The 40,888-nt window shown below is 66.8% G+C and carries 36 protein-coding genes, 1 pseudogene and 1 riboswitch; of the genes and pseudogenes, 21 read left to right on the top strand and 16 right to left on the bottom strand.

Translation table 11 applies throughout. From position 1 onward, the window contains the following. Positions 1–527, top strand: a 527-nt coding sequence (gene yaaA, locus ABIR74_RS12445; RefSeq protein WP_348178585.1) for a peroxide stress protein YaaA, incomplete at its 5' end; no start/stop codon positions are given. A 64-nt stretch (positions 528–591) separates the two neighbouring features. Here yaaA and ABIR74_RS12440 read toward each other — a convergent pair. Then, positions 592–2,085, bottom strand: coding sequence for a SulP family inorganic anion transporter (locus ABIR74_RS12440; protein WP_348178591.1), 1,494 nt, complete (start codon positions 2,083–2,085; stop codon positions 592–594). A 38-nt stretch (positions 2,086–2,123) separates the two neighbouring features. Then, positions 2,124–3,506: a sulfatase gene (locus ABIR74_RS12435; protein WP_348178583.1), complete on the bottom strand. Its 1,383-nt coding sequence runs from the start codon at positions 3,504–3,506 to the stop codon at positions 2,124–2,126. 239 nt (positions 3,507–3,745) lie between these two features. Here ABIR74_RS12435 and ABIR74_RS12430 point away from each other — a divergent pair, with 239 nt between their 5' ends. The 7 genes from ABIR74_RS12430 (at position 3,746) to ABIR74_RS12400 (ending at position 12,097) form a co-directional block, all read left to right on the top strand. After that, a complete protein-coding gene (locus ABIR74_RS12430; RefSeq protein WP_348178581.1) occupies positions 3,746–5,392 on the top strand; it encodes an ABC transporter substrate-binding protein in 1,647 nt (548 codons plus the stop codon). Between the two features lie 28 nt (positions 5,393–5,420). Then, positions 5,421–6,443: an ABC transporter permease gene (locus tag ABIR74_RS12425; RefSeq protein WP_348178579.1), complete on the top strand. Its 1,023-nt coding sequence runs from the start codon at positions 5,421–5,423 to the stop codon at positions 6,441–6,443. After that, positions 6,443–7,321 carry an ABC transporter permease gene (locus tag ABIR74_RS12420; RefSeq protein ID WP_348178577.1) on the top strand — a complete coding sequence of 293 codons (879 nt, stop codon included), beginning with the start codon at positions 6,443–6,445 and terminating at the stop codon, positions 7,319–7,321. Before ABIR74_RS12425 ends, ABIR74_RS12420 begins: the two co-directional genes overlap by 1 nt. Beyond that, complete coding sequence (locus ABIR74_RS12415) at positions 7,321–9,162, top strand: ABC transporter ATP-binding protein (protein WP_348178575.1); 1,842 nt, start codon at positions 7,321–7,323, stop codon at positions 9,160–9,162. Before ABIR74_RS12420 ends, ABIR74_RS12415 begins: the two co-directional genes overlap by 1 nt. Before the next feature lie 46 nt (positions 9,163–9,208). Further along, complete coding sequence (locus tag ABIR74_RS12410; protein ID WP_348178573.1) at positions 9,209–10,168, top strand: aldo/keto reductase; 960 nt, start codon at positions 9,209–9,211, stop codon at positions 10,166–10,168. A 142-nt stretch (positions 10,169–10,310) separates the two neighbouring features. Beyond that, positions 10,311–10,997, top strand: coding sequence for a GntR family transcriptional regulator (locus ABIR74_RS12405; RefSeq protein WP_348178571.1), 687 nt, complete (start codon positions 10,311–10,313; stop codon positions 10,995–10,997). Next, positions 10,994–12,097: a mandelate racemase/muconate lactonizing enzyme family protein gene (locus ABIR74_RS12400; protein WP_348178569.1), complete on the top strand. Its 1,104-nt coding sequence runs from the start codon at positions 10,994–10,996 to the stop codon at positions 12,095–12,097. The genes ABIR74_RS12405 and ABIR74_RS12400 overlap by 4 nt, the downstream gene beginning before the upstream one ends. Before the next feature lie 16 nt (positions 12,098–12,113). Here the strand turns inward: ABIR74_RS12400 and ABIR74_RS12395 are convergent, their stop codons facing one another. The 6 genes from ABIR74_RS12395 to ABIR74_RS12370 form a co-directional block, all read right to left on the bottom strand. Then, positions 12,114–13,337: an enolase C-terminal domain-like protein gene (locus ABIR74_RS12395; RefSeq protein WP_348178589.1), complete on the bottom strand. Its 1,224-nt coding sequence runs from the start codon at positions 13,335–13,337 to the stop codon at positions 12,114–12,116. Positions 13,338–13,429: 92 nt separating this feature from the next. After that, positions 13,430–14,245 (bottom strand): SDR family oxidoreductase, encoded by an 816-nt coding sequence (locus tag ABIR74_RS12390; protein WP_348178567.1) that lies wholly within the window; start codon positions 14,243–14,245, stop codon positions 13,430–13,432. A gap of 12 nt (positions 14,246–14,257) precedes the next feature. After that, complete coding sequence (locus ABIR74_RS12385; protein WP_348178565.1) at positions 14,258–14,989, bottom strand: cyclase family protein; 732 nt, start codon at positions 14,987–14,989, stop codon at positions 14,258–14,260. After that, entirely contained in the window at positions 14,986–16,017 is a 1,032-nt protein-coding gene (locus ABIR74_RS12380) for an alcohol dehydrogenase catalytic domain-containing protein (protein WP_348178563.1), read from the bottom strand. Before ABIR74_RS12380 ends, ABIR74_RS12385 begins: the two co-directional genes overlap by 4 nt. Positions 16,018–16,102: 85 nt before the next feature. After that, positions 16,103–17,407: a lactate racemase domain-containing protein gene (locus tag ABIR74_RS12375; protein WP_348178561.1), complete on the bottom strand. Its 1,305-nt coding sequence runs from the start codon at positions 17,405–17,407 to the stop codon at positions 16,103–16,105. Then, the gene (locus ABIR74_RS12370) at positions 17,404–18,363 is read right to left on the bottom strand and encodes a TIGR03560 family F420-dependent LLM class oxidoreductase (RefSeq protein ID WP_348178559.1); all 960 of its coding nucleotides are present in this window, start codon (positions 18,361–18,363) and stop codon (positions 17,404–17,406) included. Before ABIR74_RS12370 ends, ABIR74_RS12375 begins: the two co-directional genes overlap by 4 nt. 219 nt (positions 18,364–18,582) lie before the next feature. Here ABIR74_RS12370 and ABIR74_RS12365 point away from each other — a divergent pair, with 219 nt between their 5' ends. From ABIR74_RS12365 to ABIR74_RS12335, 7 genes are all read left to right on the top strand, one after another. Next, positions 18,583–20,004, top strand: coding sequence for an aminopeptidase P N-terminal domain-containing protein (locus ABIR74_RS12365; protein WP_348178557.1), 1,422 nt, complete (start codon positions 18,583–18,585; stop codon positions 20,002–20,004). Next, entirely contained in the window at positions 20,001–22,352 is a 2,352-nt protein-coding gene (locus tag ABIR74_RS12360) for a glycoside hydrolase family 95 protein (RefSeq protein WP_348178555.1), read from the top strand. The genes ABIR74_RS12365 and ABIR74_RS12360 overlap by 4 nt, the downstream gene beginning before the upstream one ends. Further along, on the top strand, positions 22,349–23,290 hold the full coding sequence (locus ABIR74_RS12355) for a dihydrodipicolinate synthase family protein (protein WP_348178554.1): 942 nt from the start codon (positions 22,349–22,351) through the stop codon (positions 23,288–23,290). Before ABIR74_RS12360 ends, ABIR74_RS12355 begins: the two co-directional genes overlap by 4 nt. A gap of 3 nt (positions 23,291–23,293) precedes the next feature. Then, the gene (locus tag ABIR74_RS12350; protein ID WP_348178552.1) at positions 23,294–24,700 is read left to right on the top strand and encodes a sulfatase-like hydrolase/transferase; all 1,407 of its coding nucleotides are present in this window, start codon (positions 23,294–23,296) and stop codon (positions 24,698–24,700) included. Then, positions 24,697–26,043 carry a sulfatase-like hydrolase/transferase gene (locus tag ABIR74_RS12345; RefSeq protein ID WP_348178550.1) on the top strand — a complete coding sequence of 449 codons (1,347 nt, stop codon included), beginning with the start codon at positions 24,697–24,699 and terminating at the stop codon, positions 26,041–26,043. Before ABIR74_RS12350 ends, ABIR74_RS12345 begins: the two co-directional genes overlap by 4 nt. Positions 26,044–26,121: 78 nt before the next feature. Next, positions 26,122–27,156 (top strand): L-threonine 3-dehydrogenase, encoded by a 1,035-nt coding sequence (gene tdh / locus ABIR74_RS12340; protein ID WP_348178548.1) that lies wholly within the window; start codon positions 26,122–26,124, stop codon positions 27,154–27,156. Between the two features lie 35 nt (positions 27,157–27,191). Next, the gene (locus ABIR74_RS12335) at positions 27,192–28,376 is read left to right on the top strand and encodes a glycine C-acetyltransferase (RefSeq protein ID WP_348178587.1); all 1,185 of its coding nucleotides are present in this window, start codon (positions 27,192–27,194) and stop codon (positions 28,374–28,376) included. Between the two features lie 21 nt (positions 28,377–28,397). On the opposite strand, the gene ABIR74_RS12330 is transcribed toward ABIR74_RS12335, so the two are convergent. The 5 genes from ABIR74_RS12330 to ABIR74_RS12310 form a co-directional block, all read right to left on the bottom strand. After that, entirely contained in the window at positions 28,398–28,817 is a 420-nt protein-coding gene (locus ABIR74_RS12330) for a PIN domain-containing protein (RefSeq protein WP_348178546.1), read from the bottom strand. Beyond that, positions 28,814–29,038 carry a CopG family transcriptional regulator gene (locus ABIR74_RS12325; RefSeq protein ID WP_348178544.1) on the bottom strand — a complete coding sequence of 75 codons (225 nt, stop codon included), beginning with the start codon at positions 29,036–29,038 and terminating at the stop codon, positions 28,814–28,816. The genes ABIR74_RS12330 and ABIR74_RS12325 overlap by 4 nt, the downstream gene beginning before the upstream one ends. A 106-nt stretch (positions 29,039–29,144) precedes the next feature. Beyond that, positions 29,145–30,605 (bottom strand): adenosylhomocysteinase, encoded by a 1,461-nt coding sequence (ahcY, locus tag ABIR74_RS12320; protein WP_348178542.1) that lies wholly within the window; start codon positions 30,603–30,605, stop codon positions 29,145–29,147. A 134-nt stretch (positions 30,606–30,739) separates the two neighbouring features. Next, positions 30,740–31,441, bottom strand: coding sequence for a hypothetical protein (locus tag ABIR74_RS12315; RefSeq protein ID WP_348178540.1), 702 nt, complete (start codon positions 31,439–31,441; stop codon positions 30,740–30,742). A 4-nt stretch (positions 31,442–31,445) separates the two neighbouring features. Then, positions 31,446–31,643 (bottom strand): hypothetical protein, encoded by a 198-nt coding sequence (locus ABIR74_RS12310; protein WP_348178538.1) that lies wholly within the window; start codon positions 31,641–31,643, stop codon positions 31,446–31,448. 138 nt (positions 31,644–31,781) lie between these two features. Between ABIR74_RS12310 and ABIR74_RS12305 the strand changes: the two are divergent. Together ABIR74_RS12305 and ABIR74_RS12300 are read left to right on the top strand one after the other, a co-directional pair. Beyond that, a pseudogene (locus ABIR74_RS12305) lies at positions 31,782–31,943 on the top strand (YegP family protein); the annotation flags it as partial. Positions 31,944–32,210: 267 nt separating this feature from the next. Further along, on the top strand, positions 32,211–32,567 hold the full coding sequence (locus tag ABIR74_RS12300) for a cupin domain-containing protein (RefSeq protein WP_348178536.1): 357 nt from the start codon (positions 32,211–32,213) through the stop codon (positions 32,565–32,567). A gap of 133 nt (positions 32,568–32,700) precedes the next feature. On the opposite strand, the gene ABIR74_RS12295 is transcribed toward ABIR74_RS12300, so the two are convergent. The 3 genes from ABIR74_RS12295 to ABIR74_RS12285 all read right to left on the bottom strand — a co-directional run bounded on the left by ABIR74_RS12295 (position 32,701) and on the right by ABIR74_RS12285 (position 36,433). Further along, the gene (locus tag ABIR74_RS12295) at positions 32,701–33,870 is read right to left on the bottom strand and encodes an aminotransferase class I/II-fold pyridoxal phosphate-dependent enzyme (RefSeq protein WP_348178534.1); all 1,170 of its coding nucleotides are present in this window, start codon (positions 33,868–33,870) and stop codon (positions 32,701–32,703) included. A gap of 128 nt (positions 33,871–33,998) precedes the next feature. Further along, the gene (locus tag ABIR74_RS12290; RefSeq protein ID WP_348178532.1) at positions 33,999–35,114 is read right to left on the bottom strand and encodes a homoserine O-acetyltransferase; all 1,116 of its coding nucleotides are present in this window, start codon (positions 35,112–35,114) and stop codon (positions 33,999–34,001) included. Positions 35,115–35,134: 20 nt separating this feature from the next. After that, positions 35,135–36,433, bottom strand: coding sequence for an O-acetylhomoserine aminocarboxypropyltransferase/cysteine synthase family protein (locus tag ABIR74_RS12285; protein ID WP_348178530.1), 1,299 nt, complete (start codon positions 36,431–36,433; stop codon positions 35,135–35,137). A gap of 94 nt (positions 36,434–36,527) precedes the next feature. Next, positions 36,528–36,650, bottom strand: a riboswitch (SAM riboswitch). Positions 36,651–36,825: 175 nt separating this feature from the next. On the opposite strand from ABIR74_RS12285, the gene ABIR74_RS12280 reads away from it, so the two are divergent. The 4 genes from ABIR74_RS12280 to ABIR74_RS12265 form a co-directional block, all read left to right on the top strand. Continuing rightward, positions 36,826–37,512 carry a zinc metallopeptidase gene (locus ABIR74_RS12280; protein WP_348178528.1) on the top strand — a complete coding sequence of 229 codons (687 nt, stop codon included), beginning with the start codon at positions 36,826–36,828 and terminating at the stop codon, positions 37,510–37,512. A gap of 9 nt (positions 37,513–37,521) precedes the next feature. After that, on the top strand, positions 37,522–38,655 hold the full coding sequence (locus ABIR74_RS12275) for a CapA family protein (RefSeq protein ID WP_348178526.1): 1,134 nt from the start codon (positions 37,522–37,524) through the stop codon (positions 38,653–38,655). Positions 38,656–38,723: 68 nt separating this feature from the next. After that, positions 38,724–40,073, top strand: coding sequence for an NAD(P)/FAD-dependent oxidoreductase (locus ABIR74_RS12270; RefSeq protein ID WP_348178524.1), 1,350 nt, complete (start codon positions 38,724–38,726; stop codon positions 40,071–40,073). A gap of 76 nt (positions 40,074–40,149) precedes the next feature. Continuing rightward, positions 40,150–40,888: NAD(P)-dependent oxidoreductase (locus ABIR74_RS12265; RefSeq protein ID WP_348178522.1), on the top strand; the 739-nt coding region annotated here is incomplete at its 3' end.

Here is a 40,888-nt window from a genome sequence, read left to right as displayed (position 1 = left end):
ATCTCCGTCAGGCACCGACAACCGCAGCCGGACGGCTCTACACGGGCGTGTTGTACGCGGCGCTCGACATCCCCACGCTTCCCGCACGGACGGCGAGCAACATCGTGATCATCTCGGCCCAGTTCGGCGCGCTCCGCCCCAGCGACCGTGTGCCCCCGTACAGGCGCGAGATGGATGCCGCCTACTGGCGGGACGGCCTTCGCGAGGTGCTCGACGAGGCTGCTGCCGGGCGAGTCATCGTCGACTGCCGCTCCGCCACGTACATCGCGGCATGGAGACCGTCATGCAACACGGCTGCCGTACGGGTGCAGGTATCCGTGGTCGAGGAGCGCGACGGCGTCAGGCGCGTCGTCTCGCACATGGCGAAGAAGACGCGCGGCGAGGTCGCGAGGCATCTTCTCGTCTCCGGCGCGCGGCCGCGCACGCCCGCCGAGCTTGCGGCTGCCGTCGCCGAGTCTTTCACCTGCGAGCTCGAGCCGCCTGAACGCGTCGGCGGGCCCTTCACGCTTACCGTTGTCGAGCGCTAACCCGCAGTGTCGCGATCCGTGAAACGCACGGCTCCGTCCGGCGGCAGTCGGATCGCAACCGATCCTAGAGCGGCTCGTCCTCGGACTCGACGACCGCAAGGAGAAATCGACGTGCGCGCGGCGGGATATCGATTAGACGCGCCTCGAGCTTCGCTGCCCGAGCGTCGGCGAGCATTCTGCGTAGGACGAGCGCACTCGTGACATCGAGGCGGCCGACGCCCGCGAGGTCGATATCGACCCTGGTCGCCCCGGGGTGGTCGGCGATCGCGACGGCGAACGCGTCCTCGATCACCTTGCTCGAGGCGAACCATAGCACTCCCCGCGGGCGGAAGGTCAGGGTGTCGCGGTCGAGGCAGACCTCGATGTCGACGACCATTTCCCGCAGCAGGTGGACGAGGATCGCCATCCCGACACCGATCAGGACGGCGTACTCGACGTGTGGGGAGAGCGCCAGAGTGGCGACGAACGTCGTCCAGGCGACCGCAGCTTGCCAGCGCGAGAGCCGGATCAACCGCCCGAGCGGACGTAGCCGTGCGAGTCCGAGCGCCGCGACGATCACAATCGCTGCCAACACCGGGAGGGGAAGCGGAGCGAGGACGGTCGCGAACGGGAGGAAGCAGAGGACGGCGATACCCGTGACAGCCCCGGCCCAGCGCGTGCGGGCGCCTGCCTGACGGTTCAGGGAGCTGCGGGAGAACGAGCCACCGACCGGGAAGCCCCCCGATGCAGCAGAGGCAAGGTTGGCGGCACCCTGGCTGACGAGCTCCTGGTTGGCATCCCAGCGTTGCCGTTCGATTGCAGCGAACGTCCGTGCAATCGCGGAGGGCTCGCTGAATCCGACGAGCGCGATGATCGAGGCCGAGACGAGCAGCAAGGGCACCGCTGCCAGGTTGATGCTGTTCGGCAGCTCCGGGAACCCAAGCTCGATCGAACCGACGGTCGCCCCTGCGTAGTCCGTCGACCTCGACCAGGCAATCGACGCGATCACGCCAATCAGGACGCCGGGAACGAGCCGGTGCAGTTGCGCGGCGCCCTTCATCAGGGCGACCGTGATCGCCGCGAGGAGGATCGCCGTCCAGTTCCAGAGCGAAGGGTGAGAGAGTGCGTCGAGGGCGCTTGCCACGATGCCTTGCCCTGTCGGGGGAACACCCAACGCGGTAGGAAGTTGCGAGAGGCAGATCAGGATCGCCGCGCCGGGGACGAACCCGAGCAGAACCGGCTCGGAGAGGAGATAGGCGATCACGCCGCCGTGAAAGAAACCGAGGAGCACACGGATGGCGCCGACGGCGAGCGCGAGCACGATCCCCAGCTCGATGTACTCGTCCGACCCCGGGGTCGCGTGTACCGATAGTGCCCCGAACGTGAGCAGCGACGTCAGGGCGACAGGGCCTGTCTGAAGGTAGGGCGAGCAGGCGAACAGCGACGCCGCGATCGGCGGCAAAGCCGCTGCGTACAGTCCCCTCTCGGGCGGCATGCCCGCGAGCCCGGCATACGCGAGCGACTGGGGGATCAGCACGGCCGCGACGCTGAGTCCGGCGGCGACGTCGCCAGGTGTCAGCCTCAGGCCCCGCAGAGGCCAGGCGCGCGGGCCGTTGATCAGGGGAGGCTCGCCGCTTTTCGAAACCGTTCGAGGGCAGCCCTTCTGGGTGCGAGTAGATCCTCCGCCGTTCCGCAGGCGAGTAGCTCCGCAAGCGCATCCGTCAGCAACGCCTCAGCGTCTGCGGGTCGCTCGAGCGCGATGTTGGTGAGCTCTCCCGGATCGGCGACCAGGTCATAGAGCTCGACGTCGTCCTCGGCGCCCCCGACGACGAGGGAAAGCCCACGCCCGGTCACGGTGAGCGGCTGGTCACGCGCGATGCGGCGCGGCCATGAATCCACGGCGATCGTGATCCGTCCCTTCTGGTACTCGAGCGGCCAGCTGCTGACAACGAGTTCGCGGTGGTGGTTCGTCTCACCACGAAGCAACGGCGCTAGCGATCGCCCTGCAGTCTTCTCTGGAGCCGCGACGCCGGCGAGATCGAGGACGGTCGCAGGGATATCGACGAGGGTCGTCAGCGCGGGCGTGCGACGGGGTGTGGCGCCGGGCATTTGGATCAGCAACGGCACCTCGACGATCTGCCGGTAAAGCGGCGACCAGCTCTGCGTGCCCAGGCCCGGATCCCACACGGACTTGCCGAGATAGTCGTGCTCACCGAAGTAATAGCCGTGGTCGGAGAGGAAGATGAGGACGGTGTTGTCGGCGATGCCGAGAACATCGAGCTTCTCGGCGAGACTTCCAACCCAGCGATCGACCATCGACACCTCCCCGGAGTACGTCGCGTGGCTGAGTCGCACGTCGTCCTCGGTCAGACCTGCCTCGCGCCAGTTGTCGTAACACGTCTGGGTCTCGCGGCCGTCGTAGTCCGGTGCATAGAGCCGCGTGTAGTACTCCGGTGGGTTCCATGGCTCGTGCGGATCCCAGACGTCGACGAGGAGGAAGAAGCGCTCCTGATAGTGCCGTTCGAGCCACTCCTCGGCTGCCGTCGTCGTGCGAGCGACCCAACGGTCGGATTCGTGACGCCACGTCGAACGCGCGTCGACTCGCTCCTCCATCCGTTTGGCATCGCCCTGGCCGCGGAGCCAGAGGAAGTCCTGGAAGCCCCGGTCGTACCCGAAGCCGTTGCGGACGTAGAACGGCGTGTCGACGATGCCCATTGTCAGGTACCCCGACTCCGCGAGGAGCTGCGGCAACGTCGGGAGGTCGGCAGGGAGCGGGGCCCAGGACATGAACGTCAGCGAGAGCCGTCCCGTCAGCAGGTCGGCCCGAGCGGGCATCGTCGGGAAGGAGCCGATCAGATGGTTCTCGAACACGACCGACCGTTCGGCCAGGCGATCGAGCCTGGGCGTGTGGATCCACTCGTTCCCGTAGGCCCCGAGATGATCCCGCCTCAAAGTGTCGGAGACGATGACGAGGAAGTTCGGTTGCGAGCTGGCGTTCATCTGGCACCTCTCTGCGACACGTCGAAAAATCGCGCTTGCCGGATCTGCTTGACGAGGAGGCCCGGCACCATTACCATCGCTCAAAAGTATACTGGAGTCCGGGAAAAATATTTCTCGAGAGGGAAACACTCTTCCTCTCTGTCCAGGGCAAAGCCCACACCCAGGCTGTCGCCGATCCAACAACCGTTGTCACCATACGTCTCCAACGGAGAAACGACCTCCTACGAAAGGAACGGACGATGATCACGAACGACGGGGGATCCCGCATGGGCCCCTCTCGCGGGAGCTCTGTGAAAGCGCTCCTGATAGCCGCCGTGGCGATTCTCACGCTGCTCGTGGGCGCCAGCATCTCGGGTGCTGCGACAGGCAAGAAGAGCGCTGTCGACCCGACGTTGGATTGGGCGATCGCGACGAATCCGCCAAGCCTGTTCAGCGCGTTCTACTTCGGTACCGAGGGCTCGATGATGTTCTCCCTCACGACGCACCACATCCTCCAGCCGGGTGTCTTCGGTCAGCCGACCACCGGCCCCGAAGCCGCTGTCTCCTCGTGGAAGGCAGTCACACCGACGAAGTACGTGTACAGGGTCAAGCCTGGGATCAGGTTCTCCGACGGCACGACGTTGACCGCGGCGGACGTTGCGTTCTCGCTCAACGTCCACCGCAACAAGAAGACCGGCTCGAAGATGTTCTCGTTCTTCAGCAACGTCCGGTCGGTCGGAGCGAAGGGCAACACCGTAACGGTGCTGCTGTTTAAGCCTGACTCGAAGTGGCAGTTCACTCCCGCCGCCAGCCCGGCCCTCGTCTACTCGAAGGCCGACTACGCGAAGAAGGGTGCCGCGTTCGGCACGCCGAGTGGTCTTCCGGTTGGTACGGGCCCGTACAAGTGGGTCGAGTACGCCCCGAACTCGCGGGTTGTGCTGGAGCGGAACACCTTCTGGAAGGGCGTCAAGTACCCCTGGGACAGGATCGTCTTTTCGCTGATCCCCGACGCCAACGCGCGTTTGCTCGCAGTGCAGAGCGGTCAGATCGACGGCACGTTCGCGATTCCGGGTAACGACATCCCTCTGTGGGTGAAGGCGCCGAACATGAAGTTCGGTTCGTTCAACTCGGGTGGGTGGCGCGGCTTCTCGATCGACGTCGAGGATGGCCCGTTCAAGGACGTCAACGTGCGTCGCGCGATTGCGTACTCGCTCGACAAGGCGTCGATCACCGAGGGTCTGACGTCGAGCCGTGGCCAGGTTCTCGAAGGCCTACCGCCACTCCTCTTCATCCGAGGGCTGCTTCCGAAGGCGGAGGTCGACGCGGCGCTGAAGAAGGTGCCGACGTATCCTTACAGCGTCGACAAGGCCAAGGCCGAGCTCGCGAAGTCCGCGTATCCGAAGGGCTTCTCGACGACGTTAAACGTGCCAAACGGCTGTGTTCCTTGCCTGCTGCTCGCCCAGGTGCTGCAGCAGGGGACGAGCAAGATCGGGATCAACGTCAAGCTCAACATGATGCCCGGGCCCCAGCGGTTCCAGGTCATCCTCGATCACAAGCCGAACCTCGGCCTCCAGGTGCTCGGTCAAGGTCCTGACTCGCCGCACCCGATGGACAAGCCCGACCTGCTCTACCGGAGCGAGAGGGCTGCACCCGGGTTCGAGAACTCGGCGAACTACAAGAACGCACAGGTCGACAAGTGGATCGACGAGAGCCTCGCGTCATCCGATCTGAAGGTCGCCGCGCGCAACGCGCTCAAGATCATGACCGTTGTCAATCGGGACGTTCCTTACATCCCGATCTTCTCGATCCCGGGTGCGTTTGCCGTCAAGCCCGGCTGGGGCTTCAAGTCCTCGCTCGGGCCGTTCTACTACAACCAGATGTGGCTGTCCCACCTCGTAGCCAAGTAGTCATCTGAGCACGCCCGAAACCGAACTGGTGCTGCCGGAGTCGCCTCCTCAGGAGGCGACTCCGGCGGAGGGCGCCGCCGAGCGGAAGCGCCGGCGCTGGCTGGCGCGATACGTCGCTCGGCGTCTGCTGATCCTCATCCCCCTGGTGTTCCTCGTCAGCGTTGCTGCGTTCACGTTGACGCACGCGGCACCCGGTGGACCGATCGCCACGCTCCTCGAGAACGCACCCACCTCACCAGAGCAGATCGAGGCGATCAAGGAGAAGTACAAGCTCGGCGATCCGTTGCCAGTGCAGTACTGGGACTGGATCTCTGGTGTGGCCCAGGGTGACTTCGGACGCTCGATCCTCACGAACGAGACCGTGCTCAACGAGATCACATCCAGGCTCTGGGTGACCCTGAGCTTGAACATCGCCGGCATCGCACTTGCGATCCTCGTCGGCGTCCCACTCGGTGTGCTTGCAGCGCTCCGGCGTGGACGGTTCCTGGATCGGGCGCTCGTCACGATCAGCGTCTTCTTCATGAGTACGCCGGTCTTTGCGCTCGGCCTGTTCGCGCTCTACCTCTTCGGTTTCCGGGCCGGCCTGTTTCCCCTCTTCGGGCCGGGCGAGGGCCTCGTCGACCGGATCCACCATCTCGCGCTCCCCGCCATCGTCCTCGGCCTCGCCGGGATGGGCTTCACGATGCGGCTGACCCGCGCTGCGATGCTCGAGCAGTTCGACATGGACTACGTCGCGTTCGCGCGGGCGCGTGGACTCGGCAGCTTCCACGTTACCTCGCGGTACGCATTCCGGAACGCGCTGATCCCTGTCACGACCGCCGCCGGCCTGTTGTTCACCGGCCTGCTCACGGGCTCCGTACTCGTCGAGACGGTCTTCGGGCTCCCGGGCCTCGGGACGTTGCTCGTTTCCGCCGTGACCGGCGGAGACTTCACCATGGTGCAAGGTCTGCTCCTCTTCATCGCGGCCTGGATCATCCTCGTCAACATCGCCGTCGACGTCCTCTACGTCTTCATCGACCCGCGCGTAGAGTTCGACAAGGCCAGGGGCTGATGGTCGCCCCCGCCTCCGACGCGACCACCACGAAGTGGTTCGTTCGCAGGATCAGCCTGCGCCGGGTTCCCCCGATCTTCATGACGATGTCCGTCATCGTCGTCGGCCTCATCGTGTTTCTCGCGATCTTCGGTTCGTTGATCGAGCCGAACGATCCGTTCCAGCAAGACCTGCTCGACACGAGCGCGCCTCCCTCGCCGGAGCACTGGCTCGGAACCGACCCGCTCGGCCGCGACATCCTCTCCCGGATCATCGCCGGCGCCGACTCCGCCATCATCGGCCCATTCATCGTCGCCTTCACCGGTCTTCTCGCGGGCAGCGGATTCGGGATCCTCTCCGGATACATGGGCGGCACGGCCGACATGGTCATTCAGCGTCTCGTCGACTTCATGTTCGCACTACCAGGCCTGCTGATCGCGATCGTGATCGTGGGAGTCGTCGGTGGGGGCTACTGGCTGGCGGTGCTCGTGCTCAGCATTCTCAACGTCGCAGGCGGGGTACGACTCATCAGGGGCGCTGCCCTGGAGCAGCGTGCTCTGCCATACGTGGAGGCCGCGCGCACGCTCGGCGTGCCGCGCTGGCGCATCATGTACCTCCATATTTGGCGCAACATCTCGCCGATCGTGTTCGCCAACGCGGCGCTCGACTTTGCGCTCGCCCTTGTTGCGCTCTCGAGCCTCTCCTACCTCGGCCTCGGCAGCCAGCCCGGCGAAGCGGAGTGGGGCCGCATGCTCTCCGAGAACCAGTCGCTCCTGTTCTCGAATCCAGCAGGAGTGCTCGCGCCTGCACTCGCGATCGTCTTCTTCGCGACGTCGGTGACGATCATCGGAGACTGGATCTACGACCGGTTCTCCTACGGCGGACGGACCGGGCGCTAGTGGCCACACGCGACTCATCGCTCCTCGACGTCCGGGGCCTCGAGCTCGAGGTCGTCGCCGGCGCCATGCGGAAGACTCTGGTCGCCGGCGTCGACCTGCGACTCGAGCGAGGCGAGACGATCGCCATTGTCGGGGAGTCCGGCAGCGGCAAGTCCCTCAGCGCCCGTGCGATCGTCGGGCTGCTCCCGACGGGCGTCGTCGCCCGCGCGGGCCAGGTCATCTTCGACGGGCGCGACATGCTTCAGGAGAGCCCCCGCGAGGTTGCGCGGGTGCGCGGGAGCAGCATCTCCATGATCTTCCAGGACCCGTTCACCATGCTCAACCCGCTTCTGCGCTGCTCGAAGCACATCGAGGAAGTGCTGAAGATCCGCGTGGACAATCCGATCACCAACCGGGCCGAGGCGAGGCGCGAAGCGCTCGCCCGCCTCGTCGAGGTCGGCATCACCGACCCGACGGCAGCGGATCGGTACCCGTTCCAGCTCTCGGGCGGGATGAGGCAACGCGTCGGCCTTGCCGCCGCGCTCGCTGGTGACCCGGCTGTCCTGATCGCGGACGAGCCGTCGACCGCACTCGACGTGACGACCCAGGCAGAGATCCTCGACCTGCTCAAGGACGTCCAGCAGAAGCGCGGGATGGGCCTCATTCTCATCACCCATGACCTTCGGGTCGCGTTCTCGGTCGCGCACCGCGTGTACGTTCTCTACGCCGGGTCGCTCGTCGAGGTCAGCACCTCGGCCGCGCTCGAGCATGAGCCGCTCCATCCCTACACGCTCGGGCTGCTGCTCTCGGAGCCCGCTGCCGATCGGCGCCTCGACCGCCTCGTCGCGATCGATGGCTCGGTGCCGGGGCCGGACGAGGTCGCCGAGAGGTGCAGCTTCGCCTCCCGGTGCGAGTGGGTCACCGATGCGTGCCTCGCCGGTAAGCCGACCCTGAGCACGCTCGAGGGCGAGCGCGAGACCGCTTGTGTTCGGATCGGCGAGATCCGGAGCGAGATGAGTGCCGCACATCTCGGCGCCAAGCGCCTGGTGGTCGTGACGCCGCTCGAGCACCGAACGCGCGACGAGAACGCGATTCTCCGCGCGACGGGTGTGAGCAAGGTTTTCGTCGGGCGGGCGGGGAACGAAGTGCATGCGCTGAGAAATGTCTCCATCGAGGTCGGCCTGAACGAGAGCGTCGGCCTCGTCGGCGAATCGGGCTCCGGGAAGACGACGTTCGGCCGTTGTGTGGTTGGCCTCGAAACGGCGACGTCGGGCATGATCGACGTCGGCGGCATTCGCTCCGAGGACTACAGCACGCTCACCCGTGAGCAGCGAACTGCGATCCGGAAAACGGTGCAGATCGTCTTTCAGGATCCGTATTCGTCGCTCGATCGCACCGAGACGGTTGGAGCGGCCCTTCGCGAGGCACTCGTTGTGAACGGCTTTCCCCGCGACGGTGTGAAGCGGCGCATCGCAGAGTTGCTCGAGCTCGTGGGTCTTCCGGCCGGGTACGCGAGGCGACGCCCGGCCGCGCTTTCGGGTGGCGAACGCCAGCGGGTGTCGATCGCGAGAACGCTCGTCGTCGAGCCGAAGCTGATTGTGTGTGACGAGCCGGTCTCGGCGCTCGACGTCTCCGTGCAGGCACAGATCCTGAACCTGTTCCGCGATCTCAAGGACGAGTTCGGGCTCAGCTACCTCTTCGTCACGCATGACCTTGCCGTCGTTCGTCAGGTCGCGGATCGCGTCTACGTCCTCTACCAGGGAGCGGTCGTCGAGGAAGGTCCGACGGAACAGGTTCTCGATCGGCCGCAGCACGATTACACGCGACGCCTGATCGCCTCGATCCCACGATCCGCGGTCTGACGTGCGACACGCGGAGACAGGGAATGTCGGCCTCGACGGTCCGATCGTGACCCGGCTTGGGCTCGGTGCATCTGCGATCGGAGGCCTCTTCGAGCCGGTCAGCGACGCGGACGGCGAAGCTGTAGTTCGATCCGCGCTCGGCTTCGGGATGCGCTATGCCGACACGGCGCCGCTCTACGGCCTCGGAGCCTCGGAGCGCCGGATCGGTACCGCGCTTGCCGGGAGGCCGCGCGACTCGTTCACCATCTCGACCAAGGTGGGCCGACTCGTGCGCCACGAGCCGTCGACCTACGAGTCCCTACCCGAGGGCATGTGGCATGTTCCGGACGCGCTGAAGCCGGTTTTGGACTACAGCCGCGACGGCATCAGGCGCTCGCTCTCGGAGAGCCTCGAGCGACTTGGGCTCGATCGCGTCGACATCGCGTTCGTCCACGACCCGGACGAGGTCGTCGACCAAGCGATTGGCGAGGCGTTACCGGCGCTCGCGGAGTTACGCGACGAGGGTGCTGTCAGGGCGATCGGTGTGGGGATGTCGGACACTGTTGCGCTGGCGCGAATCGTCCGGTCGTATCCGATCGACTGCGTGCTCGTCGCCGGTCGATTCACGCTCCTCGATCAGTCCGCGCTCACTGACCTTCTCCCGTTGTGCGTCGATGCGAACGTGAGCGTGATCGTGGGAGGGGCTTTCAACAGCGGCATTCTTGCGGACCCCTCACCGGGCGCACGCTTCGACTACGCGCCCGCCGAGCCTGCGTTGGTCGACCGAGCCCGCCGGATCGCCGCCGTGTGCACCGAGCACGGTGTCCCCCTTCCTGCCGCCGCGCTGCAGTTCGGGCTCAGGCACCCGGCTGTGCAGACCGTGCTCACAGGAGTCCGGTCCGTCGCCGAGCTGGCGACGAATGTCGAGTACTTCGACCTGGAGATCCACGAGGATCTCTGGTCCGAGCTTTCGTCGCTGGCCTTGATCCCGCTGACGACGCCGCTTCGCGAGGAGGCGCGCGCATGAGAGGGATCCGCGTCAGGACGGGGCTCGCGCGCCGGAGCCTGCCCTATATTCCCGGGCAGCCTGCGATGCACGACATCTCGACCACGCTCGTCGAACACGTACCAGGGACTCGAAGTCCGGAAACCGGAGAGAGAAGATGAAGGTGTCAACAGCCATTACCGGCAAAGATTCAGGTGGTCGCGGAAATCTGACCGATCAGGCCTACGAGCACGTCCGTGGCGCCATCCTGCAGGGCGATCTCCCGGTCGGGACGATTCTCGCCGAGTCGAGCATCGCCGACCAGCTGGGTATCTCGAAGACGCCGGTGCGCCAGGCCCTGCAGCTGCTGCGCACCGAGGGCCTGCTCGAGGTCGGCCCGCGCCGGCAGCTCGTCGTGAGGGAGTTCTCTGTCGACCATCGCAACGAGATTCTCAGGATCCGCGAGGCGCTCGAGGAGATTGCAGTCGAGACCGCCTGTCGCGTCATGTCGCTCGAGGAGATCGACGTTCTCCGCCTCACGATCATGCGCCAGCGACGAGCGGCCGACGCCCATGCCGAGGGGGCGTTTCTCGTGCTCGATGAGGAGTTCCACATCCTTATCGCGGCCGGAGCGAAGCTCCCCATGGTCGCCCGGCTACTCGATCAGATGCGTGGATTCGCACGGTTGATGCGGCTCGGTCGGTCCCAGCCGCCGGAGCATCTCCAGGACATCGTGGTCGAGCACACGCGGATCGTCGACGCGCTCGAGAGCCGCGACGTCGACTCGGCGCTCGCGGCCCTCCATGCTCACCTTCATCACTGGGACTATCTCCTCGCGCCGACCGAGGCCGCTGGAGCCGACGCCGGATGAAGATCGCCCGGATCGATGTCTATGGGTATGACCTGAGCTACATTCACGGCCGGTACGTGATGTCGGGCGGTCGCGTGATCGAGACGCTGCCGAGCACGGTTGTTCGTATCACCACCGACGATGGAATCGAGGGGTTCGGCGAAGTGTGCCCGCTCGGCCCGGCGTATCTCCCGTCCCACGGCGCAGGCGCCCGTGCCGCACTCGGCGAGTTGGCTCCAGCGGTCGTCGGGCTGTCGGTGGGCAGCATCGGCGCGATCAACGCCGCAATGGATCGGGCCCTGATGGGCCACGGCTACGCGAAGAGCGCCATCGATACGGCGTGCTGGGATGCGCTCGGGCGCTCGGTCGGCCTTCCCGTCTGCGACCTGCTCGGTGGCAGGGTGTCAGACACCTTCCCGCTCTACTTCGCAGTACCGCTCGGCTCGGCCGAGGAGATGACCGCGTACGTGCAGGCTCGGCGCGAGGAGGGAATTCATCGGTTCCAGCTCAAGATCGGAGCCGATCCCTACGAGGACGCCGCGCGGACGCGGAGCGTCGTCGAAGCGACCGGGCCTGAGGACATCATTGTCGCCGACGCGAACGGCGGTTGGCGCCTACAGGACGCGGTCGTCGTGGCCCGCGCGATCGACGGCCTCGAGCGCGTGTTCTTCGAGCAGCCGTGCCCGACGCTCGAGGAGTGTCTCATCGTGCGGCAGCGGACGACTCTGCCGATGGTGCTCGACGAGTGCATCCGCGACGTCCAGTCGCTCCTGCGCGCCTACGAGGCGAAGGCGATGGAGGCATTCAACCTGAAGATCTCCAAGGTCGGCGGCCTCACCCAGGCGAAGCTGATGCGTGATCTCGCGGTTGCGCTCGGCCTGCGCGTGACGATCGAGGACGCTTGGGGTGGCGACATCGTCACCGCGGCCGTTTCGCATCTCGCGGCAAGCACACCACCCGAGACGCTCTTCACGGTCTCGTTCATGAACGACTGGACCAACGAGCATGTTGCGGGCTACGAGCCCAGGTCGCAGGCGGGCTTCGGCTCGGCGCCAACGCGCCCTGGCCTCGGGATCGACGTTGACGTCGCGGCACTCGGCGCGCCGCTCTTCTCGGTCTGACCGACCCGATCGACCGTTAGCGACGCCAGGCTGCGCCGTTCGGGAATCGGTACTGCTCGAGCGACTCCGGGAGGATGTCCGCGCTGTAGCCCGGGGCCTCGGGCACCACGTACGCGGCGTTGTGGATCCGGACGGGCTCGATGAAGTGCTCGTGGAGGAGGTCAACGTATTCTACGACGCGATCAGTGACGTCGGGCGCCACCGCCACCGCGTCGAACAGCGCGAGATGCTGGACGTACTCGCAAAGGCCGACGCCGCCGGCGTGGGGGCAGACCGTGACGCCGCGCTTGGCCGCCATGAACAGGACCGAGAGCACCTCGTTGACGCCGCCGAGCCGCGCCGCGTCGACCTGGCAATAGCGAATCGCGTCGGCCTGGAGCAACTGCTTGAACATGATGCGGTTGTGGACGTGCTCCCCCGTTGCAACGCCGATCGGATCGATCGCACGCGCGATCCGCGCATGCCCGAGGATGTCGTCGGGACTCGTCGGCTCCTCCATCCAGAGCGGGTTGAACGAGGCCAGTTCGAGCGTGCGCTCGATCGCGTCGTCGACGTTCCACACCTGGTTCGCGTCCATCATCAGGAATCGCTCATCACCGATCTCGCCACGGAGGATCGCCGCGCGCCTCACGTCATCGCCGCGATCGGCGCCGACCTTCATCTTCAGGTGCGTCCACCCGTCGGCCACCGCCTCACGGCAGAGCGCGCGCAGCTTGTCGTCGTCGTAGCCCAACCAGCCAGCTGACGTCGTGTAAGCGGGCAGGCCACGCTTGATGAGCTCCTGCTCGCGCTCGGGCCGACGAGCCCGTGTCGCCTGCAGACGGTCGACCACCCAGGCGGAGGTAATCTCGTCACTTATGTAGCGGTAGTCGATGCACGACGCGAGCTCCTCGGGGCTCATGTCGCAGAGCACGCGCCAGAGCGGCTTGGCCTCGCGCTTCGCGCGGAGATCCCAAACCGCGTTGACGACCGCGGCCGTCGCGAGGTGGATCACGCCCTTTTCGGGACCAATCCAGCGGAGCTGGCTATCGCCGGTGATCTTCCTCCAGAAGCCTCCGAGATCGTCGAGGACGCAGCTGACGGAGCTGCCGACCAGAAGCGGCGCGAGCGCATGCACAGCAGCGACGCAGATCTCGTTACCGCGACCGATCGTGAACGTGAAGCCGTGACCCTCGAGTCCGTCGTCCGCATCGGTTCGGAGCACGACATAGGTCGCCGAATAGTCGGGCTCCGGGTTCATGGCGTCCGAGCCGTCCAGGTGAAGCGACGTGGGGAAGCGAAGATCGGTGACGTCCACTGCGACGAATCTCGCGTTGTCGATCGCGGTCACCGTCACACTCCCGCGAAGGCGCTGAAGCCGCCGTCGACAGGGACGACCACGCCGGTGACGAAGCGGGCGCCGTCCGAGGCGAGCCAGACCACGGTCGAGACGAGCTCTTCGGGCTCGCCGAACCGCGCGAGCGGCGTTCGCTCGATGATTGTCCTACCTCGAGGAGTGAGGTCGCCGTCATCGCCGATAAGGAGCATGCGATTCTGGTCGCCGACCACGAAGCCGGGCGCAATCGCGTTCACGCGGATATCCGCCCCTCGCCGGGCCAGCTCGACGGCGAACCAACGCGTGATGCTCTCAACGGCGGCTTTGGCCGCCCCGTAGCCGCCGACTCTCGTGATCGCGCTGGTCGCCGCCATCGAGGAGACGTTGACGATGGAGCAGCCGGCGGCCGGTCGCATTGCCGCACCGAAGACGCGAATCGGGAGTAGCGTCCCCAGGAGGTTGAGATCGACGACGTCGCGGTACGCCTCGATTGGCACGTCGAATGCCGAGGCACCGTCAGGCACCGTCGCCGCAGCGATGTTCCCTCCGGCGCAGTTGACGAGGATGTCGATCGAGCCGAATCGCGACACGATCGCATCACGTGCTGCTTCGAGCGCGGCCTCGTCGAGCACGTCAGCGCCGATGCCAATCGCGTCGTGGCCGCTCTCACCCAGGCGACGGACCGTGTCGTCGACACGTTCAACCGTGCGCGCGAGCACGCCGACTCGCGCGCCTGCCTGCGCGAGGCCTTCGGCAAGCGCGGATCCGATCGCCCCGCTCCCGCCGGTGACGAGAGCGACTCGCCCTTCGAGAGAGAAGAGGTCGGTTGCCATTCTCGTTCGCACCTAGCCGATCAGGACAGCGCGGATCGGAGAGCCGGAGCCGCCACGAATGCGCAGGGGCAGACCGAGGAAGACACCACGCGTCGGGGCCGCACCCAGCCCGACCAGGCCTTCGAAGAGGAGGATCTCGTTCGGCAAGAAGGCCCGATTGTGCCCGACGGCCGAGGTGATCGTTCCGTCCACGACCGCGGCGTCGCACGTGGCGGTGTCGGACCCGACCCCGATCACGCCGCGATCCGCAAGATAATCGCAGGCATCCGCGGCGAGGCCGGGTGCATTCCTGATCCACCACAGCCGCTCGTCGACATCATCGCTCTCGGGGTGAAAGTGGCGATCCCAGCCGAACTGGATGAGCGCTATATCGCCGGCAGCAGGCTCGAAACCGTCGCGCGCCTCGACCTCCTCGAGCGTCGCTCGCGACACGAGGTCGCCAGGCCCTGGAGCATGTCGGCCAAGGTCGTATTTCACGTACGGCGCAATGAACCGGTCGACGGGGTAAAGGTCGATCGTGCGGCCGCCGAGGGTCGCGACGGCGTGAGCGGGCGCGTCGACGTGTGAGCCGATGTGCTCGCCGAGCGAGAGCCGCTGGAGGAAGTACCCGTCACGCTCGTGAGTTCGTGCTTCGGCGTCGATTTCGAGCGAGGGGTGACCAGGGAAGAGGGGCAGCCGTTCGTCGATCACCGGTGAGACGTCGTAGAACGTTGCGGTGCTGAGCGCGTCTGTCAGCGAGGTCACGGCCGAACGACCGCACGCACGGCACCGAGGGTGCCGTCCTTCGCTGCAGCGAACGCCGCCCCGACGTCGTCGAGGGAGAAGGCCTCGACGAGCGCGTCTTCGGGGAGTGCGCCGAGGAGACCGTCTGCGAGCATGTTCATGCCCTCGACGAGATCACCCTTGTCGTACATGAGAACGCCGACGAGCGATCGGTCGCCGCGCTGTAACGTCAGCCCGTCGATCTGGACGGTTGCCGGTGCGTTGCCGACGACGACGGCGCGGCCGCCCTTGCGTGTCGCAGCAAGCGAGGCATTGATCGTCGCCTCGGAGCCCACGCACTCGAATACGATGTCTGCGCCCTCGGGGCGGATCCTGTCGGACACGGCATCCGCAATGGACGTGATGCTGGTATCAAACGTCTCCAGGCCAAGCGCCTCGGCCCGGCTCCTGCGGGCCGCGGAAGGCTCGCCGAGAATGATCCCTTCGAGCCCACGCGCGCGGGCGACGAGTGCCGTGAACAGGCCGATGGCTCCGCCTCCGAGCACGACGGCACGCTCGCCAGGCTCGACCTGGGCGCGCCCGACCGCGTGAACGCCCACACCGAGCGGCTCGATCAGGACGCGTTGATGCTCGGGGACCGCGTCGGGGACGACGATCAGGTTCTCCTCTGGGATCAGGACGTGCTCGGCAAGTCCGCCGGGAAGTTGGCCACCGAAGAAACGCATGTCGGCGCAGAGCTGTGGCTGCAGGCGAAGACAGTGGAAGCACGCGCCGCACCCGACCGCCGGGAAGACGACAACGGGCGTGTCGATGCCGATCCCGTTCGTGCCGGCTCCGAGCTCGTCGACGGTTCCGTAGATCTCGTGGCCGATGAGGAGCGGTGGGCGGAGGAACGCGTGGGTGCCGGCCCACATCTTCAGATCCGACCCGCAAACCCCGCAATCGTGGACGCGCACGCGCACCTCACCCGTGCCGGGCACGGGGATCGAGCCAGAGCCGACCGCGAAATGCCTCGGCGCCTCGAGCATCGCATACCGACCGTCGGCCATCAATCCTCCAGAACTGAACGCTCGCTAGGGCAAGGAAGTGAGTAATTCTTCATGGCAAAGAGTATTTTTCTGCTTCAAAAGAGTACTATACCGTCGGATCCGCTATTTGGGGACGGTCTGCGAGGCGGTGGAGGATCTCGCCGGCCCGCGGAACAACGAAAACGCCCTCACGATCGGCCCAGGCGGCGAGGTCGATCGACCGGTGATCGCGCCACGCGAGGCCGACGCTCTCGCACTCCGCGCGGGGGATTCCGGTGGCGAGCGTGACGGTGATCCGGCAGTTCTCGACGTCGCGTGCTGCGTCGTAGGTTCCGAGCCCCCGAACGTGTGCACCATGTGCAAGCACGCCGAGGGGTACGTCGGCCAGATCGGCAGCGTGGGTGAGGAAAAAGTCGCGACAGTGGTAGCCGGCGCGGGCAATCGCCTTGCCGTGCGTCTCCGAGAACGATCTGACATGCGGTGCGAACAGGATCAACTCACCGCCGTCGCGGACGACCGGCTCGAGCTTGTAGACCCCCTTGCCGGCTGTCCACAGGTCGGCGTACATCGATGGCACAACCGAGACCACCGTGTCGTAGGGGTGGGGCACGGTCGTGATGTGTACCGCGGCCGAGAGGTGAGCGGCCGCGGCCCACGCCTCCTCGCAGCTCCCGAGGTACAGCCCGTGGAGGCCGGCATCACGCGTGCGAACGACCATGGCCGCGCAGCGGCGCTCGGCGGGAACGAGGGCTGCCGCGCGGTCGATCAGCTTGCGTACAGGGGTGACGCCCCTGGCGCCGATCATCTCGGACGCGGTGATCAGCGCGCCGAGCCAGTGCGAGGCGTCGATCAGCTCCGGCGCGGAGACGCCCGGGAAGAAGTACTTGTTCCCACCCGAGAAGCCCACGACTTCGTGGGGAAAGACGGGGCCGACGACGATCGCGACATCGCACTCGAGGAGGAGGCGATTGACGCGCACAGGCACTGCGGTCGACATCTGCCCATCGCTCAGGTCCCGCATCTCCTCCGCCGAGATCTCCCCGAGCGAGATGAACGTCGACGGGTCGGCCCACGCGTGGTTGTGAACACGGTGGGCGGCCAGCGTCTGCGGATCTGCCGAGGGAAGACCGAGATGGCGGGCGATCGCGTCCGGTGTCATCGGCTGATGGGTACCGAGCGCGATCAACCAGTCGAGGGAGGCGACCACGCCGGTAAGTCGCTCGCGGAGTGCTGCATAGAGGAGAGCCATCGGGGCGGTGCGGGTTCCGTCCGGCACGAGGCAGACGACGCGCTTGCCGTCCAGCTCCCAGCGGGCGAGGCCGTCGTCGAGCAGTCGTTCGATCTCCCAGGGCGTGAGGACGCCGTCTGCCCGACCGGCGCCGACGACGGCGGGGTCGACCGCCGTGCTCACGCTGTTCGTCCGCCGCCGACGAGCGGCAGGAGCCGGTCTCCGATCAGCGCGATCGCATCGAGGTCGCGGTGATCGAGGTGCTGCAGAAAGACGCGTTGAACGCCGGCCTCGCGGTATGCCTCGATCTGCTCTGCCACCTCGGCGGTCGTGCCGACGAGCCATTGCGGCTTGGACGCGATTACTGCGTCCGCGTCGCGGGTCTCGCCGAGGATGCGCAGGAGCGCCTCGAGGCGGCGGTCGACCTCGGCTCGATCATCTCCGATCACGCAGGCGGTCATCACCGAGAGCGGCAACGAGTCAGGATCGCGGCCGGCGTCGGTACACGCACGATCGAGGCCGGCGCGGCGCTCCGCGCACTGGGCCGGCGTCGCACCCGGGGTGTTGTATTCCTGTGCGAACCGTGCTGCGAGCGCCGCCGAGCGTGGCCGTGCGCTGCCCCCGAGGACGAGGGGTGGGTGGGGGAGCTGCACCGGCCGGGGCAGCGCTGTTTGGTCGGTAAGAGTGTAGTGCTCGCCGGCAAAGCCGAACCCCGTTTCAGTCCAGGATCGCACCACGATCGCGACCTGCTCGGCGAAGAGATCGAACCGGTGCTGCACGCTCGGGAAAGGGAACCCCTGGCGCCGGTGCTCGAGCTCGTACCAGCCGGCGCCCATCCCGAGTTCGGCCCTGCCGCCGGAGATATGGTCGACCGTGGTCGCCATGCGGGCAAGCACGCTCGGGTGGCGGAACGTCGCGGGCGAGACCATGGTCCCGAGCCGGATTCGAGCTGTCGTCGCGGCGAGCCCGGCGAGCGTCGCCCAGGCGTCGAGCGATCCCCTGCCCTCGCCGAGAATCGCCGCGTAGTGGTCGGAGCGGAACAGGCTCTCGATCCCGTGGGCCTCGGCCGTGTGCGCGATCGCGAGCCACTCGTCCCACGTCACCCCTTCCTGGCCTTCGATCATGAGTGCGATGCGCATGCCGTTTCCCTGTCAGTTGTCGTGCCAGCCGGCCCGCTTGGCCCCGGCTCGTGGCGATTCTCGGGTGCCCGTCCGCTCGCGAGGGCAACTCTCGGTGATCATGCCGATCGGGATCGGCGGTCGGTGCGGGTCGGGTTCTGTGGTTTGCACGAACAGTGGTGCCGAGAGAAGTATACTCTGGCTCGTGAAAGATTTTATTCAAAGCTCCGTATTCCCGAGATGACGACACCAGCACCTGTTCCCTCGGCCGACGAACTCGTCGGGCGCCGCCGCCGGCTCGCCGATCTCGTCCGCGCTGCGGTGCCGGACGCGTATGGGCCGTCACTGACGGCAGGCTGGGCGCCGGATGACACCGATCCGTTCGGGCCTGTTCTCATGCTCGTGCGCGGGGCGCCTCCTTCGACCTCCACCTTCCGTCAGAGCAACGACTTCTACTACCTCACCGGGCTCGAGGTGCCGAACGCGTACGTCGAGATCGACACGCGCGACGGGCGCTCGACGGTGTATCTCCCGCATCGCAACCTCGCCGGCGAGCGGAGTGGCGGCACGCGGCTCTGCGCCGAGGATGTCGAAGGGGTGCGTGCGTTGACGGGGGCCGACGACGTGCGGCCACTCGAGGATCTTCCGACCACGTTCGGTCGTCGGATCAAGCGGCGCGTGAGCCCGGTCGTGTTCACACCTCTCGCGCCGGCCGAGGGTCGGCGCGGCACGCGGGACGGTGATCTCGACGCTGCAGCGGAGGAGCTTGTAGACCCCTTTGCAACGTCCGCGTCGCGCGAGGCGGCCTTCGCCGATGCTCTACGGGCGCGGTTCCCGACCCTCGAGATTCGCGACGCAAGCCCGTTCCTCGATGAGCTCCGGACGATCAAGAGCGCGTCCGAGCTTGCGCTGATGCGCGAGGCGGGACGGCTCTCGGGCCTCGGTGTCCTGGAAGCGATGCGCTCGACAGCCCCGGGCGTGATGGAATACGAGCTGGGTGCCCTGGCGGAGTTCGTCTTCCTGCGCGGCGGCGCCTTCGGCAGCGCCTACGAGCAGATCGTCGCTGCCGGCGAGAACATCTGGTACGGCCATTACGGTGCGAAGTCAGCGAAGCTCGAGGCCAGCCAGCTCGTGCTCATGGATGCCGCACCTGACTACCGCTACTACGCGAGCGACATCGGGCGCATGTGGCCGGTCACCGGTGCGTGGGATCCGTGGCAGCTCGAGCTCTATGGTTTCATCGTGCGCTACCACGTCGAGCTGCTCGAGCGAATCCGTCCGGGAGTGACCAACGTCGACGTGCTCGATGGGGCGGCAGACGCGATGCGCGGAGTCATCGACAGGACGGCGTTTTCGAAGCCGATCTACGAGGAGGCAGCGCGGAAGAGCCTGGACTTTCCCTATCACCTCTCACACCCGGTCGGGATGTCGGTACATGACGTCGGGGAGTATCGCGGCGCACCGTTCGTCCCGGGGCAGGTGCTGACGGTCGATCCGATGCTCTGGGTTCCGGAAGAGCGCCTTTACATCCGCGTCGAGGACACCGTCGCCGTCACCGACGATGGGATCGAGAACTTCACCGGCGCCGTTCCTTTCCTCCCGGACCAGATCACAGCCGTCATGAGCGAGCCCGGACTACTCCAGACGTTCGCGCCGCGGTGACGGACAGAAACCGTCACCGGCTCTGGTTCGAGACGCCCGCCCCGCGTTGGCTCGCGTCGCTCCCTGTCGGGAACGGGCGCCTCGGCGCGACGGTGTTCGGCCGGGTTTACAAGGAGACGATGATCTTCAACGAGGACAGCGTCTGGACGCGTTGGCCCGACGATCGGCACAACCCTGACGCGTTGAAGGCTCTGCCGGAGGTACGCCGGCTCCTGATGAGCGGCAGGATCGAGGAGGCTCACACGTTGGCCGAGCTTTCGATGTTCGGGACGCCGCATCGCCAGGCGAGCTACCAGGTGCTCGGAGACATGACGCTCCTCTTCGGGGGCCATCATGAGGAGCTCGTGACCGGCTACCGCCGCGCACTCGACCTCGACGACGGCATTGCCTCGGTCGAGTACGAGCTCGACGGAGTCCACTTCAAGCGCGAGGTTTTCGCGAGCGTGCCGGACGACGTCGTCGTACTGCGCTTCGAGGCGTCGGCGCAGGGGATGATCGAGCTTGGCTCGCACTACTACCGCCGCTACGACGCCTTCGAGCGGATCGAGGGTAACGATCACGTTGCGGGAGGAGCAATCGGTGCGCGGGGGACGCGGTTTCACACCCGCGCGAGAGTACTCGCCGACGGCGGAGCGGTGGAGGTGCTCGGCGATCACATCTCGGTGCGCGAGGCAGACGCGGTTACGATCATCGTCGGCGCCGCGACCGACTTCGCGAGCGACGATCCGGAAGCGGCCTGCGTGGAGGCGCTTTCGTCGGCGGCCGCGCGCTCGTACGAGGAGCTGCGCGCGCGGCACGTCGCGGATCACCGGCCGCCTATGCGGCGCGTTCGCCTCGAGCTGCGAGGCCCCGCTGATGCCGAGCTGGAGGTACTACCCACCGACGAGCGGCTCCATCGCGTCGTCGCCGGAGGGCTCGATCCTGGCCTCGTGTCGCTCCACTTCCAGTTCGGGCGCTACCTTCTCCTCGGCTCGAGTCGCCCCGGAACGCAGCCCGCGAACCTCCAGGGGATCTGGAACGACAGCTACCAGCCGGCCTGGGACAGCAAGTTCACGATCAACATCAATACCCAGATGAATTACTGGCCGGCCGAGGTTGCAAACCTGCCAGAGTGCCACCTGCCGCTCTTCGACCTGATCGACCGACTGCGGGTCACCGGGGCTCGCACCGCCGAGGTGCACTACGGCTGCGGCGGATACGTCGCCCACCACAACACTGACCTCTGGGCCGACACTGCCACGCTTGACAACGTCTTCTGCGGCCTCTGGCCCGCCGGGGCTGCCTGGCTCGCCCACCACCTCTGGGAGCGCTACGCGTTCGACCTCGATGAGGCCTTCCTCCGGGAGCGGGCCTATCCGGGCATGAAGGAAGCGGCGCGCTTCGTGCTCGACTTCATGGTTGAGGATCCGGAGACCGGGGAGCTGCTGTTCGGGCCGTCGTTGTCGCCGGAGGCGCAGTACAGGGACTCGAACGGGCTCCGCTCTGGACTCTGCATGAGCCCGGCCGGCGATACGCAGATCATCAGGGGCCTCTTCGAGCGCTGCCTCGAGGCAGCCACAATTCTCGGCATCGACGATGAGTTCGCCGCCGAGGTCGCCGCCACGCTGCCGCACCTCCCCGCGATGCGCATCGGAAGCCGTGGGGAGCTGCAAGAGTGGCGGGAGGACTACGCCGAATGGGAACCGGGACACCGCCACGTCTCCCACCTTTTTGCGGTCTACCCGGATGCGCAGATCACGCTGCGCTCGACTCCCGAACTTGCCGCGGCGGCGCGACGGGCGCTCGAGCTCCGCATCGATGCCGTCTCGGATCGTCCGCACGGCGGCTGGAGCGTCGCCTGGCTGTCGCTTCTCTGGGCTCGCCTCCATGAGGGCGCCGAGGCGCACGAGCAGCTGATCCGGGTACTCCGCAAGAGCACGGATCTCAGCCTGCTCGACCTCTCGCCGCCCGGCGGCACGAACCCGCTCACCGTCTTCCAGATCGACGGCAACCTCGGGGCCGTCGCGGCGGTGTGCGAGATGCTCGTACAGTCGCACGATGGAATCGAGCTGCTCCCAGCGTTGCCGCCCGAGTGGCCCTCCGGGAGCGTTTCCGGCTTGCGACTTCGCGGCGCCTTCGAGGTCGATATCGCATGGCACGACGGCCGGCTGCAACACGCTCGTGTCCGATCGACCGCAGGCGCTCCCTGCGTACTTCGGAGCTCTGAACCTCTTGTGATCTCGCGGGTCGGTGCGGGCGTCGCCGTCGTCGAGGAGGACGGGCTGATCCGATTCGACACCGAGCCCGGCGCGGTATTCGAGATCTCCCCTCACCAACATCCACCCCGAACGGAGGCTGAACCGGAATGAAGCCGTACTGGCAAGGCGTCTTCCCCGCCGTGACCACCCAGATGCACCGCGACGGGTCGATCGACCTCGAGTCGACCGCCCGTCATCTCGAGGTTTTGATCGACTCCGGTGTAGGGGGACTCGTGATGTGCGGCTCTCTCGGTGAGAACCAGTCGCTCGGCGGTGACGAGAAGCGGGCTGTCGTCGAGGCAGCGGTGAGCGTCGTCGCCGGGCGCATTCCGGTGCTCGGTGGTGTGGCCGAGACAAGCTCGCGCGCGGCCTGTCGCTACGTCAAAGACTGTCGCGCCGTGGGGGCGGACGGCTTCATGGTCATGCCCGCGATGGCCTACCGTGGAGACGAGCGAGAGGTGCTTGGCCATCTTCGCGCGGTCGCGAAGGCGACAGACGCGCCGCTGATGATCTACAACAATCCGATCGCCTACGCGAACGACGTCACTCCGCGGATGTTCGCGAAGCTGGCCGAGATCGACACGATCGTCGCCCTGAAGGAGAGCTCGGACAACACCCGTCGGATCACTGATCTGCGGAACGAGGTGGGCGACCGCTTCGCCCTGTTCACGGGTGTCGACGACCTTGCACTCGAGAGTGCGGTGCTCGGGATCGACGGTTGGGTGGCGGGAATCGGTCTCGCGTTCCCCTACGAGAACCAGCTCCTCTGGGACCTGACCCGGGAGGGCAAGTGGGACGAGGCTCGTGCGCTCTATCGCTGGTACACGCCGCTCCTCCACCTGGACGTCAGCACGAAGCTGGTACAGAACATCAAGCTTGCGATGCAGGAGGAAGGACTCGGCAACGAGTGGGTCCGCGCTCCCCGGCTTCAGCTCGTGGGAGCTGAGCGGACTCGGGTCATCGGGATCATCCGCGAGGGAATCGCCACACGGCCGAAGCTCCTGGGGAGAAAGCGTGCGGCGAAGTCTCCCGGCACGCGTCGGAGCTAGACAATGACCGTGGTAGAGGCGCACCGACCAAATGTCGTCATCGTCGTGGCGGACGACATGGGCTACGGCGACCTCGGCCTCTTCAACGACGGTCGCAGCTCGACGCCCCACCTCAACGCGATCGCCGCGGAGGGAGTCTGTCTGGCGCAGCACTACTCGGGCTCGCCCGTGTGCGCGCCCTCACGCGCCGCGCTCCTCACCGGACGCTACCCCCACCGCACCGGTGCGATCGACACGCTGCAGGGTCGGGGGCTCGACCGGATTGCTCTGTCCGAGACCACGATCGCCGACCTCTTCCGATCGGCGGGATATCGAACAGGGCTCGTCGGGAAGTGGCACAACGGCGCGCTCGATCCACGCTTCCACCCGAACGCCCGCGGCTTCGAGGAGTTTGTGGGCTTCTGCGGCGGGGGCTCCGACTACTACGATTACGCCCTCGATATCGACGGAGTCGAGGTCGAGGGCGACCGCCGCTACCTGACCGATGTGTTCACCGAGCACGCAGACGCGTTCGTCCGGCGGCATGCGGACGAGCCGTTCTTCCTCGTAGTCGCCTACAACGCCCCACACTTCCCGATGCAGGCGCCGGAGGAGATCGTCCAGCGATATACCGACGCGGGGGAGACGCTCGGCGCCGCGCTGACTTACGCGATGGTCGAGGTAATGGACGCGGGAATCGGCAGGATCGACGCGACGTTGCACGAGCTCGGCCTCGCCGACGACACGATCGTCCTATTCACGAGCGATAACGGCCCCTACCTCGGCGAGGTTCTCGGCGTCAGCCTCGACCGTTTCAACTACGGCTGGCGCGGGGCGAAGCACTACGTCTTCGAGGGCGGGATCCGTGTGCCGGCGATCGTCCGCTGGCCGGGCCGGGTCGAGCCCGGGCGAATCGAGGAGTCGATGGTGCACTTCACCGACTGGCTGCCGACCCTCGCGGCGGCCGCCGGCATCGACGTACCCAAAGCCCTGGACTTGGACGGGAGCGATGTGGGCGGGGTGCTCGCGGGCGAGGAGAGCGATGTAGTGGAGCAGCGGTTCTGGCAGTGCAACCGGTACGCGCCTCGGATCGAGGGCAATGCGGCGATGCGGGACGGCGACTGGAAGCTCGTGCGGCCCTCGATCGACTCGCTGATGAAGGTCACCGACGGGGATCGGCTGGTCGACAAGGCCCTCAACTTCCGCGGGCAGGACGCGATCAAGGAGGTCGACCGCTCGCCGCTCCCTGAGTTCGATCCGGGCGACCCGCCCGCGCCCCTGCTCTTCGATCTCGAGACCGACCCGTTCGAGCAGAACGATCTCGCCGCGAGCGAGCCCGACCGTGTTCTGGCCATGAGCGCGGCACTCGAGGAGTGGTTCGCCTCGGTCGAGGCAGACAGGGCGGGTAACGTCGACGATCGGCTGTTGTGACGCCACCGAACGTGATCCTCATCCAGGCCGACGACCATGGCACCCTCGACGCGGGGTGCTACGGCTCTGCCGACCTGCTTACGCCGGCGCTCGACGCGCTCGCGGCTCGCGGGACACGGTTTACGCAGGCCTACGGGCACACGGTGTGCTGCCCCTCACGCGCGGCACTCCTGACGGGTCGCTACCCACAACGATGTGGGATCAACGACTGGTGCTCGAACCATCCGTCGGACGAAAGGGGCGTGGGTGTAGCCTCGAACGCCGTCACGCTCGCCTCGATGCTGCGATCTCGTGGCTACCGGACAGGTCTCTTTGGCAAGTGGCACCTGGGATCCCGGCCAGGGAGTCGACCGCGCGACTGCGGCTTCGACGAATTCTTCGGGCACTTGGGAGGCTTTATCGACAACTACTCGCACCAGTTTCTCCACGCGAAGCCGGAACAACCACCATTCCACGACCTCTGGGAGAACGAGGCGGAGGTCTTCTCGGACGGCCGCTACTTCCCTGACCTGGTGACGGAGCGAGCCCTGAGGTTTCTCGAGCAGGAATACCGCCGCCCCTTCTACCTGCACGTGGCCCCCAACCTTCCCCACTACCCGTACCAGCCGGACGTCGATCTCGCGGAAGCGTGCGCGCACCTGCCCGAGCCCCGAGCATCGTATGCCGCAATGGTCGCAACACTCGACCGGCGCGTCGGGCAGATACTCGAGGCGGTCGATCGACTAGGACTTCGCGAGCGCACGCTCGTCTGTTACACGAGCGACCACGGCCACTCGACCGAAGACTTCGCCAACTGGGGCGAGAGCTATGGCGCACGAGGTGGCGGGGGAGACACAGGACCGTGGCGCGGGGCGAAGGGAAGCTTCCTCGAAGGCGGCATTCGCGTTCCGACAATCCTCAGCCTCCCGGGAACGATCCCCGCCGGCGAGGTTCGAAACCAGCTCGTGACGAACATGGACGTGATGCCCACGATTCTGGCGGCATGTGGCGTCCCGGAACCCGGTGCCGATGGCGTACTGGACGGCCGGAGCCTATGGCCCATCCTCAACGACTCGACGGCTCGCACACCGTACGAGACACTCTGTCTCCAGTGGCAGGATCGTTGGATGGTGCGAGAGGGCGACTGGAAGCTCCTGTTCAACGGGGTCGATACGACAGGGCAGCACTCGCGTCACCCCGAAGGAAACCGCGAACTCGGGCGATGGCACCTCGCATCGCTCGTCGCCGACCCGCCCGAGGTGACGAACTTCACCGCAGCGAAGCCGGAGATCACCGCGCGACTTCGCGAGGCGTACGAGCACTGGGCGGTAGACGTGCTCGAAGAACGATGTCCGGTCGCCTGAAGTGAACGGGGTTGCGATACTCCGCCTCGAGCGCGGGCGCCGGTCCGTGCCGACCGAACGACGATCGGAGCCCGAACGGTGAGAGCGCTCGTCAAAGCGAGAGCAGAGCCAGGCCTCTGGCTCGAGGATGTTCCGGCGCCGGAGATCGGAATCAACGACGTCCTGATCCGGGTTCGCAAGACCGGGATCTGTGGCACTGACCTTCACATTCATTCCTGGGACGCGTGGGCGCAGAAGACCATCCCGGTGCCGCTCGTGATCGGTCACGAGTTCGTCGGTGAGATCGTCGAGGTCGGTTCGAACGTGAACGACTTCACGACCGGTGACATTGTCAGTGGCGAAGGGCACGTCGTCTGCGGCCGCTGTCGCAACTGCATGGCCGGTCGGCGGCACCTCTGCGCGCACTCGATCGGGCTCGGAGTGCAGCGGCCCGGAGCGTTCGCGGAGCTCGTGGCGCTCCCGATGACGAACATCTGGCACCACTGGGACGGCGTCGACGAGGATGTCGCCTCGATCTTCGACCCCTTCGGCAACGCCGTGCACACTGCGCTCGCGTTCCCCGTGCTCGGTGAGGACGTGCTCGTCACCGGGGCCGGCCCGATCGGCTGCATGGCCGTGGCCGTCGCCCGACATGCCGGTGCCCGACACATTGTCATCTCCGACCCGAACGCCTACCGCTGCGGGCTCGCGCTGCAGATGGGTGCGACTGCAGCGATCGACCCGACGAAGGATGGTTTCGAGGAGATCCAGCGCGATCTCGGTATGACCGAGGGCTTCGACGTCGCGCTCGAGATGTCCGGCCAGGCGGCGGCGCTGCGTGGCCTCCTGCCCGCAATGGCGCACGGTGGGCGCGTCGCGCTACTCGGGATCCAGACAGGCGAGGTGCCGATCGACTTCACTCCGATCGTCTTCAACATGCTCACCCTGAAGGGCATCTACGGCCGGGAGATGTATGAAACCTGGTACCAGATGGCCGTAATGGTGCAGGCGGGTCTCGACATCAGCCCTGTGATCACGCACCGGTTTTCCCACCTCGACTTCGAGGAGGCGTTCTCGATCGCCGCCTCGGGAGGCTCCGGGAAGGTGATACTCGACTGGACCGATATCCCGTAGGGGATGGGCGCATGCCCATCCCGAAAGGAGGCGCCGTGTACGGATCACTCCAGCAGGAGCTCGTCGGGCAGCTCGACGATCTCAGAGAGGCGCGTCTGTACAAGGGCGAGCTCGTGCTCTCCTCGCCGCAGTCGGCGCACGTCGAGGTCGAGGGCTTAGGGGCCCTCCTCAACTTCTGTGCGAACAACTACCTCGGGCTCGCTGATCATCCGGCCGTGATCGAAGCGGCGCGTGATGCGCTCGAGCGCTTCGGATTCGGGATGGCGTCGGTGCGCTTCATCTGCGGCACCCAGACGCTGCACAAGCAGCTCGAGGAGCGGCTCTCCGCCTTCCTCGGCACCGAGGACACGATTCTCTTTGGCTCCTGCTTCGATGCCAACGGGGGCCTGTTCGAGGCACTACTCGGCCCCGACGATGCAGTGATCTCGGATGCGCTCAACCACGCCTCGATCATCGACGGGATCCGGCTCTGCAAGGCCGCGCGATTCCGCTACGCGAACGGCGATCTCGGCGAGCTCGAGGCGCGGCTCACCGAGGCGGCGGGCGCTCATACTCGGATGATCGCGACCGACGGCGTCTTCTCGATGGACGGCCACATCGCCGACCTCGAGGGCATCTGCGAGCTCGCCGACCGTCACAACGCGCTCGTCATGGTCGACGACTCGCATGCCGTCGGGTTCGTCGGCCCGAACGGGCGTGGCACCCCCGAGCTGCACGGCGTCACCGAGCGCGTCGACATCATCACGGGAACGCTCGGCAAGGCGATGGGCGGCGCCTCGGGCGGCTACGTCTCGGGCCGCCGTGAGATCGTCGAGCTGCTGCGTCAGCGCGCGCGACCGTATCTCTTCTCGAACAGCGTGGCGCCGCCGATCGCGGCTGCCGGGCTGAAGGCGATCGAGCTCGTCGAGGGCTCGCCCGAGTTGCGTGACCGCCTCTGGGCGAACACTGCCCGCTTCCGCTCTGCGATGAGCGAGGCGGGATTCGACATCGTCGAGGGAACGCACCCGATCGTTCCGGTCATGCTCGGCGACGCTGCTGTGTCGGCGCGCTTCGCGGAGCTCCTCTGGGCGCGTGGCGTCTACGCGATCAGCTTCTCGTTCCCGGTCGTCCCACGCGACACGGCCCGCATCCGTACACAGCTTTCTGCGGCCCACAGCGTCGAAGACGTCGATTTCGCGGTGGCGCAGTTCGTTGCGGTTCGAGACGAGCTCGGGATCTGATTCGAGTATGGACGCTACGACTCAGCCGTCGACCGGCAGGAGCGTGAACGCGGGCTCGCCGGTGAGTGGCTGGACTGCGCGGAAGTGTCGCTCGTCGAACGTTGCGATTGATGTCGTCTCGAGTCGTGCCGCCAGCGCGACAAGTGAGGCATCGGTGAGGCTCACCCCGAGATCCCCGTACCTCTGCGCGATCCGCACTGACTCGGCAACAGCCGAGCTCCACCAGGCGATCGTGTAGCCGCCGCGGTCGATGTCTTCGAGGAACGCCGAGCGCGCCGCGGCACCCAGCCGTGCCGCAGCGAGGTGATCGACCTCCGCCAGCACGAGTGGTGTGGTCAGGAGGTCGCGGTGGGGCCGGTCGTACCACGATCGCGCTGCCTCGTGCCCGGCGTCGCGCGCGTCGATGAGGGCATAGGCGACTGAGGTGTCAACGACGATCACTCGCCGAACCCTGACTCCGCGAGAGCCCGATCGGTGTCGCTCGAAACCCATCCGGGGCCTGATCCGACCCCGATCGCCGTGAGTCTCGGCTGGGCGGAGTCGCCGACGGCGTTCCTGAGCGCCTGGCGGATCAGCTCTGCCTTCGTGACGCCGACGACGGCTGCCCGGCGCGCGAGCGCGAGGTCGAGTTCGGGCTCGAGGTAGAGGCTGGTCTTTTTCACCCTACGTAGGGTGCCATTCGCGATCGACGCTGTCAACCGTGGTTAAGCGCGTGGAATCGCCCGGTCGGGTCACGCCCGCGCCTCGCGGGCGCGACCCGACCGGCTTCTAGTAGCGGTACTGGTCGGGCTTGTACGGCCCGTCGACCGGGATGCCGATGTAGGCGGCCTGGTCGGGACGCAGCTTCGTGAGCCTTGCGCCGAGTGCCTCGACGTGGAGGCGTGCGACCTTCTCGTCAAGGTGCTTCGGCAGTACATGGACGCCGAGCGGGTACTCGTCCGCCCGGGTGAACAGCTCGATCTGCGCGATCGTCTGGTTCGTGAACGAGTTGCTCATTACGAAGCTCGGATGCCCGGTCGCGTTGCCGAGGTTGAGCAGCCGCCCCTCCGAGAGGATGATGATGGCGTGCCCGTCGGGGAAGACCCACTGGTCGACCTGCGGCTTGATCTGGATCCGCTCGATGCCCGGTAGTGCGGCGAGCCCGGCCATGTCGATCTCGTTGTCGAAGTGGCCGATGTTGCCGACGACCGACAGGTGCTTCATCCGCTGCATTTGCTCGACCGTGACGATGTCCTTGTTGCCGGTCGCCGTGATCACGACGTCCGCCGTGTCGATCACGTCGTCGAGCGTCCGCACCTCGAAGCCCTCCATCAGTGCCTGCAGTGCGCAGATCGGGTCGATCTCGGTCACGACGACGCGCGCCCCCTGAGCTCGCAGCGATTCGGCCGAGCCCTTACCGACGTCGCCGTAGCCGCAGACGACGCAGAGCTTGCCCGCGAGCATCAGGTCGACTGCACGGTTGATCCCGTCGACGAGTGAGTGGCGGCAGCCGTAGAGGTTGTCGAACTTGCTCTTCGTGACGGAGTCGTTGACGTTGATCGCGGGGAAGAGCAGGGTTCCGGCCTCCGCCATCTGGTAGAGCCGGTGCACGCCGGTCGTCGTCTCCTCGGTGACGCCCTTGATGTCGGCGGCGATTCCCGTCCACTTCCCGGCGTCCTCGGCGATCGATGCCTGGAGCAGCGTGAGGAAGACCACGAACTCCTCCGACTCGGCCGAGGCCGGATCGGGCACGGCGCCCGCCCTCTCGAACTCGAGGCCCCTGTGCACGAGCATCGTGGCGTCGCCGCCGTCGTCGAGCAGCATGTTCGGGCCACCGTCCGGCCACGTCAGCGCCTGCTCGGTGCACCACCAGTACTCCGTCAGAGTTTCGCCCTTCCACGCGAACACCGGCACGCCGCTCGGCTGCTCGGGTGTCCCGTTCGGACCGACCGCCACGGCGGCAGCGGCATGATCCTGGGTCGAGAAGATGTTGCACGACGCCCAGCGCACCTCGGCGCCGAGCGCGACGAGCGTCTCGATCAGCACCGCCGTCTGGATCGTCATGTGGAGCGAGCCGGTGATGCGAGCCCCGCGGAGGGGTTGCTCGTCGCCGAATTCGCGGCGCATCGCCATGAGCCCGGGCATCTCGTGCTCGGCGATCGTTATCTCTCTACGGCCGTACTCGGCGAGCGAGAGATCCGCAACGCGGAAGTCCGTAGCCGACAGTTCACGAACAGCGATCTGGGTCATCAGTGTCTCCTTGGACGCGCGGCGCACAGCCGCGGCAGGTTCATGTTGGTGCGTTGAAAGCTCGGTCGTCGCGGGTTGGGCGACACCATGGAGAGTACCCGAGCGTGCCCATCCCGAGGAGCCGGCGCCGGTCGTCAGCTCGCCGTCGCCTGCCGCTTCCACTGTGCGCTGCTGTTCCCGCTCGTCAATGCCGAGACGACGGCACGGCGGACGATGCGGCCGTCGCGCGCAAGACCGTAGAGCTGGATCCGCCGGGGGAGCTCGTCGAGCGCGACCTCGAACCGAGCCGCTGCCAACGGCAGCGTGAGGAGCTCGCCCTCGACGTAGTCCTGCCGCGGATCGGGGCGGACGCTGACCCGGATCGTCCACTCCGTCACCCCTGGAGCGACGTCCCACGCCAGCTCGATCCCGTCACCCGTGGACTTCTTGCGGACTGCCATGTTTCCGACGATCGTCGCGGACGGCTGAAGCGTCAGGCGCCTGATCGGTCGAGGTGTCGATCCCGCTGCGGGCCGTGCTGCCGGTCGTGAGGCGTCGACGATTGCCTCGAGTGCCGCGAGCGTTGCGCGCTCGACCGCAGCCACCGCGGACGCGAGTACCGAGTGCGCGAGCCACGGTTCCGCGGTCAGATAGCGGCGGGTCTCCTCGTGGACACCGGCCGTCAGCCCGGTCATGTCGGGAACGAATCCGTCGAGAGCGAGACGTTGTGCCTCGCGGAGATACAGCGCATGGCGAAGGCGCAGCGCGTAGGCGATCTGCTCGGGCGCGTAGGAGTCGACCGTGAGGTCGATCGGGAGCAGCCACTCGGGCTCGCCGTTGCCGCTCAGCGCAGACATGTCGCTAGGCCGTCGGTCGCCGCTTGCGCAGCCAGTACCTGAGGAAGTAGACCGGCAAGACGACGCCCGCTGCGAGGAACGCCCCGATCCCCCAGGCCGTTGCGTGCGTGCTGCCGTGCTTGTCTGCGTGTCTGAATGTCAGCATCGAGATGCCTGCGGCGATCGCGACGGCGATCAGGAATTCGGCGGGTGTCATGTCCATCGCCTGCCCAGTGTAGGAGGACACGAGATCTCGCCGGCGAGTCTCGTTCGGCGGGCGCCCTCCTGCCCGCCTGTAACGATGAACGCAGAAGCTCCACATCAACCTTCGGAACGGGAGGCACTCGTGCCCGGAAAGTTCATGATCAAGAAGGGGCCGACCGGGAAGTTCCGCTTCTCGCTCGTCTCGACCAACGGCCAGATCGTCGCATCGAGCCAGGCGTACGAGAACAAGGCGGCAGCGATGAGAGGCGTCGCCTCGGTGCAGAAGCTCGCTGCGGGCGCCAGGATCGTCGACTTGACCGTTGCCGCCGCGGCATCGGCCGCGAAGCCCGCGGCAAAGCCGGCCGCGAAGAAGGTCGCAGCCAAGCCTGCTGCCAAGAAGCCTGCTGCCAAGAAGCCGGCTGCCAAGCGGCCCGCAGCCAAGAAGAAGTAGTCCGAGCGGCGGTGAGGGGGTGGGGATTCAGGCCCCACCCCGGCCGCAGCTCCTGGGAACTACTCCTAGAAGATCTGCTCGAGCGTTCGCGGATACGGGTCGACGATGATCACCCCGCGTGCATAGACTCGCCGCATGCCGATCCAGCGTTGGGCCGACGAGCCGGTCGAGGAGCTGACCCCGTTGATCGGACGGCAGGTCGTCAACACCGAGATGATGACGATCGCTCGCATCCATCTGAGCGCTGGCGCGATCGTGCCGAGCCACTCTCATCCTCACGAGCAGGTCGCAACTGTGCTCGAGGGCCGATTGCGATTCGTCGTCGGCGACGAGGTGCACCTGGTCGCGAGAGGCGACAGCATGTTCGTCCCGAGTGGCGTGTCTCACGACGTCGAGGCCCTGGAGGACTCGCTCGTCCTCGACGTCTTCGCCCCGGTGCGCGACGACTGGGTTCGCGGCGATGACGCCTACCTGAGGCGAGGGAGCGATTGAGGCCCGTGTCACCCCCTCGCATCAGATGATGTTTGCTGTCACGCTTCGCGTCGAACCTGAAGCTAGCCGACAGTTCCTCTGCCCGCACGTCACGAGAAGGCGGCCTCACGCCAGTGCGCCGGCTTGGAAGAGGCTAGCCCGCGAGGAAGCTTCGGATGCTGCGCACGGCCTGGCCGATGCGCTGCTCGTTCTCGACGAGTGCGAAGCGCACGAACCCGTCGCCGTCTGCACCGAAGCCGACCCCGGGTGACACGGCGACGCTCGCCTCGCGAGCGAGCCGCTCCGCGAACGCGAGCGACCCGAGCGAGCGGAACCGCTCCGGGATCGGCGCCCAGACGAACATCGAGCCCTTCGGCTTCGGGAAGGACCAGCCAGCACGATCGAGACCGTCGCAGAGAGAGTCCCGGCGGGATTCATAGACTGCGGACGCCTCCCGTGGGTAGTCGGGGAGTTCGTTCATCGTCACCGTCGCGGCGATCTGGATCGGCTGGAAGGTGCCGTAGTCGAGCCACGACTTGAGTCGCGCGAGCGCGGCAACGACGGCAGCGTTCCCGACGACGAACCCGACCCGCCACCCCGCCATCGAGAACGACTTCGTCAACGTATAGAGCTCGACCGCGACCTCGTCGGCGCCGGGGACCTGCAGGATCGAGGGCGCCTTGTAGCCGTCGAACACGAGGTCGGCATAGGCGAAGTCGTGGACGACGAGCAACTCGTGCTCCCGGGCGAAGTCGACGACTCGCTTCATGAAGGCGAGGTCGACCGTCGCGGTCGTCGGGTTGTGGGGGAACGAGAGGATGACGACACGTGGTTTCGGCTGGGCGCGCTCCCAGGCCTCTTCGAGGTTCGCGAAGAGATCCTCGTCGGCTCCCATCGGGACGCGCGTCACCGATGCTCCGGCCAGGATCGGCGCGTGGATGTGGATCGGGTAGCTCGGGCTCGGCACGAGCGCCGAGTCGCCCGGCTCGAGGAGCACCCACATCAGATGTGAAAGGCCCTCCTTGGCCCCGATCGTGTTCAGCACCTGCGTGTCCGGGTCGAGATCGACGTCGAACTGGCGCTTGTAGAGCGTCGCGGCGGCGAGGCGAAGGTTGGGGATGCCCTTCGACGCCGAGTAGCGGTGGTTGCGCGGATTCCGGGCCGCCTCGGTGAGCTTCTCGACTGCGAGCTCCGGTGAGGGGAGGTCGGGGTTGCCGAAGCCGAGGTCGACCACGTCGGCGCCTCCACGCCGCAGCTCGAGCGTGAGCTCGCGGATGACAGCGAGAACGTACGGCGGGAGGTTGTCGACGCGGCGGAAATCCATCCTCACAAGCCTACGGGGAGTCCGTCGGACCTGGTCGCGGTATGCGTCGTCCCGCGACCGCTCTCGGGCGTTCGCGGCGTTCGCGGCGATTGCGGCGGCGCTCGGCTAGAGCTATCGCCCGGGCGCGGCTACCTATCTCGTGCCGGGACGGCCGCCAGTTGTCCCGCCACGAGCTCGTGGTAGCGCGGCACCTCGAGCAGGAAGGAGTCGTGTCCCCAGGGTGAGGCGACCTCCTCCTGGACGACGTCGCAGCCCGCGAGCGCGAGCACGCGCGCGATCTCGGTCGAGTGCGCAGTCGGGAAGCGCCAGTCCGTGTCGAACGAGACGACGAGGAATCGCGTCTGCACTTCCCGGAGGCGAGCGATCACGGCGGCCTCGTCGGCGAACGGGTCGAAGTAGTCCATCACGCGGGTGAGGTAGAGGTACGAGTTCGCGTCGAACCGGTCGAGGAACGTCTGGCCCTGGTGCTCGAGGTAGCTCTCGACCTGGAAGTCGATGTCGAACGTCGGCTCCGCGCCGATGCGATCGCGCCCGAACTTGTGGCGGAGGCTCTCCTCGGAGACGTAGGTGATGTGCGCCATCATCCGCGCGATCGAGAGGCCGACACGGGGCTTCTCCCCGGTCGCGTAGTAGTCGCCGCCGGCGAAGTGTTCGTCGCCCGTGATAGAGGCGCGTGCGACCGCCGAGAAGGCGATGTTCTGTGCGCTCAGGCGCGCAGAGGCGCAGACGAGGATCCCGTTCTCGATCTCCGTCGGGTGATCGAGGGCCCACTGGAGCACCTGCATGCCACCGAGCGATCCCCCGATCGCGCCGTGCAGCTTCTCGATCCCGAGGTGCGCGAGAAGGCGGCGGTGGACAGTGACGAGATCGGCGACCGTGAAGTGGGGGAACCGCAACCCGTACGGGCTACCGGTCGAGGGGTCGATCGACGACGGCCCGGTTGTTCCCTGGCAGCCGCCGAGCAGATTGGGGCAGATGACGAACAGCGAGTCCGTGTCGAGCGGCTTCCCAGGCCCGATCAGCGTGTCCCACCAGCCGGGCCGCTTCGCGTCCCCGTGATGTCCTGCTGCATGTGCATCGCCGGTGAGTGCGTGGCAGACGAACACTGCGTTCGATCCGTCGGCGGCGAGGGTGCCGTACGCCTCGTACTGCACCTCGACGGGGGCGATGCGCGCACCGGACTCGAGCACGAGCGGATCGTCCTCCGTGAAGAGGACGACCCGCAGTGGCTCGACGTATCCCACCGATCCCACGTTCGCGTCGATCAGACCGCCGCGGGAACCGCTGCCTTGACGAGTGCCTGGTCGAGGTCCTCGATGATGTCGGCGACGTTCTCGATCCCGATCGACAGGCGGACCGTGTCCTGCGTCACGCCGGAGGACGCAAGCTCGTCCTCGTTCAGTTGCGAGTGCGTCGTCGACGCGTTGTGGATCGCGAGCGACTTCGCATCCCCGATGTTCGCGAGGTGGCTGAAGAGCTCGAGGTTCTCGATGAACGCCTTGCCGGCTTCGAGCCCGCCGGAGATGCCAAACGTGACGAGCCCGCCGTACCCGCCGGTGAGCACGCGATCGGCGACTTCCTTGTACGGGTTCGATTCGAGCCCGGGGTAGTTCACCCAGTTGACGGCATCGTGCCCCTCCAGGTGCCGGGCGACCGCTAGCGCGTTCGACGAGTGCCGCTCGATCCGCAAGGGCAGCGTTTCGAGCCCCTGGATGAACATCCACGAGTTGAACGGCGAGGCGGCTGCTCCGAGGTTGCGCAGGAGCACTGTGCGCACCCGACCGATGTAGGCGGCCGGCCCGAGAGCCTCCGCCCAGACGACGCCGTGATAGGAGGGATCGGGCTTCGTCAGCCCCGGATAGCGCTCGGCGTTCGCGGTCCAGTCGAAGTTCCCCGAGTCGACGACGATGCCCCCGATCGACGTTCCATGGCCGCCGATGTACTTCGTGGCGGAGTGAACGGCGATGTCTGCTCCCTGCTCGAACACACGAGCGAGGATCGGTGTCGGCACCGTGTTGTCGACGATCAGCGGGAGACCCTGAGCGTGCGCTGCGTCGGCCCAGGCGCGGATGTCGATCACGTTGAGCTTCGGATTGCCGATCGTCTCCGCGAAGACGAGCTTCGTGTTCTCGTCGGTCAGCGCGGCGACCGCGCCGGGATCGTCCGGATCCGCGAAGCGCACCTCGACCCCGTACTGCGGGAGCGTGTGTGCGAACAGGTTGTACGTTCCGCCGTAGAGCGTCGAGACGGAGATGATGTTGTCCCCCGCACGGGCGATGTTGAGCACGGAATACGAGACAGCCGACTGGCCGGACGCGGTCGCGACGGCTGCGAGACCGCCCTCGAGCTGCGTGACGCGCTGCTCGAAGACGTCCTGGGTCGGATTCATGATCCGCGTGTAGATGTTCCCCGGCACCTTGAGCGCGAAGAGATCCGCGGCGTGCTGGGTGTCGTCGAAGACGTACGAGGTCGTCTGGTAGATCGGGACAGCGCGCGATCCCGTCGTCGGATCCGGTACCTGCCCGCCGTGGAGTGCGATCGTCTCCGGCCTGTGATTGCTCATCCTGCTGCTCCTTCCGTCGAGTCCCGGGAACGACAAAGGCCCCTGACGTCCTGTCCCGGGGCCTCGGTGCTCCCGCCGGCGGCGGGTGCAACGTCTTCCATCTTCCCGCTCACCGCCCGGGACGGCCGGCTCGCGGCTGGAGTTCGCACCTGTCGGACGGGTGTCCCGGTTGCGGCGGTTTCGTCGGGCCAGTTCCCTCGACCGCTCATGATGGGCGACGCTTCACTTCGGAAAGTAACACATGAGCGCCCTCGCGCCAAAGTCGCCGCGAGTCGGGCGAAGCGCGGCCGAATCTCGCCGTGTGTTGCAAACAGGTTACGCATGGCCTCGACGCCGGCCTGAGGCGACTGAAATCCACCTGAGCCGATCCGGTGCTTGGTATCATCGCGCTCATGGGAAATCTTGGCATTTACTTCATCTTTCTGATTCCGCCGATGATCCTCGGCTTCATCATTCAGCATCGGCTGAAGACCACGGTCGCGAAGCAGATGCAGGTGCCGATCGCGAACGGTATGACCGGTGAGCAGGTCGCGCGGATGATCCTCGACCACAACGGGCTCTCGGGCGTGCCCGTCAACCAGGCGCAGGGTGGGCCGCTCTCGGATCACTACGATCCTCGACATCGCACCGTCAACCTTTCGCCCGGCGTCCACGACGGGAACGCTGTAGCGTCCGTTGCGATCGCCGCGCATGAGGTCGGCCACGCGATCCAGCATGAGAAGGCGTACGGCCCGTTCAGGGTCCGGAGCACGATGTTCCCTGCCGTCGCTTTTGCGTCGCAGACCTGGATGCTCCTTCTTCTCGCCGGCGTGTTCCTGCAGATTGCAGGGCTTGCCCAGGTTGCCATCGTCCTCTTCGCCGTCGTGGTGCTCTTCCAGCTCGTGACGCTTCCCGTCGAGTTCGATGCGTCGAAGCGCGCGAAGGTGCAGCTTCACTCGCTCGGCCTCGTCGGTGGCGGAGAGGAGCAGGGCGTCAGCAAGGTGCTCAGCGCCGCAGCGATGACGTATGTCGCCGCTGCTCTCGCAGCGCTTTCGCAGCTCGCGTACTTCGCACTGATGTTTCTCGGTAACCGCGACTAGTCGCTTCGCGTGCGTCCCGTGGCGCTGATCGTGAGGGCGGGCGCCGTCGTAGTCGTCGTCGCGTTCCTCTTCACGCTGCTCATCGACGGCGCGCCGAAGCCGGTGACGGAGCAGGTGCAGGCCGCGCCCGAGAAGCAAGATGTGGCGAAGAAGCCGGTTGGGGCGGAGAAGAAGACGTCGCGCGCGGCTCCCGCGGGCGTCGTCACGATCGTCGCGACCGGGGACATTGTCATGGGCTCGACCCCGAACCTTCCCCCGGACGGCGGCCGCTCGTTCTTCAACGGCGTCAAGGCCGATCTCGCCGGGGACGTCGTGCTCGGCAACCTCGAGGGAACGCTGTCGACGGGTGGTGGCTCGAAGTGCGGGTCGGGCAGCACGAGTTGCTACGCCTTCCAGACGCCTCCGTCGTACGCCGTCTGGCTGAAGAAGGCCGGGTTTACGATCATGAACCTGGCCAACAATCACGCGTACGACTTTGGCCCCTCCGGCCAGGAGCAAACGCTCGCCGCGCTTGCGAAGCAGCGTCTCGCCCACACCGGACGCCCGGGTCAGATCGCGTACCGGCAGGTCGGTGAGATCAACGTCGCTGTCGTCGGTTTCGCGCCGTACCCCTGGGCGCAGCCGCTGACGGACATTCCGGCGGCACGCAGGCTCGTGAAGAAGGCCGCAGCGAACGCCGACGTCGTGATCGTGACGATGCACGCGGGCGCCGAGGGCGCCGAGCACAGTCACGTCTCCCCGGGAACAGAGACATATCTCGGCGAGAATCGGGGCAACGTCGTCGCCTTCTCGCATGCCGTCGTCGACTCCGGCGCGGACGTCGTGATCGGGCACGGTCCGCACGTCCTCCGCGGTATGGAGTGGTACAAGGGCCGGCTGATCGCCTACTCGCTCGGGAACTTCGCGGGGTACAAGGTGTTTGCGCTCGGCGGGCCGCTCTCGCTCAGCGGCGTCCTTCGGATCACGCTTCGCGGCGACGGAGGGTTCGACAGCGGCACCCTCGTGCCGACGCGGCTCATCGGGGCCGGAGTTCCGGCGCTCGACCCGGCCGAGAGCGCGCATACAATCGTGCGAACGCTCTCCCGGCAGGATTTCGGCAGGCGCGGCGTCAGGGTGTCGCCGAACGGCAATCTCACGCGCTGAGTAACGCTTCGAGCACGACCGACGACTAGCACGAGAGTAAACCAGGCACTAGCGACCGGGAGGGCAGCGTGCGCGAGTTCGACGTGGTGGTGATCGGCGCCGGAGTCGGCGGTGAGGTGGCGGCGGGGAGACTCGGCGAGAACGGTCTTTCGGTGGCCATCGTTGAGGACAGGCTCGTCGGCGGTGAGTGTTCCTACTACGCCTGCATGCCGTCGAAGGCGCTGCTCCGTCCGGTCGAGCTCGCACGGGAGGTCTCGCGCGTTCCCGGCCTCGAGCTCGGGCCGATCGATGTCGCGGCGGTGCTCCGGCGGCGCGACGACGTGATCGCTCGGCTCGACGACGCCGGGCAGGTGCCGTGGCTCGAGGCGCGTGGCGTCACGCTCGTGCGCGGGCGCGGGCGCCTCGCCGGCGAGCGTCGGGTCGTCGTCGGCGATGACGAGCTTCTCGCCCGGAAGGCCGTGATCGTCGCGACGGGCTCGACCGCGCTCGTACCCGACATCCCGGGTCTCCGTGAGGCCCGGCCGTGGACGAACATCGAGGCGACGACGGCCACGAAGGCGCCTCCCCGGTTCGCGATCCTCGGCGGCGGTGTCGTCGGCGTCGAAATGGCCCAGGCGTGGGCTGCCCTCGGATCGCGGGTCACGCTCGTGCATCGGAGCGACCGTCTGATCGAACGCGAGGAGCCGTTCGCCTCGGTACAGGTTCTCGAGGCGCTTCGCGAAGGAGGCGTCGATGTGCGCCTCGAGTGTTCTGCGATCAGGGTCACGCGCTCGGATCACGTCGAGCTCGAGCTCGACGACGGGTCGATCATCGATGCGGACGAGGTACTCGTTGCCTTCGGCCGCGTACCCGGTGTGGCCGGGATCGGGCTCGAGACGATCGCTGTTGGCGACGACAGCGCGCTTCAGGTGACGGATGAGATGCGTGTCCCCGGGCACGACTGGCTGTTCGCGGTCGGTGACGTCAACGGGCGCGCGCTGCTCACGCACATGGCGAAGTACCAGGCGCGTCTCGCCGCCGACATCGTGCTCGGGCGACGCTCAGAGCTTCGTTCCGACGGAGCGCAGTCGCCGAGAGTGATCTTCACCGACCCACAGGTCTGTGCCGTGGGCCTGACCCTCGAGGGGGCGGAGGCGGCAGGGCTTCGTGTTCGGCACGTCGACGTCGACACGAGCGGGAACGCGGGCGGCTCGTTCGTCGGTCGCGGCGCTGCCGGAACGGCGCGGATCATCGTCGACGAGGATCGGCGCGTGATCGTCGGCGCCACGATCACCGGCGCCGAGGTCGCGGAGGCGCTCCACGCTGCAACGATCGCGGTCGTCGCGGAGGTGTCGATCGACGATCTCTGGCACGCTGTGCCCTCGTTCCCGACACGCAGCGAGTTGTGGCTCAAGTTGCTCGAGTCGTACGGGCTGTAGCGACTCGAACGCTGCTGTCCGCCACGGCGATCGGAGAACCGATCGCCGTGGTGCGCAGAGCCTTTACCCTCTTCCCGTGGGTCTCGTCTCGATCTCCGGCGGTGCAGGGTTTCTCGGCCTTCACCTTGCACGCCGTGTCCTCGCGGACGGGGGCGCCGTCCGTACCCTCGATACCGCTCCAATCGACGACGCGGAGCTCGAGCGCGGAGTCGAGGAGATACGAGGGGACATTCGCTCGGAGCGCGACGTGCGGGCGCTCGCGTTGGGCGCGGATGTCGTCGTCCACGCCGCCGCGGCGCTGCCGATCCAGTCATCGCGCGAGGCGATCCGCTCGGTCAACGTCGAGGGCACGGCCAACGTTCTCGCCGCCGCGCTCGGCGCGGGCGTCAAGCGGGTCGTCCTGATCTCATCGACGGCAGTGTACGGCGTGCCGGAGCGGCATCCGATCTACGAGACCGACCCGCTCGTCGGCGTGGGGTGGTACGGCGAGTCCAAGATCGAGGCTGAGCTGCTGGCAGGCGAGTTCGGCCGCCGCGGCCTCGATGTCGCGATCATTCGTCCCAAGACGTTCATCGGCCCCGAGCGTCTCGGCGTCTTCGAGATTCTCTTCGACTGGATACGCGAGGGTCGGCGGATCCCGATCCTCGGCGACGGCGGCAACCTCTACCAACTGCTCGCCGTCGAGGATCTCGTTGACGCAGTCGCTCGCAGCTTCGTGGCCCCGGTCGGAGGCGAGGCGCTGAACATCGGCGCGGGTGTCTTCGGGACGGTGCGCGACGACCTCCAGGCGCTGATCGACCACGCGGGCTCCGGCT

It is taken from the genome of Gaiella sp., assembly GCF_039915195.1.
GTDB lineage: Bacteria > Actinomycetota > Thermoleophilia > Gaiellales > Gaiellaceae > Gaiella.
This window is presented reverse-complemented; position numbering and strand designations above follow the sequence as displayed.

What these genes read in the sequence shown, in the direction of transcription:
- ABIR74_RS12435 (WP_348178583.1), bottom strand. Translation starts at nt 3,506, where the DNA reads ATGAACGCCAGCTCGCAACCGAACTTCCTCGTCATCGTCTCCGACACT.
- ABIR74_RS12430 (WP_348178581.1), top strand. Translation starts at nt 3,746, where the DNA reads ATGATCACGAACGACGGGGGATCCCGCATGGGCCCCTCTCGCGGGAGC.
- ABIR74_RS12420 (WP_348178577.1), top strand. Translation starts at nt 6,443, where the DNA reads ATGGTCGCCCCCGCCTCCGACGCGACCACCACGAAGTGGTTCGTTCGC.
- ABIR74_RS12400 (WP_348178569.1), top strand. Translation starts at nt 10,994, where the DNA reads ATGAAGATCGCCCGGATCGATGTCTATGGGTATGACCTGAGCTACATT.
- ABIR74_RS12395 (WP_348178589.1), bottom strand. Translation starts at nt 13,337, where the DNA reads ATGAACCCGGAGCCCGACTATTCGGCGACCTATGTCGTGCTCCGAACC.
- ABIR74_RS12390 (WP_348178567.1), bottom strand. Translation starts at nt 14,245, where the DNA reads ATGGCAACCGACCTCTTCTCTCTCGAAGGGCGAGTCGCTCTCGTCACC.
- ABIR74_RS12380 (WP_348178563.1), bottom strand. Translation starts at nt 16,017, where the DNA reads ATGGCCGACGGTCGGTATGCGATGCTCGAGGCGCCGAGGCATTTCGCG.
- ABIR74_RS12370 (WP_348178559.1), bottom strand. Translation starts at nt 18,363, where the DNA reads ATGCGCATCGCACTCATGATCGAAGGCCAGGAAGGGGTGACGTGGGAC.
- ABIR74_RS12365 (WP_348178557.1), top strand. Translation starts at nt 18,583, where the DNA reads ATGACGACACCAGCACCTGTTCCCTCGGCCGACGAACTCGTCGGGCGC.
- ABIR74_RS12355 (WP_348178554.1), top strand. Translation starts at nt 22,349, where the DNA reads ATGAAGCCGTACTGGCAAGGCGTCTTCCCCGCCGTGACCACCCAGATG.
- ABIR74_RS12350 (WP_348178552.1), top strand. Translation starts at nt 23,294, where the DNA reads ATGACCGTGGTAGAGGCGCACCGACCAAATGTCGTCATCGTCGTGGCG.
- ahcY (WP_348178542.1), bottom strand. Translation starts at nt 30,605, where the DNA reads ATGACCCAGATCGCTGTTCGTGAACTGTCGGCTACGGACTTCCGCGTT.
- ABIR74_RS12315 (WP_348178540.1), bottom strand. Translation starts at nt 31,441, where the DNA reads ATGTCTGCGCTGAGCGGCAACGGCGAGCCCGAGTGGCTGCTCCCGATC.
- ABIR74_RS12310 (WP_348178538.1), bottom strand. Translation starts at nt 31,643, where the DNA reads ATGGACATGACACCCGCCGAATTCCTGATCGCCGTCGCGATCGCCGCA.
- ABIR74_RS12300 (WP_348178536.1), top strand. Translation starts at nt 32,211, where the DNA reads ATGCCGATCCAGCGTTGGGCCGACGAGCCGGTCGAGGAGCTGACCCCG.
- ABIR74_RS12295 (WP_348178534.1), bottom strand. Translation starts at nt 33,870, where the DNA reads ATGGATTTCCGCCGCGTCGACAACCTCCCGCCGTACGTTCTCGCTGTC.
- ABIR74_RS12285 (WP_348178530.1), bottom strand. Translation starts at nt 36,433, where the DNA reads ATGAGCAATCACAGGCCGGAGACGATCGCACTCCACGGCGGGCAGGTA.
- ABIR74_RS12280 (WP_348178528.1), top strand. Translation starts at nt 36,826, where the DNA reads ATGGGAAATCTTGGCATTTACTTCATCTTTCTGATTCCGCCGATGATC.